Source organism: Sphingomonas panaciterrae, assembly GCF_036890205.1.
Lineage (GTDB): Bacteria > Pseudomonadota > Alphaproteobacteria > Sphingomonadales > Sphingomonadaceae > Sphingomonas > Sphingomonas panaciterrae.
This window is the reverse complement of sequence record NZ_JAKNQR010000001.1, coordinates 842,940-897,511: the sequence shown is the minus strand read 5'-3', so window position 1 is coordinate 897,511 and position 54,572 is coordinate 842,940. Positions and strand designations below refer to the sequence as shown.

At 67.6% G+C, this 54,572-nt stretch carries 57 protein-coding genes and 1 tRNA gene (1 of these 58 only partly in view); 27 read left to right on the top strand and 31 right to left on the bottom strand.

All coding sequences use genetic code 11. The annotated features are described in order from the left end of the window. The 3 genes in view from L8F96_RS04415 to L8F96_RS04405 are tightly spaced (at most 10 nt apart) and all read left to right on the top strand, a layout consistent with a single transcriptional unit that may run on beyond the window. On the top strand, positions 1-1,122 hold the 3' portion of the coding sequence (locus L8F96_RS04415; protein ID WP_334655634.1) for an MBL fold metallo-hydrolase. Its footprint begins 39 nt before the window's first position; 1,122 of the gene's 1,161 nt are visible here — the last part of the coding sequence; the start codon falls outside the window, past its left edge; the stop codon is at positions 1,120-1,122. After that, complete coding sequence (gene hrpB, locus L8F96_RS04410) at positions 1,122-3,572, top strand: ATP-dependent helicase HrpB (RefSeq protein WP_334655224.1); 2,451 nt, start codon at positions 1,122-1,124, stop codon at positions 3,570-3,572. The genes L8F96_RS04415 and hrpB overlap by 1 nt, the downstream gene beginning before the upstream one ends. A 10-nt stretch (positions 3,573-3,582) precedes the next feature. Next, positions 3,583-3,864 carry an ETC complex I subunit gene (locus L8F96_RS04405; RefSeq protein ID WP_046409158.1) on the top strand — a complete coding sequence of 94 codons (282 nt, stop codon included), beginning with the start codon at positions 3,583-3,585 and terminating at the stop codon, positions 3,862-3,864. A gap of 72 nt (positions 3,865-3,936) precedes the next feature. On the opposite strand, the gene L8F96_RS04400 is transcribed toward L8F96_RS04405, so the two are convergent. The 7 genes from L8F96_RS04400 to thpR all read right to left on the bottom strand — a co-directional run bounded on the left by L8F96_RS04400 (position 3,937) and on the right by thpR (position 10,850). Further along, positions 3,937-4,842, bottom strand: a complete 906-nt coding sequence (locus L8F96_RS04400) for a hemolysin family protein (protein WP_046409159.1) — start codon at positions 4,840-4,842, stop codon at positions 3,937-3,939. Then, complete coding sequence (gene ybeY / locus L8F96_RS04395) at positions 4,843-5,352, bottom strand: rRNA maturation RNase YbeY (RefSeq protein WP_046409160.1); 510 nt, start codon at positions 5,350-5,352, stop codon at positions 4,843-4,845. 57 nt (positions 5,353-5,409) lie between these two features. Beyond that, on the bottom strand, positions 5,410-6,429 hold the full coding sequence (locus L8F96_RS04390; RefSeq protein WP_125944196.1) for a PhoH family protein: 1,020 nt from the start codon (positions 6,427-6,429) through the stop codon (positions 5,410-5,412). Positions 6,430-6,573: 144 nt separating this feature from the next. Further along, positions 6,574-7,896, bottom strand: coding sequence for a tRNA (N6-isopentenyl adenosine(37)-C2)-methylthiotransferase MiaB (gene miaB, locus L8F96_RS04385; protein WP_334655221.1), 1,323 nt, complete (start codon positions 7,894-7,896; stop codon positions 6,574-6,576). 10 nt (positions 7,897-7,906) lie between these two features. Further along, positions 7,907-8,701 (bottom strand): lysophospholipid acyltransferase family protein, encoded by a 795-nt coding sequence (locus L8F96_RS04380; protein ID WP_334655219.1) that lies wholly within the window; start codon positions 8,699-8,701, stop codon positions 7,907-7,909. After that, the gene (locus L8F96_RS04375) at positions 8,698-10,257 is read right to left on the bottom strand and encodes a spinster family MFS transporter (protein WP_046409162.1); all 1,560 of its coding nucleotides are present in this window, start codon (positions 10,255-10,257) and stop codon (positions 8,698-8,700) included. The genes L8F96_RS04380 and L8F96_RS04375 overlap by 4 nt, the downstream gene beginning before the upstream one ends. A 50-nt stretch (positions 10,258-10,307) precedes the next feature. Beyond that, positions 10,308-10,850: an RNA 2',3'-cyclic phosphodiesterase gene (gene thpR / locus L8F96_RS04370; RefSeq protein WP_334655217.1), complete on the bottom strand. Its 543-nt coding sequence runs from the start codon at positions 10,848-10,850 to the stop codon at positions 10,308-10,310. Between the two features lie 170 nt (positions 10,851-11,020). Between thpR and L8F96_RS04365 the strand changes: the two genes are divergently transcribed. The 4 genes from L8F96_RS04365 to L8F96_RS04350 all read left to right on the top strand — a co-directional run bounded on the left by L8F96_RS04365 (position 11,021) and on the right by L8F96_RS04350 (position 13,664). Further along, the gene (locus L8F96_RS04365; RefSeq protein WP_046409164.1) at positions 11,021-11,767 is read left to right on the top strand and encodes a Bax inhibitor-1/YccA family protein; all 747 of its coding nucleotides are present in this window, start codon (positions 11,021-11,023) and stop codon (positions 11,765-11,767) included. A gap of 106 nt (positions 11,768-11,873) precedes the next feature. Next, on the top strand, positions 11,874-12,668 hold the full coding sequence (locus L8F96_RS04360) for a transglutaminase-like domain-containing protein (protein ID WP_334655216.1): 795 nt from the start codon (positions 11,874-11,876) through the stop codon (positions 12,666-12,668). Between the two features lie 59 nt (positions 12,669-12,727). Next, a complete protein-coding gene (locus L8F96_RS04355) occupies positions 12,728-12,946 on the top strand; it encodes a hypothetical protein (protein ID WP_186313892.1) in 219 nt (72 codons plus the stop codon). Between the two features lie 166 nt (positions 12,947-13,112). Beyond that, positions 13,113-13,664: a hypothetical protein gene (locus L8F96_RS04350; RefSeq protein WP_046409167.1), complete on the top strand. Its 552-nt coding sequence runs from the start codon at positions 13,113-13,115 to the stop codon at positions 13,662-13,664. A gap of 27 nt (positions 13,665-13,691) precedes the next feature. Here L8F96_RS04350 and L8F96_RS04345 read toward each other — a convergent pair whose 3' ends face one another. From L8F96_RS04345 to L8F96_RS04335, 3 genes are all read right to left on the bottom strand, one after another. Then, positions 13,692-14,444 (bottom strand): extensin-like domain-containing protein, encoded by a 753-nt coding sequence (locus L8F96_RS04345; protein ID WP_334655213.1) that lies wholly within the window; start codon positions 14,442-14,444, stop codon positions 13,692-13,694. Beyond that, positions 14,444-15,202, bottom strand: coding sequence for an NUDIX hydrolase (locus L8F96_RS04340; RefSeq protein ID WP_334655212.1), 759 nt, complete (start codon positions 15,200-15,202; stop codon positions 14,444-14,446). The genes L8F96_RS04345 and L8F96_RS04340 overlap by 1 nt, the downstream gene beginning before the upstream one ends. A 146-nt stretch (positions 15,203-15,348) precedes the next feature. Further along, positions 15,349-15,424, bottom strand: a tRNA-Ala gene (locus tag L8F96_RS04335). A gap of 233 nt (positions 15,425-15,657) precedes the next feature. On the opposite strand from L8F96_RS04335, the gene L8F96_RS04330 reads away from it, so the two are divergent. Continuing rightward, the gene (locus L8F96_RS04330; protein ID WP_211095173.1) at positions 15,658-16,857 is read left to right on the top strand and encodes a DUF2171 domain-containing protein; all 1,200 of its coding nucleotides are present in this window, start codon (positions 15,658-15,660) and stop codon (positions 16,855-16,857) included. Positions 16,858-17,019: 162 nt separating this feature from the next. Continuing rightward, positions 17,020-18,006, top strand: a complete 987-nt coding sequence (locus tag L8F96_RS04325) for an NADP-dependent oxidoreductase (protein ID WP_186313893.1) — start codon at positions 17,020-17,022, stop codon at positions 18,004-18,006. A gap of 99 nt (positions 18,007-18,105) precedes the next feature. On the opposite strand, the gene ypfJ is transcribed toward L8F96_RS04325, so the two are convergent. Next, positions 18,106-19,026 carry a KPN_02809 family neutral zinc metallopeptidase gene (gene ypfJ / locus L8F96_RS04320; RefSeq protein WP_145118251.1) on the bottom strand — a complete coding sequence of 307 codons (921 nt, stop codon included), beginning with the start codon at positions 19,024-19,026 and terminating at the stop codon, positions 18,106-18,108. A 149-nt stretch (positions 19,027-19,175) separates the two neighbouring features. On the opposite strand from ypfJ, the gene L8F96_RS04315 reads away from it, so the two are divergent. Then, positions 19,176-19,961: a 3-hydroxybutyrate dehydrogenase gene (locus L8F96_RS04315; protein WP_296220052.1), complete on the top strand. Its 786-nt coding sequence runs from the start codon at positions 19,176-19,178 to the stop codon at positions 19,959-19,961. A 42-nt stretch (positions 19,962-20,003) separates the two neighbouring features. Continuing rightward, positions 20,004-20,636, top strand: coding sequence for a DUF4893 domain-containing protein (locus L8F96_RS04310; protein ID WP_145118255.1), 633 nt, complete (start codon positions 20,004-20,006; stop codon positions 20,634-20,636). A gap of 16 nt (positions 20,637-20,652) precedes the next feature. Here L8F96_RS04310 and L8F96_RS04305 read toward each other — a convergent pair whose 3' ends face one another. The 3 genes from L8F96_RS04305 to L8F96_RS04295 form a co-directional block, all read right to left on the bottom strand. Then, the gene (locus tag L8F96_RS04305) at positions 20,653-21,309 is read right to left on the bottom strand and encodes a hypothetical protein (RefSeq protein ID WP_046409173.1); all 657 of its coding nucleotides are present in this window, start codon (positions 21,307-21,309) and stop codon (positions 20,653-20,655) included. Positions 21,310-21,561: 252 nt separating this feature from the next. Continuing rightward, the gene (locus L8F96_RS04300; protein ID WP_301090838.1) at positions 21,562-23,157 is read right to left on the bottom strand and encodes an isocitrate lyase; all 1,596 of its coding nucleotides are present in this window, start codon (positions 23,155-23,157) and stop codon (positions 21,562-21,564) included. 68 nt (positions 23,158-23,225) lie between these two features. Next, positions 23,226-23,381 (bottom strand): hypothetical protein, encoded by a 156-nt coding sequence (locus L8F96_RS04295; protein ID WP_164518819.1) that lies wholly within the window; start codon positions 23,379-23,381, stop codon positions 23,226-23,228. A gap of 173 nt (positions 23,382-23,554) precedes the next feature. Here L8F96_RS04295 and L8F96_RS04290 point away from each other — a divergent pair, with 173 nt between their 5' ends. Next, positions 23,555-24,940: a helix-turn-helix domain-containing protein gene (locus L8F96_RS04290; protein ID WP_294442176.1), complete on the top strand. Its 1,386-nt coding sequence runs from the start codon at positions 23,555-23,557 to the stop codon at positions 24,938-24,940. A 16-nt stretch (positions 24,941-24,956) separates the two neighbouring features. Here L8F96_RS04290 and L8F96_RS04285 read toward each other — a convergent pair whose 3' ends face one another. The 4 genes from L8F96_RS04285 to L8F96_RS04270 all read right to left on the bottom strand — a co-directional run bounded on the left by L8F96_RS04285 (position 24,957) and on the right by L8F96_RS04270 (position 27,193). Beyond that, positions 24,957-25,601, bottom strand: a complete 645-nt coding sequence (locus L8F96_RS04285; RefSeq protein ID WP_241212459.1) for a L,D-transpeptidase family protein — start codon at positions 25,599-25,601, stop codon at positions 24,957-24,959. A gap of 88 nt (positions 25,602-25,689) precedes the next feature. Beyond that, entirely contained in the window at positions 25,690-26,634 is a 945-nt protein-coding gene (locus L8F96_RS04280; protein WP_046409176.1) for an aldo/keto reductase, read from the bottom strand. After that, the gene (locus tag L8F96_RS04275) at positions 26,631-26,828 is read right to left on the bottom strand and encodes a hypothetical protein (protein ID WP_125944249.1); all 198 of its coding nucleotides are present in this window, start codon (positions 26,826-26,828) and stop codon (positions 26,631-26,633) included. The genes L8F96_RS04280 and L8F96_RS04275 overlap by 4 nt, the downstream gene beginning before the upstream one ends. 11 nt (positions 26,829-26,839) lie before the next feature. Then, entirely contained in the window at positions 26,840-27,193 is a 354-nt protein-coding gene (locus tag L8F96_RS04270; RefSeq protein WP_046409177.1) for a hypothetical protein, read from the bottom strand. 161 nt (positions 27,194-27,354) lie between these two features. On the opposite strand from L8F96_RS04270, the gene L8F96_RS04265 reads away from it, so the two are divergent. Continuing rightward, complete coding sequence (locus L8F96_RS04265) at positions 27,355-28,338, top strand: ArsR/SmtB family transcription factor (RefSeq protein WP_296220039.1); 984 nt, start codon at positions 27,355-27,357, stop codon at positions 28,336-28,338. Next, complete coding sequence (gene metF, locus L8F96_RS04260) at positions 28,335-29,276, top strand: methylenetetrahydrofolate reductase [NAD(P)H] (protein ID WP_334655207.1); 942 nt, start codon at positions 28,335-28,337, stop codon at positions 29,274-29,276. The genes L8F96_RS04265 and metF overlap by 4 nt, the downstream gene beginning before the upstream one ends. Positions 29,277-29,316: 40 nt before the next feature. Here the strand turns inward: metF and L8F96_RS04255 are convergent, their stop codons facing one another. Then, complete coding sequence (locus L8F96_RS04255) at positions 29,317-30,312, bottom strand: LLM class flavin-dependent oxidoreductase (protein ID WP_136450698.1); 996 nt, start codon at positions 30,310-30,312, stop codon at positions 29,317-29,319. 117 nt (positions 30,313-30,429) lie between these two features. On the opposite strand from L8F96_RS04255, the gene L8F96_RS04250 reads away from it, so the two are divergent. The 6 genes from L8F96_RS04250 to mobA all read left to right on the top strand — a co-directional run bounded on the left by L8F96_RS04250 (position 30,430) and on the right by mobA (position 34,206). After that, entirely contained in the window at positions 30,430-31,095 is a 666-nt protein-coding gene (locus tag L8F96_RS04250; protein ID WP_046409181.1) for a pyrimidine 5'-nucleotidase, read from the top strand. Then, positions 31,092-31,910 (top strand): 2,3,4,5-tetrahydropyridine-2,6-dicarboxylate N-succinyltransferase, encoded by an 819-nt coding sequence (gene dapD, locus L8F96_RS04245; RefSeq protein WP_125944252.1) that lies wholly within the window; start codon positions 31,092-31,094, stop codon positions 31,908-31,910. The genes L8F96_RS04250 and dapD overlap by 4 nt, the downstream gene beginning before the upstream one ends. Before the next feature lie 188 nt (positions 31,911-32,098). Next, positions 32,099-32,407 carry a glycine zipper 2TM domain-containing protein gene (locus L8F96_RS04240; RefSeq protein WP_046409183.1) on the top strand — a complete coding sequence of 103 codons (309 nt, stop codon included), beginning with the start codon at positions 32,099-32,101 and terminating at the stop codon, positions 32,405-32,407. Between the two features lie 78 nt (positions 32,408-32,485). Next, complete coding sequence (locus L8F96_RS04235; protein WP_046409184.1) at positions 32,486-32,914, top strand: OsmC family protein; 429 nt, start codon at positions 32,486-32,488, stop codon at positions 32,912-32,914. A gap of 92 nt (positions 32,915-33,006) precedes the next feature. Beyond that, positions 33,007-33,573 (top strand): glycine zipper 2TM domain-containing protein, encoded by a 567-nt coding sequence (locus L8F96_RS04230; protein ID WP_046409185.1) that lies wholly within the window; start codon positions 33,007-33,009, stop codon positions 33,571-33,573. A 96-nt stretch (positions 33,574-33,669) separates the two neighbouring features. Further along, the gene (gene mobA / locus L8F96_RS04225) at positions 33,670-34,206 is read left to right on the top strand and encodes a molybdenum cofactor guanylyltransferase (protein ID WP_314470970.1); all 537 of its coding nucleotides are present in this window, start codon (positions 33,670-33,672) and stop codon (positions 34,204-34,206) included. Between the two features lie 27 nt (positions 34,207-34,233). On the opposite strand, the gene L8F96_RS04220 is transcribed toward mobA, so the two are convergent. After that, positions 34,234-34,914 (bottom strand): NnrU family protein, encoded by a 681-nt coding sequence (locus L8F96_RS04220; protein ID WP_334655203.1) that lies wholly within the window; start codon positions 34,912-34,914, stop codon positions 34,234-34,236. Between the two features lie 76 nt (positions 34,915-34,990). After that, positions 34,991-36,505, bottom strand: a complete 1,515-nt coding sequence (locus L8F96_RS04215; RefSeq protein ID WP_156167231.1) for a peptide MFS transporter — start codon at positions 36,503-36,505, stop codon at positions 34,991-34,993. A 239-nt stretch (positions 36,506-36,744) separates the two neighbouring features. Between L8F96_RS04215 and L8F96_RS04210 the strand changes: the two genes are divergently transcribed. Then, the gene (locus L8F96_RS04210) at positions 36,745-37,323 is read left to right on the top strand and encodes a nitroreductase family protein (RefSeq protein WP_125944256.1); all 579 of its coding nucleotides are present in this window, start codon (positions 36,745-36,747) and stop codon (positions 37,321-37,323) included. Positions 37,324-37,327: 4 nt separating this feature from the next. Here L8F96_RS04210 and L8F96_RS04205 read toward each other — a convergent pair whose 3' ends face one another. From L8F96_RS04205 to L8F96_RS04190, 4 genes are all read right to left on the bottom strand, one after another. Further along, positions 37,328-37,666, bottom strand: a complete 339-nt coding sequence (locus L8F96_RS04205) for a DMT family protein (RefSeq protein ID WP_046409190.1) — start codon at positions 37,664-37,666, stop codon at positions 37,328-37,330. A gap of 55 nt (positions 37,667-37,721) precedes the next feature. Next, positions 37,722-38,639 carry an MliC family protein gene (locus L8F96_RS04200; RefSeq protein ID WP_334655201.1) on the bottom strand — a complete coding sequence of 306 codons (918 nt, stop codon included), beginning with the start codon at positions 38,637-38,639 and terminating at the stop codon, positions 37,722-37,724. After that, positions 38,620-38,964 (bottom strand): hypothetical protein, encoded by a 345-nt coding sequence (locus L8F96_RS04195; RefSeq protein WP_046409191.1) that lies wholly within the window; start codon positions 38,962-38,964, stop codon positions 38,620-38,622. The genes L8F96_RS04200 and L8F96_RS04195 overlap by 20 nt, the downstream gene beginning before the upstream one ends. 82 nt (positions 38,965-39,046) lie before the next feature. Continuing rightward, positions 39,047-40,279 (bottom strand): multidrug effflux MFS transporter, encoded by a 1,233-nt coding sequence (locus L8F96_RS04190; RefSeq protein WP_334655199.1) that lies wholly within the window; start codon positions 40,277-40,279, stop codon positions 39,047-39,049. A 111-nt stretch (positions 40,280-40,390) separates the two neighbouring features. Between L8F96_RS04190 and L8F96_RS04185 the strand changes: the two genes are divergently transcribed. After that, positions 40,391-40,876, top strand: a complete 486-nt coding sequence (locus L8F96_RS04185) for a hypothetical protein (protein ID WP_334655198.1) — start codon at positions 40,391-40,393, stop codon at positions 40,874-40,876. 102 nt (positions 40,877-40,978) lie between these two features. Continuing rightward, complete coding sequence (locus L8F96_RS04180) at positions 40,979-41,935, top strand: isopenicillin N synthase family dioxygenase (RefSeq protein ID WP_334655197.1); 957 nt, start codon at positions 40,979-40,981, stop codon at positions 41,933-41,935. A gap of 63 nt (positions 41,936-41,998) precedes the next feature. Here the strand turns inward: L8F96_RS04180 and L8F96_RS04175 are convergent, their stop codons facing one another. Further along, the gene (locus L8F96_RS04175) at positions 41,999-42,649 is read right to left on the bottom strand and encodes a L,D-transpeptidase family protein (RefSeq protein WP_052742528.1); all 651 of its coding nucleotides are present in this window, start codon (positions 42,647-42,649) and stop codon (positions 41,999-42,001) included. 203 nt (positions 42,650-42,852) lie between these two features. On the opposite strand from L8F96_RS04175, the gene L8F96_RS04170 reads away from it, so the two are divergent. Continuing rightward, positions 42,853-43,557 carry a murein L,D-transpeptidase catalytic domain family protein gene (locus L8F96_RS04170; protein ID WP_125944260.1) on the top strand — a complete coding sequence of 235 codons (705 nt, stop codon included), beginning with the start codon at positions 42,853-42,855 and terminating at the stop codon, positions 43,555-43,557. Here the strand turns inward: L8F96_RS04170 and L8F96_RS04165 are convergent. The 3 genes from L8F96_RS04165 to L8F96_RS04155 are packed head-to-tail and all read right to left on the bottom strand — an operon-like array spanning position 43,539 to position 47,425. Beyond that, positions 43,539-44,603, bottom strand: coding sequence for a glycosyltransferase family 2 protein (locus L8F96_RS04165; protein WP_334655193.1), 1,065 nt, complete (start codon positions 44,601-44,603; stop codon positions 43,539-43,541). The two genes, L8F96_RS04170 and L8F96_RS04165, sit on opposite strands and share 19 nt — an antisense overlap. Beyond that, complete coding sequence (locus L8F96_RS04160) at positions 44,600-47,071, bottom strand: DegT/DnrJ/EryC1/StrS family aminotransferase (RefSeq protein WP_334655192.1); 2,472 nt, start codon at positions 47,069-47,071, stop codon at positions 44,600-44,602. Before L8F96_RS04160 ends, L8F96_RS04165 begins: the two co-directional genes overlap by 4 nt. 42 nt (positions 47,072-47,113) lie before the next feature. Continuing rightward, positions 47,114-47,425, bottom strand: a complete 312-nt coding sequence (locus L8F96_RS04155; protein WP_046409195.1) for a chorismate mutase — start codon at positions 47,423-47,425, stop codon at positions 47,114-47,116. A 176-nt stretch (positions 47,426-47,601) separates the two neighbouring features. On the opposite strand from L8F96_RS04155, the gene rpsD reads away from it, so the two are divergent. Then, a complete protein-coding gene (gene rpsD, locus L8F96_RS04150; RefSeq protein WP_334655189.1) occupies positions 47,602-48,216 on the top strand; it encodes a 30S ribosomal protein S4 in 615 nt (204 codons plus the stop codon). Between the two features lie 88 nt (positions 48,217-48,304). On the opposite strand, the gene L8F96_RS04145 is transcribed toward rpsD, so the two are convergent. Further along, positions 48,305-50,296: an alpha/beta hydrolase family protein gene (locus L8F96_RS04145; protein WP_334655187.1), complete on the bottom strand. Its 1,992-nt coding sequence runs from the start codon at positions 50,294-50,296 to the stop codon at positions 48,305-48,307. Positions 50,297-50,437: 141 nt separating this feature from the next. Between L8F96_RS04145 and L8F96_RS04140 the strand changes: the two genes are divergently transcribed. Beyond that, on the top strand, positions 50,438-52,081 hold the full coding sequence (locus tag L8F96_RS04140; protein ID WP_334655186.1) for a M28 family metallopeptidase: 1,644 nt from the start codon (positions 50,438-50,440) through the stop codon (positions 52,079-52,081). Next, positions 52,078-53,043, top strand: a complete 966-nt coding sequence (locus tag L8F96_RS04135) for an agmatine deiminase family protein (RefSeq protein WP_334655185.1) — start codon at positions 52,078-52,080, stop codon at positions 53,041-53,043. Before L8F96_RS04140 ends, L8F96_RS04135 begins: the two co-directional genes overlap by 4 nt. Positions 53,044-53,092: 49 nt before the next feature. Here L8F96_RS04135 and purB read toward each other — a convergent pair whose 3' ends face one another. Then, positions 53,093-54,406: an adenylosuccinate lyase gene (gene purB / locus L8F96_RS04130; protein ID WP_301090813.1), complete on the bottom strand. Its 1,314-nt coding sequence runs from the start codon at positions 54,404-54,406 to the stop codon at positions 53,093-53,095. Positions 54,407-54,572: the final 166 nt, after the last annotated feature.

The window sequence follows — 54,572 nt, the reverse complement described above, 5'->3', positions numbered from 1 at the left end:
ATCGGCGGGCTGCTGGCGATCACGATCGTGCCGCGGTTCCTGGACCGGATCTATTATGAGGGGCCGGCGGGCGACCATTTCGATGGCGCGCGATTCTTCAACCCCGATGGCGACGCCGATACCGTGCGGCCGCCGACGGGGGGCAGCCGTGGCGGCTTTTTCTGGCGGTACCTGACGGGGGGCGACGGCCGGCCCGAATGGCCGGCGGCGGTGCCGGTGACCCAGACCCGGCCGCTGCCGCAAGTCGAGGGCGAGCGGATGCGCGCCACCTGGATCGGCCATGCCAGCGTGCTGGTGCAGACTCAGGGGCTGAACATCCTGACCGACCCGATCTGGTCGAATCGCGCCGGGCCGTTCGGCTTTGGCCCCGGCCGGGTCACCGCGCCGGGCGTGCGGCTGGAGGACCTGCCCCGGATCGACCTCGTGCTGGTCAGCCACAATCATTACGATCATCTCGACAAGGCGACGCTGAAACGGCTGTGGGAGCGTGACCGGCCGCTGATCGTCACCAGCCTCGGCAATGACAGCGTGATCGGGCAGGCGGGGGTGCCGTCAACGGCGCTCGACTGGGGGCAGTCGGTGACGGTGAAGCCGGGCGTCGCGGTGGCGGTGTCGCGCAACCACCATTGGGGTAGCCGCTGGTTCCGCGATCGCAACCGCGCGCTCTGGTCCGCCTTCACCGTGACGCTGCCGGGGGGCAATCTGTTCTTCGCCGGCGACACGGGGATGGGCGACGGCAACTGGCCGCGCGAGGCGGCGGCGCATGGCCCGGTGCGACTGGCGCTGATCCCGGTCGGCGCATTCCGCTTCGTGCCCGGGCAGATGGGAACGGGCAGCCATATCGGCCCGGCCGATGCGGTGCGGGTGTTCAACCGGCTGGGCGCGGCACATGCCATCCCGATCCACTGGGGGACGTTCCGCCTGAGCTATGAGGGGCGCGAGACACCGGTGCGGATGCTGGAGGCGATCCTGCGGCAGACCGGCGGCGATCCTGCGCGTTTCGCCGCGGTGACGGTCGGCGCGCCGGTGGAGGTGCCGGCCTACACGCCGCCCGCGCGCCAGCCCGACGAGGCGCTGATCGACGCGGCGCTCCGGTCGCCCGAGGTGATGGCGCTGCCGTGATGGTCGACGACCTGCCGATCCACGCCGTCCTCCCCGATCTGCTCGGGGCGCTGCGCACCCGCGCCAATGCGGTGCTGGTCGCGCCGCCGGGGGCGGGCAAGACGACGGCGGTCGCGCCCGCGCTGCTGGGCGAGGAATGGTGCACCGGCGAGGTGCTGCTGCTGTCGCCGCGGCGGCTGGCGGCGCGTGCGGCGGCGGAGCGGATGGCGGCGCTGGCGGGGGAGCCGGTGGGGCAGACGTTCGGCTATGCGACGCGGCTCGACAGCAAACGCTCGGCGAAGACTCGGGTCACCGTGGTGACGGAGGGGATCTTCACCGCGCGGATCCAGCGCGATCCGGAACTGGCGGGCGTATCCGCCGTGCTGTTCGACGAAGTGCATGAGCGCAGCCTGGATGGCGATTTCGGCCTGGCGCTGGCGCTCGACGCGCAGGCCGGGCTGCGCGAGGATATCCGGCTGGTGGCGATGTCGGCGACGCTCGACGGGGCGCGCTTTGCCACGTTGATGGGCGGCGCGCCGGTGATCGAGAGCGAGGGGCGAAGCTGGCCGCTGACGCTGCGTCACATCGGGCGGACGCATGACCGGATCGAGGATGCGGTGGCGGCGGCGGTGCGGCTGGCGCTTGGCGAGGCGGAGGGCGGCGTGCTCGCGTTCCTGCCGGGCGTGGCGGAGATCGAGCGGACGGCGGAGCGGCTGGAGGGGCTGCCGGGCGTGGCGCTGCACCGGTTGCACGGCAGCCTTGATCCCGCCGCCCAGCGCGCGGCGATCCGGGCCGAGCCCGACGGGCGGCGCAAGCTGGTGCTGGCGACCTCGATCGCGGAAACCAGCCTGACGCTTGATGGCATTCGCATCGTGGTCGATTCGGGGCTGGCGCGGCGGCCGCGCTATGATCGGGCGGCGGGGATGACCCGGCTGGTCACCGAGCGCGCGAGCCAGGCGTCGGCGACTCAGCGCGCCGGCCGTGCGGCGCGGCAGGGGCCGGGCGTTGCCTATCGCCTGTGGGAGGAAGCGGCGACCGCCGGCCTGCCGCGGTTCGACCCGCCCGAGATAGTGGAGGCGGACCTGTCGGCGCTGGTGCTGGCCAGCGCGATCTGGGGCGTGGCTGACCCGCGCGACCTGTCGTGGATCGATCCGCCGCCCGAGGCAGCGGTCAGCGAGGCGCGGGCGCGGCTCGGCGCGCTGGACGCGATCGATGCGGACGGGCGGCCGACCGCGCATGGCCGCGCCATCGCCGCGCTGCCGATGCCGCCGCGGCTGGCACACATGCTGGTGCGCGCGGGCGAGATGGGGCTGGGCGGCGTGGCGGCGGAGGTCGCGGTGCTGCTTGGCGAGCGCGGGCTGGGGGGCAATGACCCGGATCTCGAGCTTCGGCTGCGGCGCTGGCGCGGCGATCGGTCGCCCAAGGCGCAGGCGGCGCGCAAGCTGGCGGAGCGCTGGGCGCGCTCAATGCCGGCGGCCGTCAGCGCGCCGCCGGCGGGCGGGCATGATGTCGCGGTGGCGGTGGCGCTGGCCTTTCCGGACCGCGTAGCGCGGCGGCGTGATGCGAGTGGCGAACGCTGGGCCTCGGTCGGTGGGCGCGGGTTCAAGCTGGACCCGGCGTCGACGCTGGCGCGCGAGCAATGGCTGGCGGTGGCCGAAACGCAGGGCATGGCGGCGGGGGCGCGGATCCTGTCGGCGGCGGCGATCGACGAGGAAAGCGTCGCGGCCTTGTTCGGCGAGCGGATCGAGACGCGGCATATCGCCGAGTTCGATCCCGCGACGGGGGGCGTGCGGCCGCTGCGCGAGCGGCGGCTGGGCGCGATCCGGCTGAGCAGCGGGCCCGACAGCAGCGCCGATCCGGCGGCGATCGAGGCGGCGCTGGTCGAGGGGGTGCGGACGCATGGGCTGGCGTTGCTGCCGTGGCAGGCGGGGGCCGAGGCCTATCGCCAGCGGGCAATCTATGCCGGGCTGCCGTTCGACGACGAATCGCTGCTGTCGCGGCTGGACGAGTGGTTGCCACCGCTGGTGGCGGGGCGCCGGCGACTGGACGCCATCCCGCCGCGCGCGCTGGGCGATGCGCTGCGCGGCCTGTTGAACTGGGACGAGCAGCAGCGCGTCGAGCGCGTCGCGCCGTCGCACTTCACCAGCCCGGCCGGCAGCAGCCATGCGATCGATTATGGCGCGGAAGGGGGGCCAAGAGTGGAGCTTCGCGTCCAGGCGCTGTTCGGGCTGGCCGAGCATCCGACGGTCGGGACGGCGCGCGTGCCTTTGGTCCTGTCGCTCACCTCGCCTGCCGGCCGCCCGATCCAGACGACGCGCGACTTGCCCGGTTTCTGGGCGGGAAGCTGGGCCGCGGTGGCCAAGGAAATGCGTGGGCGGTATCCGCGCCATCCCTGGCCCGATGACCCGGCCGCGGCGGCGGCGACGCTGCGGACGAAAAATGCCGATGCAAGAGCGCGCGGATCGCGGTAAGGGCACGGCCATGTCGACCGCCCGTATCTTTCAACGCCCGAAGAACGCCATGCAATCGGGCAAGCACCGCACCGACCTGTGGCAGCTCGAGATCCCGTCCGACGATCCCAAGCGCCCCGATCCGCTGACCGGCTGGGCCGGGGGCGCGGACACGCGCGAGCAGGTGAACCTGTTCTTCCCGACGGTGGAGGCGGCGATCGCCTATGCCGAGCGCGAAGGGCTGGCCTATACGGTCATCCCGGCGCCGAAGAAGACGCTGAAGCTGCAGAGCTACGCCGACAATTTCCGCTGATCCGCGGCGCCGCTGAGCTGAGCGGCGCGCGCCGACCGGCCCGTCAGGGGCGATCGGCGCAGCGCCGCCGGATCAATCCTCTTCCGGCTCCGGCTGCGGCGGGTGCAGCCGCACGCGATTGACGCGTCGTTCGTCGGCGTCGAGCACCTCGATCCGCCAGCCGCTGGGGTGGTCGATGCAATCGCCCGGCTCGGGCACATGGCCGGCCAGTGCGGCGGTGAGGCCGCCGATCGTGTCGACGTCATAACCGGCCTTGTCGAAGCGGGCGTCGACCAGCTCGGCGATATCCTCAAGCTCCGCGCGTGCGTCGGCGTCCCACGCGCCGCCATCGGTCGGCACCAGCAGCGCGGCGGGTGCCTCGTCATGCTCGTCCTCGATCTCGCCGACGATCTCCTCAATCAGATCCTCGATCGTCACCAGCCCCTCGGTGCCGGAATATTCGTCTAGAACCACGGCGAGGTGGACGCGCGTCTGGCGCATGTCGGCGAGCAGATCGAGCGCGCCGCGGCTCATCGGGACGTAGAGCGGCTGGCGAATGAGGCCAGTGATGTCATCCGGCCGCGGGCCATCCCCGGCGAGGATCGCGAACACGTCCTTCACATGGACCATGCCGATGATCGTATCGAGCCGCTCGCGATAAACCGGCACGCGGCTGACGCCGGCATCGGCGAAAACGTGGACCAGCTCGTCGAACGGGGTGCGTTCCTCGATCGCGATAATGTCCGCGCGCGGCACGCCGACGTCGCCGGCATCGCGCTCGCTGAAATGCAGCAGGTTGCGCACCATCTGCCGTTCGAGCGGGGTCAGATCGCCCTTCGTCTCGGGACGATCCTCCTCCTCGTGGCGGTCGATCGCCGCCTCGAGCACTTCACGGAGCGTGGCCTCTTCGGAATCACCAAAGATCAAGGTGCGCAGGCCGCGCCAGATACTGCCTTCGCCAGGCTCGCCGTTTCCGGCGCTACTTCGGTCCTCGGACACTTAGTCCTCTCGTATAATGTAGGGATCGGCGATGCCGAGCGAGGCGAGCGCATCACGCTCGATCGCTTCCATCGCGTCCCCTTCATCGTCGTTGATGTGATCATAGCCGAGCAGATGCAAGGTGCCATGCACGATCAGATGGGTCGCATGATCCGCGACGCTGATCCCCCGTTCGGCGGCTTCGGCGGTGCAGACGCCGTGCGCGAGCACGATGTCGCCCAACAGCACCTCGCCGTCGTCCGAATTCTGGCTGACGGTGTCGATGAGGTCGGATTGCACCATCGGGAAGGACAGGACGTTGGTCGGCTTGTCCTTGCCGCGATATTGATGATTGAGCGCCTGCACCTCCACGTCGGAGGTCAGGCGGATGCTGACCTCCACCGTCGCGGGGGCGGCAAGCAGGGTGCCGTAGGGCGTCGCACCGACGGCGGCACGCACCGCCGCCAGCGCCAGCGCTTCCCACCGATCCTGAGTCCAGGGGACTTCCTGCGAAAGGGCAATCTCGATCATCGAACCTGTCCGTAGAGCAAAGCGGCGCGTTTGATCAGGCCCAAAAATCCCAATGTGTCAGGCATCGGGCCCTTCATAGGCCTCGACGATGCGCCCGACGATCGGGTGGCGCACCACGTCCGCCGCGCTGAACCGCGCCATCGCGATCCCCTCCACGCCCTCCAGCCGAATGGTGGCGTCGGCCAGCCCGCTCGCCGCGACGCCGCCGGGAAGGTCGGTCTGGTTGGGATCGCCGCAGATCACCATTCGGCTGTTCTGGCCGAAGCGGGTGAGGAACATCTTCATCTGCGCGGGCGTGGTGTTCTGCGCCTCGTCGAGGATGACGAAGGCGTCGGCCAGCGTGCGGCCGCGCATGAAGGCGATCGGTGCGATCTCGATCTCGCCGCTCGCGATGCGCCGTTCGACCTGCTCGGCCGGCAGACAATCGTAGAGCGCGTCGTAGAGCGGGCGCAGATAGGGATCGACCTTCTCCTTCATGTCGCCGGGGAGGAAGCCGAGCCGCTCGCCCGCCTCCACCGCCGGGCGCGACAGGATCAGTCGCTGCACGCTGCCGGTGATGAGCTGCGCCACCGCCTGCGCGACGGCGAGATAGGTCTTGCCGGTGCCGGCGGGGCCGAGCGCGAAGATCATGTCATTGTTGACCAGTTCGCGCATGTAATGCGCCTGCGCCGGGGTGCGCGGCACGATCGTCTTCTTGCGCGTGCGGATCATGATGGGCGGCGCGCCGCCGCCGGTGCCGCCGGCGCTGCCCCGGTCGGCGGCGAAGATGCCGTCGAGCGTCGGTTCGGCCGCCATCGCGATCGCCGCGTCGACGAGGCCGCCGTCGACCTCCTCGCCGCGCTGGATGCGATGGTAGAGATCGTTCAGCACGTCGCGGGCGAGCGCCACCTGTTCGGCCGACCCCTCCAGCCCGACGCGGTTGCCGCGCGCGGTGATGTAAACGCCAAGCCGGTTTTCCAGCATCACCAGGTTGCGATCATATTGACCGAACAGGGCGCTGAGCAGCTGGGGACGATCGAACGTCAATTCGACGCGGCTACGCTCGCCCGGCTGGGCGGCTACTGGCTTGCGGCTCATCGGGCTCCTTGGAAGCGGATCATGTCGCCGCAATGTGGCAGCGCGAGGGGGCGAGTGTAAGCCCCCCTTGTGCTGATTTCGCGCAAGCGCCCTGTTGCTCCCGCCCGTCGCTCCCGCCCGCCGCTCCCGCCAGCGCCGAAGGAGTTAGGCGGCGCGGTCGAGCCGGGGGACGGCGATCAGCGAATTGGGACCGGCCTGAGTCAGCGTGACGGTGACGAGATCGCCGATCGCATGATCGCCGGCCAGCAGCACCGACTGGAGCCAGGGCGACTTGCCGAGCATCTGGCCGGGGAACTTGCCCCGCCGTTCGATCAGCACGTCGCAGGTGCGACCGACGCTGGCGGTGTTGAAGGCGTGCTGATCGCGGTTGAGCGCGGCCTGCAACTGCTGGAGGCGATCGGCCATCACCTCTTCGGGCACCTGGCCCGACAGATCGGCTGCCGGGGTGCCGGGGCGCGGGCTGTATTTGAAGCTGAACGCCTGGGCATAGCCGACCGCATCGACCAGGCTGAGCGTGTCGGCGAACTCGGCATCGGTCTCACCGGGGAAACCGACGATGAAGTCGCCCGACAGCGCGATATCGGGCCGCGCGGCGCGGATGCGGTCGAGCAGGCGAAGGTAGGAATCGCGCGTGTGGCTGCGGTTCATCGCCTTCAGCACGCGATCATTGCCCGCCTGCACCGGCAAATGGAGGAAGGGCATCAGGCTTTCGACGTCGCGATGCGCGTCGATCAGCCCCTGCGCCATGTCGTTCGGGTGGCTGGTGGTGTAGCGGATCCGCGCGAGGCCGGGAATCCGGTCCAGCGTGCGGATCAGGTCATGCAGGCCGCGCCCGTCGGCGTCGGTCCAGGCGTTGACGTTCTGCCCCAGCAGCGTGACTTCCCGCGCGCCGGCATCGACCAGCGCCTTCGCCTCGTCGACGATGGCTGCGAACGGCCGGCTGACCTCAGCGCCGCGGGTGTAGGGGACGACGCAATAGGTGCAGAATTTGTCGCACCCTTCCTGCACGGTCAGGAAGGCGGTGGGGCCGACCTTGCGGCGCGCGGGCAGCACGCCGAACTTCGATTCGACCGGCATGTCGGTATCGACGCTGGGGGTGCCGGCGGCGGCATCGGCGACCAGGCGGGGCAGGTTGTGATAGGCCTGCGGGCCGACCACCACATCGACCTTGGCGCGGCGGACGATCTCCTCACCCTCGGCCTGGGCGACGCAGCCGGCGACGGCGATCATCGGCGCCTCGGCGCCCTGCAGGCGGCGATCCTTGCGCAGGCGGCCGATGTCCGAAAACACCTTTTCCGTCGCCTTTTCACGGATGTGGCAGGTGTTGAGCACGACCAGATCGGCGTCGGCGGCATCGACCGCGGTCATGCCCTGGCCGGCCATCAGCTCGGCCATCCGCTCGCCATCATAGACGTTCATCTGGCAGCCGAAGGATTTGACGGCGAAGGTCTTGGGCGCGGGCTTCATGGCGCCGGGCCTATAGCGAAGCTGCGGCCTCCACGCCACCGGAGTCCAAATTGGCGGGCTCGACCGTGGGGGAATCCACCTTGGCGGCCTCCATGCCCCCAGCAGCCGCGATCCGCGCGCGCGCTTCGGCGGCGATCGCCTTTCGTCCGCCATGCGCCGCCGGGTCGAACGGGGCGCAGAAGGTCAGCGTCACGGTGAAGCTGCCGCGGCGGCGCAGCACGCGCAGCGCATGGGCGGTGCCGGGTTCATCGCCGACCCAGGCGAGTTCGCGGGTCGCCGCGCCATAATCGATGCGCACCGGCTGGACGAGGACGCCGGGCGGGGGCGGATCGAGCACTGCGAGCAAGGGCGCCTTGAACGGCAGCAGCTGCGTGCCGTCGCCGGTGGTCCCTTCGGGGAAGATGGTGATCGCCCATGCCTCTGCCAGCGCGGCGCGCAGCGTGGCGATCTGCTCGGTCACTGCCATGCGATCCTCGCGCCGGACGAAGATCGTGCGGTTGAGCGTGCACAGCCAGCCGACCAGCGGGACGGCGCGAAGCTCCGCCTTGGCCACGAACGCGCTGCCGGTGCGGCCGGCGAGGATGGGAATGTCCATCCAGCTGAGGTGATTGGCGACGAAGACGACGTTGCGCCTCAGCGGCGTGCCGACCGTCCGGCGGCGTGCGCCGATGATCCAGCCCAGCGTGCCAAGGTACCAGCGCGGCCAAGGGGAGGGGAGGCGAAGCAATCGCCACAGCAGGTGGATCGGCAGCGCGACGAGCAGCGCTGCGACGATCCCTGCCAGCCGTGCCGCGACTCGGATCAAACGAGGTCGGGCTCGCCAGCAGCGCGGGCGCGCGCCTCGCGGGTACGCTCCGCCTCCGGCACCAGGCGGAAGGCGGCGATCGCGGCGGCGAGGGTGATCGGCACGGTGACGAGGAGCGAGAGCATGCCGATCGACAGGCTGTCGGTCAGCGAGGAAATACGCCCGGCGAGATACGGACCCATGGCGAGGCCGAGCAGGGTGGTGCCGATGAAATAGGTCGCGGTCGCCGCGCCGCGCATCCGCGGCAGGACGAGATCCTGCGTCGTCGCGGCGGAATTGCCCAGGCCCCAGCTGGCGGTGAACTGGCCGAGGAACAGGCAGGCGTAGAGCACGATCGGCGTGTCGGTGGTGAAGGCGATGGCGAGGAACGGCGCCGGCACCACCGCGCCCAGCGCGACCATGATCAGCCGCCCGCCGGGATGTTTGGCGCGCAGCTTGTCACCCAGGATGCCGCCGGCGGTGACGCCGAGGAAGCCCGACACGGCGCCAAGGCCGCCCAGGATCAGCCCCGCCTCTGCCGGCGAGATGCCGAGATCGCGCATCGCATAAGGCGCGGCCCAGAAGCCTGCGGCGTAGCTGAGGAAGGCGTTCAGGCCATAAGCGACGACGGTGCACAGGAACGCCGGCGTGCCGATGATCAGCGCAAATGCCGGCGGATCACGGTGGCGCAGCGCCGTCGCCCAGGAGAAGACGGCATAGCAGCCGATCCCCACCGCCAGCCATTGCGGCAGCGGCTCACCGATGCTGATCAGCGCAAGGATTGCCGCCGCGACCACCGCAAGGCCGATCAGGTTGGTGACGAGCGCGCGGGTGCCCAGCCGCGCCGCACCGATCAGGGTGAAGGGCGGCAGTATCGACATGAGTTCGTTGAAGAATTCGCGGAACGGCGCGGGATGCGGCGGCTGCGCCAGCCCTTCCGACAGGCCGCGCACCGGTTCGCGCAAGGTGGCGATCCAGATGGCAAAGATGATGCCGGGCAGGCCAACAGCGAGGAAGGCGGCCTGCCACCCGGCAAGGCCGAACGGGCCGCCATCGGGATAAGCGGCGTTCCAGTTCTGCACGATCAGCCCGCCGATGAAGAGCGAGATGCCCGCGCCGACATAGATGCCCGCGGAATAGATCGACAGCGCGGTGCCGCGCAGCTTCTTGGGGAAATAGTCGGAGATCAGCGAGTAGGCCGACGGGCTGGCCGTCGCCTCGCCGATGCCGACGCCGATGCGCGCGACGGCGAGCTGCGTCCCGTTCTTCGACAGGCCCGACAGCGCCGTCATCGTCGACCAGAGCGCGAGGCCGACGCTGATCAGCCGGACGCGGTGCCAGCTGTCCGCCAGCCGCCCCAGCGGGATGCCGAACAGCGCGTAGAAGACGCCGAAGGCGGTGCCGTAGAGGAAGCCGAGATCCTCGTCGCGCAGGTTCAGGTCGCGCTTGATATCCTCCGCCAGGATCGAGATCACCTGCCGGTCGATGAAGTTCAGGATGTAGACAACGAACAGAATGGCCAGGACGTACCAGGCATAGCCAGTGGCGCGATATTCACCATCCGTCTCGGTTTGCATCCTGCCCCCGTGTGATGTTCTTGGATCGTTGCGAGAGGCCTAACAGACGTTCATTCGAGGGGCCAGCGCGCGATTGGTTCATAGGCGGCGCCGGCACGGCCGAGGTGGCTTTCGTACAGGATGAGGTGCGTGAGCGCGAAGGGTTGACTGGACAGCGCCGCGTGCCGCGCGAGCCAGGCGGCGACCTCCGCCTCGGCGCCGGCGCCACGGCTGAGCCTGGCGAGCGTGATGTGTGGCAGAAACGCGCGATGTTCCGGCTCCAGCCCGACGCGGATCATCGCTTGGTCGACTTTGCGGTGGAGCGCGGCGAGCGCATCGTGCGGCGTGACGCCGGCCCAGATTGCGCCGGTCTGCCCGCGCTGATCGAACCGGCCAACCCCCGACAGGGCGACGGTGGGCGCGGGCGCGCTGAGCGAGGACAAGGCGAGCGCCACGTCCTCCGCCACCGGGCGATCCACCGATCCGATGAAGCGCACGGTGAGGTGCAGTTGCTCGTCATCCTGCCAGCGGGCGGGCGCCACCCCGTCCATTACATCGGTCAGCGTGTCGCGGATGGCGGGGGGCGGGCGAAGCGCCACGAACAGGCGGTGCATGGATCGTTTCCCTGTAATCTGAAGGGCTCAGGCGTCGATGTGTCGACGGGCGGGGAGCAGAAGAATGTGACGAACTGTTGCTAGGGGCGGCCAAACTTGAACTTTGCGTCCCCGCACGCAATATTCCGTGGGTATCCGGCCCTTTTGCCGGACGAAGGAGCATATACGAAATGGCCAACTGGTCCGACCCCCGTCCGACCGCGAGCGCGTTCGGCGCGAGCGTACCGGGCACCCGTGGAACGACGTATGATGCGGGTCTCCGCAAGTACATGCTGTCGGTCTACAATTACATGGCTTCGGGCGTCCTGCTGACGGGCATCGTCGCGCTGCTGTTCGCCAGCGGCGGTCGCGAAAGCCTGGCGGCGCAGGTGTTCCTGACCCCGGGGCCGCTGAAATATATCATCATGTTCTCGCCGCTGGCGTTCGTGATGGTGCTGAGCTTTGGCATCAACCGCCTGTCGACCGGCACCGCACAGCTGCTGTTCTGGGCGTTCGCAGGCATCATGGGCCTGTCGATGTCGACGATCTTCCTCGTCTACACCGGCTCCTCGATCGCCACGACGTTCTTCGCGACCGCGGTCGCCTTCCTGTCGCTGAGCATCTACGGCTATACGACAAAGCGTAACCTGCAGGCGTTCGGCACGTTCCTGATCATGGGCGTCGTCGGCCTGATCGTCGCCTCGCTGCTGAACCTGTGGATGCAGAGCTCGGCGCTTCAGATGGGCATCAGCGCGATCGGCGTGCTGCTGTTCGCTGGCCTGACCGCCTATGACACGCAGCGCATCAAGGAGATGTACGCTCACGTCGCCGGCACCGACATGATGGGCAAGGCCGTGATCATGGGCGCGCTGTCGCTGTACCTCGACTTCATCAACATGTTCCAGTTCCTGCTCTCGTTCCTGGGCAACCGCGAATAAGCGAGCAGCATCCGGATCAACCGGGGCCCGGCGGGGAAACCTGCCGGGCCCTTTTCTTTTGTCCGCTTCCCGGCCGGCCCGACGGGACATGAGGGGGAATGGCCCGATGCGCCTGTCGATCGATGTCCACCTGGATTACGGATTTGCCGAGCCGGCCGACGTGCTGCTGCAGATCGAGGCGGCGGCGATGCCGGATCAGTGGATCGAGACGGAATCCCTGGTCATCCGGTCCGACCATCCGATCCGTGCGGTGCCGGGCGAGGCGGGGATCGGCCAACGCTGCTGGGCACGGGGCGAGGGGCGGCTGGTGGCGGATTATCACGCCATCGTCGCAATCGACCGGCCGGGTATCGAATTGGCGGCGCTGCCGGAAACGATGGTTCGTGCGCTGCCGGCCGAAACGGTTCGCTACCTGCTGCCCAGCCGCTACGTCGAGTCCGACCGGTTCGAGCATTTCGTGCGCGGGCAATTCGCCGGCCTGCGCGGCGGCGCGCTGGCCGCGGCCCTGACCGACTGGGTACGCGAGAATCTCACATACAGCGGGGCGGTGAGCCACGGGCACGGTAGTGCGCTGACCACCTTTGCCGAGCGGCGTGGTGTGTGTCGCGATTATGCACATCTGCTGGTAGCGCTGGCGCGTGCGGCCGAGATACCGGCGCGCTGCGTCGGCGCCTATGCGCCCGGCGTCGACCCGCCCGATTTTCACGCGGTCGCCGAACTGTGGCTCGACGGGGCGTGGCGGCTGGTCGACCCGACGGGCATGGCGAGCTGCGACGATCTGGCGCGTGTCGCCGTCGGGCTGGACGCGACCGAGATCGCCTTCATGACCATTTTTGGCGTGGCGACGCTGCAGCGGCAGACGGTCTGCGTGCGCCGGATCGACGATGTCGCCTGGCGATGATGCCGCGGGAACAGCCTAGACAAATTGTTCGTTGATGATGGGTAACGAAGGAGAGTTCGATGCCCACGCAGCAGCCACCGTCACAGGATGCCGGTCGCGACGAATCGATTGCCGAGCGTTTGGACAAGGATCCCAAGAACAAGGACGCGCAGCTTGACGCGGGCCTCGATGAATCGATGGACGCCTCCGACCCGCCTTCTTCGACGCAGCCGGGCAGCGGAGACCCCGCCAAGTCATCGGGATATGATGAGGAAGCCGAGCGGCAGCGCGACGCCTGATTGTTGCGTCAAAGCCGCACTGATCGTCATTCCGTAACAAGAGTGACTCAGTTCGTCGCATCGCTTGTTGCAGTGCGTCATCGGCCATGATCGTATCGCTTTGTGGTTGCGCGGGGCGGATCCTCCCACCCCGCCGATCGCAACAACATGTGCGGGGTGGCTAGCGATGGGCGCGATGATGAGGCCGGCGGAAGGCGCAATGACGCTGGCGGAGATGAAGGAGTTTGCGGGCTTCGGCGCGTCAACCCAGCGCTACATCCGCCGCAGCCTCGACATCGGCCTTGACCGTGAGGATGCGCTGGCCCGCTGGTCGCGAGACGTGGTCGAGGCGGCGAGCATCCGGGCGCAGGCACGCTATTATCGCCGCCTGCCGGAGATTCGCGCGATGATCCCGCAGGACAGCGGCATCGATGCGATCGAGCCGTTCCTGGCGCCGCTGATCGCGGTCAGCGCCTTTGACCTGGGGCAGGGGCGGATCACCAGCTTTTCCGCCTATCGCTTCCTGTACGAGCGGCTGATCGGCGCGTCGGCGCGGCCATGGCTGCCAGGCGCCTTCTGTTCCGCCGCGGCCCTGCCGCACCTCCACCCCGCGCTGCGCCGTGACCTGCTGCAATCGATCAGCGAGGCGGCGGCCACGGCATCGGGCTGGTCGGCGCGGCCGCCGGCGTTCTTCCCCTATTGGGTGGAGAAGGTGGAGAGCCCCGCGATTCCGTATTGAGGCTTGCTGCACCGGCGCGCGCCGGTGTCAGCGGCAGGAGCGCCAGCTCATCGATCCGCGGTTCGCCTGATCGAGGTGGAAGTGATCGCGGTGGGCGGCGTTATAGTCGGGCGACAGGACGGTGGCGAAGAGCTTGCACGCGCCATCGCGCACGTCGCGCAGGAACGCGGCCTTGGCGCCGCCATCCTTCCAGTCGTCGAGCACGCTGATCCGACTGCCATCGGCGAGGCGGAAGCCGGCGATGTCGACCGCGTTGGCGGTGGCGTGCTGGCTGTAATCGCCGCTGCTGCGGCCGTAGAGGCGGCGGCAATTGTAGCTGCCGAGATGGTCGATCCGCGTCACGCGCATCCGCAGGTGCCGTTCGGCGGCGGGCTGCACCACCTCCCATTGCCATAGCGCCAGCGCGGCGGCGACCGGGCAGGAGATGCCCAGCCCGGCGGGTGTGAAGGGGGTGATGCGCGGCTCGTCCGCAGCGAAGCGAAGGGCATTGTCATAGCCGCAATTGTCGCCCTCGCGCAGCGGCGCCAGCACCGTATAGGTGACGCCCGCACGGTCGAGCAGCGATTGGCAGCGCGAAAAATCCTCCCCCAGCGCGACCAGCTTTCGCCCGGTGAACAGCCCGGGCGGCTGCGCCAGGTCGAGCGGCGCCCAGGGCGTATCCTGCGGATGCCGCTGCGCCCAGCCATAGGCCAGCAGCGCCAGCAGGCCGACGACGGCCAGCGCAACGACGACGCCCAGCGTGCGCCGCACGCGCCGCGCGGCACGATCCCGCTTGCGCATCAACCGCGCATCGCGCTCGCGATCACCTCGGACGTGATGGGGTAGCCGGCGTCATCGGGGATGCACAGATGTTCCTCCCCGTCGCGCGTTTCGGACCAGGGCGTGACCGTACGGATCGGCGTATCGTTGGCGTGCGCGGCCGCATCGGCGAAGCTGGTGAATTGCGCCAGCCGTTCCAGGTTGCGGCGGGTGGGGAAGATCACCTCCAGCTTGCCCGCATCGGCATCGTCGAGCACCTGCTGCGCGGTTGCCCAGACCAGCCGGACGTTTTCGGTGTGGTCGACGGTCGCCCGCGGTGCATTCTCCGGCAGCTGCGCCAGATAGAAACGCGTGTCGAAGATGCGCATGTTGCGGTGCGCGGGGCGCCAGCGCGCCCAGGGCACCAGCTGATCGAGGTCGAGCGTCATGCCGGCAGCGGTGAGCGCCTCGGCAAAGGAATCGCCAGCGTGCAGCGCGGCGCGCATCCGCACCAGTTGCTCTGCGGTCGGCAGCGCGGACAGGCCGATCGGCAATCCGGCTTCCTCGATCGTTTCGCGAATGGCGGCGATCCGCGCCGCCGCTTCCTCGCCGCCGCCGTGAAGCGCCGCCATCGCATGGTCGCCCGGGTCGATCCGACCGCCGGGGAACACCATCGCGCCGCCGGCGAAGACCATCGCCTTCGCCCGTTCCACCATCAGCAATTCGGGCGGGCCGTCGACGGCATCGCGGAAGATGATCAGGGTTGCGGCGGGAATCGCTTCAGGCAGATCGTCACTCATACGACCGACTTAACGATGCTTGCGCCAGAAAGTCACGCGCGCGGGTGCACGAATTGACTCTGACGGTGCTGCGATGATCGCGCGCGGGTGAGTGGGAGAGGGTGCCGACGGTCGGCGCGATGCCACGCAGCGGCATGATCGGGTGGTGGTGGAGCCGAGGGGAATCGAACCCCTGACCTCTGCAGTGCGATTGCAGCGCTCTCCCATCTGAGCTACGGCCCCGCCCGGTCCCGGCACAGCCGGGAGCGACGCCCTTAGCTCGCAATCCGGGGCGATGCAACGGCTTCTCGCCCCGTCCTGAAACGTTGCCATCGGTGACCAGAGCCGCCTTCACGACGGGTACCTTGATGCGCCTGCGTAACGACAGGAACATATCCCGGTGTCGTTGCTTGGTTTTGTAGCGCGACCGGGCCGCAGAACCCCCGGCGCCGTCCGACAGGCAAGGAGTTTCTGGCATGGTTTACGATCGAAACGGGCGCGGTGATCCAGCCGGCCGTGAACAGGACTATGGCCGCGATTATGGCTCAGGCCGTGACTATACATATTCCAGCGCGCGCGACTACGCGGCCGCGGGGCGCCTTGGGCGCGGCGGCGGTGGCAGTACGCGCCGCGACCGCGACGATGACAGCCGCGACTATGTGCGCGATTTCGTGCCTTATGGTGAGCGCGACTATGGCCATGAGGGCTATGGCCAGCGCGACCGGCGCTACGCCAGCTACGACGATGACAACAGCACCCGCGACTGGGGCGATGGCCGCCGCATGAGCCGCGACGGCGACTATTATGGTGCTGGCGAGCGATATGGCCGGTCGACGTATGGCCAGTCGCGCGACAGCCGCTGGGATCGTGGGCAACAGGGCTATGGCGCCGGATCAGGTTATGGATCGTGGCAGGGCCGCGACGACTATCGTGGCGGCGGACAGGGACGCGGTTGGGGCCGCGACCATGACGAGCATCGCCGGCACGAGCATCAGGGCCGCGGGCGCCATCGTCACGGCGGTGGCTACGCCGGAATGCCGCAGGGCTATGATTATGACGAGCGCGGCTTCTTCGCCCGCGCCGGGGACGAGGTGCGTTCCTGGTTCGGCGACGAGGAGGCGGAGCGCCGTCGCGAAGAAGACATGCGCCTCGACGAGCGGGACTATGGTGATCGCTACGGCAACCACCGCGACAGCGATTATGGCTCCTGGCGCCGCTCGCAGATCGCGTCGCTCGACCGCGATTATGACGAATATCGCCGCGAGAACCGGAGCAAGTTCGAGAATGAATTCTCCAGCTGGCGCACCAACCGCCAGACGCAGCGCGATTCGCTGAACAAGGTGACCGAGCATATGGAGGTCGTCGGCATGGACGGCAGCCATGTCGGCACGGTCGACAAGGTGCGCGGTGACCGCATCCTGCTGACCAAGAACGACGCCGATGCCGAAGGGCGCCACCATTCGATCCCGTCGAGCTGGCTGGCGACCGTCGATACCAAGGTCACGCTGACCAAGACCGCCGACGAAGCCAAGAAGCACTGGCGTGACGAGGAAAACAGCTCGGCGCTGTTCGGCTATGGCGATCGCACCGGCGACCAGAACCGAGACAAGACGCGGACCGATGGCAAGGACGAGGGACGCACGTCGCTCGATCGGAGCTTTTCGGGCACGTATTGATTGAGCTAGCTACCGGCCGTTCCCCCTCTGCGGTCGGCACTAGGGAGCCCGGGCATCGTGCCCGGGCTCTTTGCGTCTAGGCGCCGTGCCGCGTGGGCTTTTTGCCTGGAAGCCGGGGCTCATGCATAACCCGGGCGCAAGAACCGAAACTGGGAGATGATGATGCCACGCGCCTGGACCTTGCGAGCGCGCCCGTCGGGCATGCCGCAACACAGCGACTTTGAACTGATCGAACAGCCCTCCGCCCCGCTGGGCGAGAATGAAGTGCGGATCGCCAACCGCTGGCTGTCGGTCGATCCCTATATGCGCGGCCGGATGAACGACGTGAAAAGCTACGTCCCGCCGTTTGCCTTGGGTGAGCCCATGCAGGGCGGGGCGATCGGCGAGGTGGTGGAGAGCCGCGCCGCCGACCTTCCCGTCGGCACCAAGGTGCAGCACATGCTGGGCTGGCGCGAGGAAGCCGTGCTGCCGGCTGCGCAGGTGCAGAAGCTGCCGCCGATCGACGTGCCGGAGGAAGCGTTCCTGGGGCAGCTCGGCATGCCGGGCATGACCGCCTATTTCGGCCTGCTCGATGTCGCGCAGGCAAAGGAAGGCGAGGTCGTGTTCGTTTCCGCCGCCGCCGGCGCGGTGGGATCGACGGTGGTGCAGATCGCCAAGGCCAAGGGGATGACCGTCATCGGTTCGGCCGGCGGCGCGGCCAAGGCGGAATGGGTGAAGTCGCTCGGCGCCGACAAGGTGATCGATTACAAGGCGGGCAATGTCGTGCAGGCCCTGGCCGATGCGGCACCCGAGGGGATCGACGTCTATTTCGACAATGTCGGCGGCGACCATCTGGACGCGGCGCTGCTGGCGGCGCGGCTCCACGCGCGTTTCGCGATCTGCGGGATGATCGACATCTACAATGACGGCAAGCCGCAGTCGCTGAAGTATCTGGCGAAGGTGATCGGCGCGCGGATCACCATCAAGGGCTTCCTTGTCGGCGACCATCTGGCGCGGGTGGCGGATTTCTACGCCGACATGGGCCGCTGGCAGGCGGAAGGGCGCTTGCGCCGCGAAGAGACGGTGTTCGACGGGATCGAGGCGACACCCGACGCCTTCCTCGGCCTGTTCACCGGCGGCAATACCGGCAAGATGCTGGTGAAGCTCTGATCCAGCACGCGGCGCCGCTGGCCTGATCGGTCGGCGGCGTGGGTATCACAGGCGGCGGCGTCCGGTTCGGACGGCCGCCGCTTTTTCATGCGCCCCGCGTCAGATCGCGCCGCTGAACGTGTCGCACACGGCGGGGTCGCCGCTCTGCAGGCCGCGCTGCAGCCATGTCTGGCGCTGCGCGGAGGTGCCGTGGGTGAAGCTTTCGGGCGCGACGCGGCCCGTCGCCTCCCGCTGCAGCGTGTCGTCGCCGATCGCCTCGGCGGCGCGCATCCCTTCTGCCACGTCGCCCGGATCCATGCGGTTGCGGTTCTGCGCCGCCCAGACGCCGGCGTAGCAATCAGCCTGCAATTCCAGCCGGACCGACAGCGCATTGCCCTCTGCCTCACTGGCGCGCGCCTGCAGGCGGCGGACCTGGTCGGAGGTGCCGGTCAGCGTCTGGATATGATGGCCGAATTCGTGCGCCATGACGTAATATTGCGCGAAATCGCCGGCCGCGCGGAACCGCTGCTCCAGCTCGTTGAAGAAGCCGGTGTCGATATAGATGCCCTGGTCCGACGGGCAGTAGAACGGGCCCATGGCGGACATCGCCGCGCCGCAGCCCGATTGGCCACGGCCGCTGTAGAATACCAGCTTGGGTGCCTGGAACGGGGCGCCGGACTGCGCGAACAATTGCTCCCAGGTGTTTTCGGCCGAGGAGAAGGCGTTGCAGGTCGCGCGCGTCACCGCATCGACTGAGCAGGCCGCCGCCGCCCCGCCGCTCGCGCCCGCGGGTGCATTGCCACGCGACACCTGGGTGTGCGGCGCGCTGCCGGTGCCGCCCCCGCTCAGCAGCCCGCCAAGATTGCCGAGCCCGCCGAACACCGCAAAGACGATCAGCAGGACGACGATGCCGCCACAGCCGAACCGGCTGCCGACGAGCGGCAGCAGGCCGAGCAGCAAGCCACCCCCGCCGCCACCACCGAAGCTCTGGCCCCGCTGATCCTCGACGTTGATGTCCCTGTCGAAATCGTCGAGCCGCATCGCGGTGCCCCCTGATTGGTGTCTTTGATGATCTTGTTACCGGTGCGGCATGAATGCGCGAGGGGGATTGGCGGTTGCAAGCCGGCCGCTTGATGCCGCACGCCGCGCGGCGCATGGGCGATGGCCCCGGCCATGCACAGGAGGTGCCCCTGTTGCTCAAGGGAAAGACGGCGCTGATCACCGGATCAACCTCCGGCATCGGGCTTGCCTATGCGCGGGCGTTCGCCGCCGAGGGCGCGGCGGTCATGCTGAACGGTTTTGGCGCGCCGGATGCGATTGCCGACATATGCCGCACGCTCAGCGGCTTGAGCGGGGCGGAGGCGCTACACGATGGCGCCGACATGACCGATCCTGCCGCGATCGCCGCGATGGTCGCGCGCTGCCATGCCGACCTCGGCGGACCCGACGTGGTCGTCAACAACGCCGGGGTCCAGCATGTTGCGCCGATCGTCGATTTCCCGGTCGACCGCTGGGACGCGATCCTCGCGATCAACCTGTCGAGCGCCTTTCATGTCATGCGCGCGAGCGTGCCGCTGATGCGGGCGGCGGGATGGGGGCGGATCATCTCCACCGCATCGGCGCACAGCCTGGTCGCGAGCCCGAACAAGGCGGCCTATGTTGCCGCGAAACATGGCCTTGTCGGGCTGACCAAGACGGTGGCGCTGGAAACCGCGACCGACGGCATCACCGTCAATTGCATCTCGCCCGGCTATGTCTGGACGCCGCTGGTGGAAAACCAGATCCCCGACACGATGGCGGCGCGCGGCCTGACGCGCGAGCAGGTGATCAATGACGTGCTGCTGGCCGCCCAGCCGACCAAGGCGTTCGTCACGCCTGAACAGGTGGCGGCAATGGCGGTGTTCCTGTGCCGCGAGGAGGCCGCGTCGATCACCGGCACCAACCTGTCGATGGACGGTGGCTGGACCGCGGCGTGATCAGGCACTAGCCCCTTGGCCGAACAGGGAAAGGTCTCAGCGATGAAGCGGGCGGTGGTCGCGCTGATGACGGCGGCGACGCTGGCAGGGTGCGGCGGACGGCGGGAGCCGGAGACGGTAGCGGGCGCGCGTGCCCCGGTCGCAGACTGGCGCCGGGTGGCGACATTGTCCGATCGCGATCGCCTGCGCACGTGGCGCACCGTCTGGCTCGACGCGCTGGGCCGCGCACGGGCGAGCGGCGCCACGCGCGAGATCGACGCGCAGGGCGCCTTGTTCAATCCCGACCATGGACTTCCCGACCCGATGCCGCCGGCGGGCGATTACCGCTGCCGCGTCTTCAAGCTGGGCGCAAAGGCCAAGGGCGGGCGCGATTATGTCGCCTATCCCGCCTATACCTGCCGGGTCAGCGGGGAGGGGCCGGTGCGGATGTTCGAAAAGACCGCCGGGTCACAGCGCCCGGCCGGGCGGATCTTCCCGCTGCGCGCCGCGCGGGCAGTGTTCCTGGGTACGCTGGCGATCGGCGACGAGGCGCGCTGGCTGCCCTACGGACGCGACAGCGCGCGCGACATGGCGGGCTTCGTCGACCGGATCGGTGACGATCGCTGGCGTATCGCGCTGCCGCAGCCGGCGTTCGATTCGACGCTCGATATCATCGAACTCGTCCCCGCGCGCTGAGCGGGGCGGGGGCGGATCAGCCGACCGGAACCGGTGCTGGTGGCGGGGCGCTGACCTCAATTGCCGCCGCAGGCGCTGCAACCGCGGCATTCGCGCCGGCGGCAGGTGCGGGTGATTGCGCGTCGAGCGACGCCAGATATTCCTTTCCATGGCGGTCGATCAGCGTGACCTGCGCCGCATTCGCCTTCGCCACCGCCTTCAGGAAGGAGCGAGGCTTCTTCATCAGGTCCGGGAAATCGAGCGTGACGAGACCTGCGCGGCGCGCTGCTTCCTGCGCGAAATGCACGCAGTTGCGGCTGTTCATCCGGTAGGTGCCATCGCCCTTCTTGTCGTCCCACTCATCGACCAGCCGCAGAATGGAGGCATATTGTGCGTCGGTGAGGACGAGCGAGAATTGCGCGTCGCTCCCCTCCATGTAGCTGCGCTTGGCGACATCGATCCGCCCGCCCACGGGGCCGAACAGGATCGCGGGAGTCACCGCCTTGGGCGTGAAGCCGTAATTGAGGTCGACCGGCTCGCCACCCGCCTCTGGCGTGCCCCGCAGGGTGAAGAAGGCGTGGGGAAAATGATTGCCGAACTCATGGCTCCAGAAGGTGATGACCACCTGGGCGTGGGCCGGCAGTGCTGCGAGCGAGAGCAGCAGGGCGAGGGCGGCGGCAGCGACGCGCTTCATGACGCCGAGTGTGTCATTCCACGGGGGCAGGCTCAAGCGGGAAGCGTGCCGGTCACCGCTTCATCGCCGTAACCTGCCGCAAGGCCCGACGCGGAAATGCCCGCCGGTGACGAGCACCGACGGGCATCCTTCCTCCCCAGGAACTTGGTGGCCGGGTGGCGCCGCGGCGAAGCCGCGTCGTCGACCGCGCCTGAGCGGCGCCGCCGGCCAGGCTTGCGCGAGGTGAGGGCAGCAAGGCTGCCCTTGCCCGCGCTACGCCGCGAACTGGTTCATCGTGTTGTGGACGCCGCCGGCCTTCAGCGCGGCCTCGCCGGCGAAATATTCCTTGTGATCGTCGCCGATGTCGCTGCCCGACATGTTCTGGTGCTTCACGCAGGCGATCCCTTCGCGGATCTCCTTGCGCTGCACGCCCTTGACGTAGCCGAGCATCCCCGCCTCGCCGAAATATTCCTTGGCGAGATTGTCGGTCGAGAGTGCCGCGGTGTGATAGGTCGGCAGCGTGATGAGGTGGTGGAAGATGCCGGCCCGCGCCGCCGCATCCTTCTGGAAGGTGCGGATCCGCTCGTCGGCCTCTGCCGCCAGGTCGCTGTCGTCATAATCGACGCTCATCAGCTTCGCCCGGTCATAGGCGGAGACATCCTTGCCGGCCTCGACCCAGGCGTCGAACACCTGCTGTCGGAAGTTCAGCGTCCAGTTGAAGCTGGGGCTGTTGTTGTACACCAGCTTCGCATTGGGAACGACTTCGCGGATGCGATCGACCATCGAGGCAATCTGCTCGATGTGCGGCTTCTCGGTCTCGATCCACAAGAGGTCGGCGCCATTCTGCAGCGACGTGATGCAGTCCAGCACGCAGCGGTCGGCACCGGTCCCTTCGCGGAACTGGAACAGGTTCGACGGCAGGCGCTTCGGACGCATCAGCTTGCCGTCACGCTCGATCACGACATCGCCGCGCAGGGTCGACAGATCGGTGACTTCCTCGCAATCGAGGAAAGCGTTGTACTGGTCGCCAATGTCGCCCTTCTCCTTGGAGAAAGCGATTTGCTTGGTGAGGCCGGCGCCGAGCGAGTCGGTGCGGGTCACGATGATGCCGTCATCGACGCCCAGCTCGAGGAAGGCGTAGCGGCAGGCGCGGACCTTCGCGAGGAAGTCCTCGTGCGGCACGGTGACCTTGCCGTCCTGGTGGCCGCACTGCTTTTCGTCCGAGACCTGGTTCTCGATCTGCAGCGCGCAGGCGCCCGCCTCGATCATCTTCTTGGCCAGCAGATACGTCGCCTCGGCATTGCCGAAGCCGGCGTCGATGTCGGCGATGATCGGCACGACGTGGGTCTCGTAATTGTCGATCGCCTGCGTCAGCCGCTGCGCCTCGATCTCGTTCCCGCTCTCCCGTGCATGATCGAGATCGCGGAACATCATGCCCAGTTCGCGGGCATCGGCCTGCTTCAGGAAGGTGTAGAGTTCCTCGATCAGCGCGGGAACGCTGGTCTTTTCGTGCATCGACTGGTCGGGCAGTGGGCCGAACTCGCTGCGCAGCGCGGCGACCATCCAGCCGGAGAGGTACAGATACCGCCCCTTGGTGGTGCCGAAATGCTTCTTGATCGAAATGAGCTTCTGCTGGCCGATGAAGCCGTGCCAGCAACCCAGCGACTGGGTGTAATTCGCAGGATCGGCGTCATAGGCGGCCATGTCGCGGCGCATGATGCCGGCGGTGTAGCGCGCGATGTCGAGCCCGGTGCGGAACCGGTTCTGCAGCCGCATCCGCGCCACGGATTCAGCGTCGATCCCGTCCCACGTGCCATTGTAGCTGGCAACGAGCTGGCCGATCTGACTGGTCTGTTCCTGGTAGGTCATCATTGTTCCTGTCGCGGATGGTGGCACGCGGGACCGGTCCCGCACGATTGGATCAGGCGGGTTCGCGGTCAGCCGAGGCGGCCGAGGCGATGGTACAGGTTGGAGAATTTGGCCGAGCGGGGCTCATCGGCGATCTTCTTGATATACTCGCCGATCGCTTCCTTCATGAGGCCGAAGTCCTCGGTCGAGAAAACGGCGCGGCTGCGCTGCGGGGTAGCGTCCATGGTCGTTCCTCCTGTGTGAATGCTTACAACTGCGATCATAAGAACAGCATGGATCGGGTATTCACAACACGGCACTCTGATGATTCGGTGTCATCGGGTCGGACGAACGCCGGCCAGGATCTGTGTTGCTGTAAAGAATTGACAGGCTCGCGCGTCTCGGTCAGCGTAGCGGGATGGCTGAGCGAAAATTGATGGCGGGGCATGTGGTGCGGCGGCTGCGGCGGCAGCAGGCGCTGAGCCAGGCGGCGATGGCCGAGATGCTGGCGATCAGTCCCAGCTACCTCAATCTGGTGGAGCGCAATCAGCGCCCGGTATCAGCGACCCTGCTGGTGAAACTGGCGGAGACGTTCGATTTCGATCCGCGCGCGTTGACCGCGGCCGAGCCGGGCGGTGGGCGGGACGCAATGCGGCGGCGGCTCGCCGACCCGATGTTCGCCGACCTGGAGATCGATCGCAACGAGCTGGAGGAATGGCTGGCCGCGGCGCCCGGCGGGGCGGAGGCATTCGCGCGTGCGTTCGATCGCATGGGGCAGGGGGCCGCCACCGCCGTCGCGAGTGATGATCCGGTAGCCTTGGTGCGGCGGGAGATCGGCCGGTGGCGCAACCATTTCCCCGATCTGGACGCAGCGGCGGAGGCGCTGGCCGACGAACTCCGCCTCGGGGCTGGCGACCTCTACGGCGCAATGTCGGAGCGGCTGCGGGTGAAGCACAGCCTCGCTATCCGCATCCTCCCGGTCGATGTGATGCCCGACGTGCTGCGGCGGCTGGACCTTCACGCGCGCCAACTTCAGCTGTCCGAACTGCTCGATCCGTCGAGCCGCACCTTTGCCGCGGCGTTCCAGCTGGCGCTGATCGAGTCTCGGGCTGAGATCGACGCGCTGGTGGCGGGCGCCGGCTTTGGCCAGATCGCCGCCGATCGCCTGTTCCGCCGTCATCTCGCCAGCTATTTCGCCGCAGCGGTGATGATGCCCTATGCCCGCTTCCTGCGCGCCTGCGAGGCGACTGGATACGATATCGAGCTGTTGCAGCGCCGCTTTGGTGCCGGGTTCGAGCATGTCGCCCACCGGTTGACGACGCTTCAGCGGGTTGGCGCGCGCGGTCTGCCCTTCTTCATGATTCGCGTCGACCGGGCGGGGCAGTCATCGAAGCGCTATGCCGGGGCGAGCGGCGCCGCGCTGGTCGAGGCGGAGGGGCGCTGCCCCTTGTGGCATTTGCACCATGCGTTCGATCGGCCGGGGCACCTCGCCGTCCAGTTGGTCGAACTGGAGGATGGCGAGCGCTGGCTTACGATGGCGCGCACGGTGACGCCGCAGGGGCAGCGATACGGACTGGTTTCGGCCGAATTTGCGGTCGGCATCGGTGTGGCGGCGGAACATGCCGGGACGCTGGCGGTCGCTCGCGGCTTCGACCTTGCCGGCGTGGCGATGCCGATCGGGCTGGGGTGCCGCCAGTGCTTCCGCCAGGAATGTCCGCAGCGTGCCGCCGCGCCGGCGGGCCGCGCGCTGACGATCAACGAGCGGGAGCGGCGGATCACCGCGCTGACCTTTGCCGGGGATTGATCGGCGACGCCGCGGCTCAGGCAGCCTTTACCGCCTGTCCAATCTCCAGCGCCTCACCGCGGGTGATGATGACCTTGTCGCCCAGCTTCGCCGTCTCGAACAGTTTCTTGGCGAAGGGCTTGGGCACGCCGATGCAACCGTGCGTCATATAACCGTCAGCCACCTCGCTGGCGTGCACCGCGATCCCATCATTGGTCAGGCGAAGCATGTACGGCATCGGCGCGTGATAAATGTTGGAAACGTGATCCTTGCTCTTCTGCGTGATCGGATAGACGCCGAGCGGGGTCGGCTTCGAATCGGCGCCGAACAGGATCGCCGCCGCGCCAATCTCATGCCCGTCGCGAAAGACGCTGAGCACCTGCGCGGCAAGATCGACGGTGATGATGAGCGTGCCCGTCGCCGGGGCGGCGCTTTCGTCCCAATGATGGTCGCCCATCTTCATCGGCCCTTCGATAGGCAGGATCGACTTGATGGTATAGGCCGCGTCCTGCGCCGCGGCGGGCGGCTTGGACACAGGCGTCGTTTCGGTAACGACGGGCCGGGCAGGGGGAATGATCTGGCTGGCGAGCACGCGTGGCGGCGGCGGACGGGTGGCGGCAAAGGCCACCGAGCCGGCAGCGATCGCTAGGGCGAGCAGCACGAGTCGGAGTGGCGAAAGCATGGTCATCCGATAGCATGAAGGCATTGCGGCGCACTGACGCGATCTGGTTAACGCCGCTTTGCCTCCCTCTTGCCCCTGAGGTCGCGCCTCAGGCGCCGGCGTTGGTCAGCCGATCGAGTTGGTCCGCCGACAGCTTGAGCGTCATGGCCGGCAGCAGATCCTCGACCTGCGCGACGCTGGTCGCGCTGGCGATCGGCGCGGTGACGCCCTCCTGGGCGATCAGCCAGGCGAGCGAGATCTGCGCCAGCGTTGCGCCGGTTTCCGCGGCGACACTGTCGAGCGCGTCGAGCACGGCCTTGCCCTTACCCTCCAGCAGATCGCCCATCCGGCCGCCGCGCACACTCTTCGACAGGTCGTCGCGGGTGCGGTACTTGCCGGTGAGGAAGCCGGAGGCGAGGCCGTAATAGGGCACCACGCCGACATTCTGCTCGACGCAATAATCCTGAAGCTCGCCCTCGAACTTGGTCCGGCTGACGAGATTATATTCGGGCTGAAGCACGTCGTAGCGCGGCAGTCCCGCGGCGCGCGCGGCCTCATTGGCGGATTTCAGCCGCATCGCGCTGAAGTTCGACGCGCCGAGCACGCGGACCTTGCCGGCCTTCACCAAGGCGGCGAACGCCTCCAGCGCGGCCTCCTGCGGCGTGTCCTCGTCATCCTGATGCGCGAAATACAGGTCGATCCGATCGGTGCCGAGCCGCTTCAGCGATGCCTCGCACGCCGCCGCGATCCGTGCCGGTGCCAGCTTCTTGCCGCCGTCGCCCGGCAACATGCCGACCTTGGTCGCGATCAACACCGCGTCGCGCTTGCCCGACGCCTTCAGCCATTCGCCGATCATCGTCTCGGATTCGCCGCCTTTGTGGCCGGGGACCCAGGCGGAATAGACGTCGGCGGTATCGATCATCGTGCCGCCGCCAGCGACAAAGGCGTCCAGCACGGCGAAGCTCGCGTCACGATCGGCCGTCCAGCCGAATACGTTGCCGCCCAGCACCAGCGGCGCGATCTGCAGGTCGGAGGAGCCGAGGCGTGTCTTCACTGAACATTCCCGTCGGTAGGGGCGACCTCATCGAGCCGGATGCTGTTCGCCTCCAGCATGGCCGCCGCCTCGTTCAACTGTTGCTCCTCCTCGGCCGTGACCGCGCCAGGCGGGGGCGGGTCACCCGAGCAGGCGGCAAGCGCCGCCAGCGCGGGGAGCAGCAACAAGGGGAGCGCGAACCGCGCCCCCCTCATGTCTCCTCGCATCAACGCTTGATCGCGTTGCCGGCGTCGGTCAGCGCGTCACCGGTCGCCTCACGGGCGTCTTCGGTGGCGTTGTCAATCGCGCGGCCGGCGCGATCGGCGTCACGCTCTGCCTTCGCACCGGCACGGTCGGCACCGCGCTCGATATCGTCGCCGGCGTTCTCGATCGCACGCTCGGCCGAGCCAAGCGCCTCGTCCGTTGCCCGGTCGACGTCGTTCACCGCATTGCTGGTGGTGGCGCTGACATCGGCGCCGATCGCATTGGCGGCCTCGGCGCTTTCATTCTGCGCCTGCGGGCTGCACGCCGCGAGGGCGGCTGCGGTGGCGATGCCGGCGGTGATGGCGAGAAACTTCATAAACACTCTCCCTGTCATGGACCCTGGCCGACGCGCGGCGTTAGCGGCAGAAACGTGCATAAGGCGTTTTGGCTCCGCAACGATCGCGGTCGCGCTCGCTCGCCCCGCTTCGGCAAACCACCGTTTGACGACATATAAAGATATCTTTATATCTCGTCCTTGTGACCCAGGCGCTCGAGATATTCCGTGCATTGGCCGATTCCTCGCGGCTTCGCATCCTGCGTCTGCTGCGCACGATGGAATTGTCGGTCGGTGAGCTTGCGCTCGTTCTGGGGCAAAGCCAGCCGCGTGTCAGCCGCCATGTGAAGATCCTTTGCGACGCCGGCCTGACCGAGCGGCGCAAGGAAGGCAGCTGGGTGTTCGTCGCGCTGGGTACCCCCGCGCTGGTCGATCCGGTACTGGCAGCGATCGATTCATGGGAAGGCGACGTTCCGGATCGCGAAGGGGCGACCGACGCGGCGCGCCTTGCCGCGGTACGCGCCGACCGCGCGGCGTCCGCGTCGCAATGGTTCGAGGCGCATGCCACCGAATGGGATGCGATCCGCTCGCTCCACATTGCCGAAACCGATGTGGAAAAGGCGATGCAGCAGATGCTGGGCGATGCACCGCTCGGCCGGTTGATCGATATCGGCACCGGTACGGGGCGGATGATCGAGCTGTTCGCGCCGCGCGCCGACAGCGCGTTGGGGATCGATCGCAGCTCCGAGATGCTGCGTATCGCGCGCGCCAAGATCGGGGAGCGTGGCCTGGCGAATACCGAGTTGCGCCAGGCGGACCTGTATTCGCTGCCGCTGGGCGATGCCGCGGCCGACGTCGCGATCGTCCATCACGTGCTCCATTATGCGCAGCAGCCGGGCGCCGCGATCGTCGAGGCGGCGCGCGTGCTGGCGCCGGGCGGACGGCTACTGATCGCGGACTTTGCGCCGCATGATCGCGAAGAATTGCGCACGCGCGACGCACACACGCGGCTCGGCTTTTCCGATGCGCAGATCAGCGGCTGGTTCGACGCAGCCGGGCTGGTCGCGGAACGGATCGAGACGCTGGAAGGCGGCGAACTGACGGTGAAGATCTGGCTGGGGCGAAAGCCGGCCGCGGCCCCCGGCAAGAAGCCGGGCACGACATTGCACGAGGTGAAGGCGGCATGACCCTATCGATCAATCAGCTGGAAGAGGCACGCCGCGCGCTGGATGCGCCACTATTCGCCAATGTCGCCGGCGACGCGGAGGTCAGCTTCGAATTCTTCCCGCCCAAGACGCCGGCGATGGAAGCGACGCTGTGGAAGTCGATGGCGACGCTGGCGCCGCTCGCGCCGCGCTTCGTCTCGGTGACCTATGGCGCCGGCGGATCGACCCGCGAGCGAACGCACAACACGGTCGCGCGGATCGCGCGGGAAACCAGCATTCCCGCCGCCGCGCACCTCACCTGTGTCGAGGCGACGCGCGAGGAGATCGACGCGGTGGCCGAGCAATATTGGGCCGCTGGCGTCCGCCACATCGTCGCGCTGCGCGGCGATCCGCCGCGCGCGGGCGAGCGTTATGCCGCGCATCCAGGCGGCTATGAGAATGCCGCTGCGCTGGTCGAGGGGCTGCGCCGGCTGCACCCGTTCGAGATTTCCGTTGCCTGTTATCCTGAATGCCATCCGGATTCGGGCGATGCGGCGATCGATCTCGACAATCTGAAGCGCAAGATGGACGCTGGCGCCACGCGCGCGATCAGCCAGTTCTTCTTCTCGCCCGACGTCTTCTTCCGCTTTCGCGATGCGGTGGCGGCGGCCGGCATCGATGCGGAGATCGTGCCGGGCATCATGCCGGTCAGTAATTTCGCCGCGGTCCAGCGCATGTCGAAGATGTGCGGCACCGATGTGCCGGGCTGGATGGAGCATCTGTTCGCCGGGCTGGACGACCTGCCCGATGCGCGGCAGCTCGTCTCCGCCACGCTCGCCGCCGAACTGTGCCGCAAGCTGTATGCGGGCGGCGTGAAGCAATTCCATTTCTACACGTTGAACCGCGCGGAACTGAGCTTCGCGATCTGCCACTTGCTGGGCCTGCGCGCCCGGCCCGAGGTGGCGCGCGTCGCGGCCTGACGATGTCCCCCGGCGGCAGCGCCGGGGGCATCATCGGTAATCAGGCCAGTTCGGGTACCCGCATCGCTTCGGCGGCGATGGCGATGCTGCGCTTGCGCGCCTCATGGTCGTAGATGCTGCTGGTCAGCATCACCTCGTCGATCCCCGTCCGCTTGACGAAGGCGGCAATCCCCGCCGCCACATCGTCGCGATCACCGACCGCGCTGCACGACAGCACGGAATCGAGGATCCGCGCATGCGTCGGCGGCAGGCTCTCGCGATAGCCGCGCACCGGCGGCTTCATCTTGCCCGGATTGCCGGTGCGCAGCGCGACGAACTGCTGCTGCTGCGAGGTGGCGAGGAATTCCGCCTCTTCGCGCGTATCGGCGGCAAAGACGTTGAAGCCGGCCATCGCATAGGGCCGCTCAAGCTGCGCCGAGGGGCGGAAGTCGCGGCGGTAGATTTCCATCGCCTGGTCGAGCGCGTCCGGCGCGAAATGCGAGGCAAAGGCATAGGGCAGCCCGAGCATCGCGGCGAGTTGCGCCCCGAACAGCGAGGAGCCAAGGATCCACAGCTGCGGCTTCGCGCCGGCGCCCGGCGTTGCGGTGATGCCGGTGCGGCCATCATCGGCAAGGTAGCTTTGCAGCTCCACGACATCGTTGGGAAAGGCGTTGGGATCGCTGTCCAGCGTGCGGCGGATCGCCCGCGCCACCCGCTGGTCGCTGCCCGGCGCCCGGCCCAGCCCCAGGTCGATCCGGCCCGGGAACAACGCGTCGAGCGTGCCGAACTGCTCCGCGATCTGCAGCGGCGCATGGTTTGGCAGCATGATGCCGCCCGCGCCGACGCGGATCGTGCTGGTCGCCGCGCCGACATGCGCGATCACCACCGCGGTCGCGGCGGAGGCGATGCCCTCCATCCCGTGATGCTCCGCCACCCAATAGCGGTTGTAGCCATGCGCCTCGGCATGGCGGGCCAGATCGGCGGCATTGGCAAGCGCGTCGGCGACGGTACCGCCTTCGACGACCGGGACGAGATCGAGCAGCGAATATTTGGTCATGGCAATGATGTGGGCGGAAGGGTTGCCGATCGCAACCATCCCCAGCTTCACCGCGCCCAAGCATGGCTTTGGCCGGATTGGCTTGCCCGTGCGCGCCGGCGTCCGTAACGCAGCGCCATGCCGCCGGGTCTAGACCATATCCGCGCCTGGATCTTCGATCTGGACAATACCCTCTACCCGTCGAGCGCCGATCTCTTCGCGCAGATCGACGCCAAGATGACGGACTATATCGCCCGGCTTCTCGGCACTGACCGGGGGGAGGCGCGGCGGATCCAGAAGGCCTATTTCCTTGGCCATGGCACCACGCTCGCCGGGTTGATGGCGGAGCATCACGTCGATCCGCACGACTTTCTCGATTTCGTCCACGACGTGGAGATGGACGTGCTGGAGGAAAACGTGCCGCTCGCCGCCGCCGTCGCAAAGCTGCCGGGGCGCAAGGTGGTCTTCACCAATGGCGACGCGCCTTATGCCGCGCGCGTGCTCGACCGGCTCGGGCTGGGCGAAAGCTTCGAGGCGGTGCACGATATTCACGCCATGGATCTGGCGCCGAAGCCCGCGCCGTCGGCCTATGCCGGCCTGTGCGAACGACTGTCGATCGATCCGACGACGGCGCTGTTCGCCGACGACATGGCGCGCAACCTGGCGCCGGCCAAGGCGATCGGCATGACGACCGTCTGGGTCGATAACGGATCCGAACAGGCGCATGACAGCGACCGCAGTTTCATCGATTTCACCACGCCGGATCTCACCGCGTGGTTGACCAGCATATTGGAAGGCAAATGACCGATATCGAAACCACGATCGACACCGCCTGGGAAAACCGGGCGGACATCGGCGTCTCCACCGCGGGCGAGGTGCGCGTCGCCGTCGACCGCGCGCTGGCGCTGCTCGATTCCGGCAAGGCGCGCGTCGCCGAACCGGACGGCGATGGCGGCTGGCGCGTCAACCAGTGGCTGAAGAAGGCGGTGCTGCTGTCGTTCCGCCTGAACGACAATGCGCTTATCGATAACGGTCCGGGCGCTGGTCATTGGTTCGACAAGGTGCCGTCCAAATTCTCCGGCTGGAGCGAGGCGGAGTTCCGCGACGCCGGCTTCCGCGCGGTGCCGGGCAGCGTGGTTCGCCGCGGCGCCTTCATCGGCAAGGGCGCGATCCTGATGCCCAGCTTCGTCAACATCGGCGCCTATGTCGGTGAGGGGACGATGGTCGATACCTGGGCGACCGTCGGCTCATGCGCGCAAATCGGCAAGAACGTCCATCTGTCGGGCGGCGCCGGTATCGGCGGCGTGCTGGAGCCGCTGCAGGCCGATCCGGTGATCATCGGCGACGGCGCCTTCATCGGGGCGCGCTCGGAGGTCGCGGAGGGCGTTCGCGTGGGCGAGGGCGCGGTGCTGTCGATGGGCGTCTATCTCGGCGCGTCGACCAAGATCATCGATCGCGCGACCGGCGAAACCTTCATCGGCGAAGTGCCGCCTTATGCCGTAGTCGTCCCCGGCTCGACCGGCGGTGGCAACCTTGGCCTCTACTGCGCGGTGATCGTGAAGCGCGTGGATGAGCGCACCCGGTCCAAGACCAGCATCAACGAACTGCTGCGCGACTGACCTGTTCCGCGCCGCGGGACCCTCGTTCCTGCGGCGCCCGGAAGCGCGGCTATTCTCCCGACGCGCGCGACCTGTCTCCCAACATGAACGCACGGTTGTTTCAGGTTCATGCAACCGCCGTATGAAGCGCACGTTACGATGGCATATCAATCATACCATCGTATCGAATTTCGAGGGAGACAGTAATAATGCGTAAGATGATGCTGGCGCTCGGTGCCACCGCCATGGTCGTTCCCAGCGTGATGGTCACCACCACCGATGCCGATGCGCAGCGCCGCTACAAGTATCGCGAGTGGAAGGGCAATGACGGCCGCATCCGCTGCCGCAAGCCTGATGGCACCACCGGCCTCGTGGTCGGCGGCGTTGCCGGCGCGCTGCTCGGCCGCACCATCGATACGCGCGGCGATCGTACGCTGGGCACGCTGGGCGGCGCCGCCGTCGGCGCGCTGGCCGGCCGCGAGATCGAGCGCAGCACGAGCAACCGTCGCTGCCGTTGATCCGTTACCCGGATTGTCGAACACGAAAGGGGCGTGGTCCGGCGGACCGCGCCCGTTTTGCTATGAGGAGAAGCTGACATGCCGACACGCAACGGTTCCGCGCGCTATGAGGGTTTGGGGAAGGACGGGCAGGGCTCCGTCTCGACCCAGTCCGGCGTCCTCAAGGATCAGCGCTACGGCTTCGGCACGCGCTTTGGCGACGAACCCGGCACCAATCCGGAGGAACTGATCGCTGCCGCCCATGCCAGCTGCTTCACCATGGCGCTCAGTTTCGCGCTGGCCGCGGCGGGGCACGAGGATGGCGTCCTCGACACGACGGCCAAGGTGACGGTCGACAAGGATGGTGACGGCTTCACCATCACCAGGTCCGCGCTTGAGCTGAAGGCCAAGGTGCCCGGCATCAGCGCCGAAGAGTTCGACCGTATCGCGGCCGACGCAAAGGCAAACTGCCCTGTATCCAAGGTGTTGAACGCTGAGATCACGCTCAGTCATACGCTGGAGAACTAAGTGGCGGGAAGATGAACAGGATGTAGTTTCCTGTTCACGCAACTTAGCGCCAATGTGGTTGTTCTTCCCGCATCATCAGCGAGGAGCTTTCGATGCGTATCATCATCGCCGCCGTGCTGGCCGCTGCAACAACGGCCACCGCCATGCCGGCTCAGGCACAGTCGGGGCGGGAATATCGTCAGGACGTGCGAGAGGCGCGGCGCGATTATCAGCGCGACCTGCGCCGGGCGGATTCGCCGCGCGACGTGCGCCAGGCGCAGCGCGAATATCGCCGCGACGTGCGTGACGCGCGCCAGGACTATCGCCGCGACGCGCGCAACGACTGGCGCCGCGATCGCAACCAATGGGGTCGCTACGACTATAATCGCCTGCCGCCGGGCCAGCAGCGTTATTACGCCGACAACTTCTATCGCGACGGCCAATATTATCAGACCCGTCGTCTCGGCCGGAACGACCGCATCTATCGCGGCAACAACGGGCGGTATTACTGCCGCCGCAATGACGGCACGACCGGCCTGATCATCGGTGGCCTGGGTGGCGGCGTGCTCGGCAGCCTGCTCGCCAATGGCAGCTCGAACACGCTCGGCGCGCTGATCGGCGCTGGTGCGGGTGCGCTGCTCGGCTCGCAGGTGGATCGTGGCAACGTGAGCTGCCGCTAACAGTTTTGCCGGAAGTAACGGCGCGTACCGAAGGGGCCCGGCGATCCGATCGCCGGGCCTTTTCTCCTTTGGGGTCGCAGCGGCTAGGGTGAGGTGATGACGACCAGCCAACCCATCCTCGGCGCCATCATGGCCGGCGGCGCGGCGAGCCGCTTCGGGTCGGACAAGGCGCTGGCCTTGTTCGAGGGGCGCCCGCTGATCGATCATGTGGCGCAGGCGCTGGCAGATCAGGCAGCGGCGGTGATCGTGGTCGGGCGCACGCATGGCACACTCACCAGCGTCGCCGACCGCCCGGCGCCGGGGCTAGGGCCGCTCGGCGCGCTCGCGGGGGCGCTGGCCTGGGCGCGCAATCACGGCTTTGCCGCGGTGCTGAGCGCGCCATGCGACGTGCCCTTGCTGCCCGCCGACCTCGCGCGGCGGCTTGCCGGCGAGGGCCCTGCCTATGTCGAAGGCCTGCCGGTGGTCGGGCACTGGCCGAGCAGCCTTGCCGATCATCTGCAGGACTGGCTGGCCGCCGATCAGCCGCGCGCGGTGCGCCGCTGGGCGGCCGCGGTGGGCGCACGCGCGGTCACGCTCGATCACCTTCCCACCAATGTGAATACGCGCGCGGACCTCGATACGCTGCGGCGCTGATCCCCGATTATCGGGCGAGGGAAGCGCTCAGCCGATCCAGCGCCAGATGCCGGCCGGCCAGCCGGACAGCGGAATATGCGCCCACGTCGCCGCCAGCCATACGACGCTGCCGCCGCCCAGCGCATGGCCACCGATCCTGCCGATCCGCGCGCGCTTCGCGGCAATGGCAGCGAACGGCCAGAAGCTGGTCCGTCGCTCCCACTCACGCCAGAATTCGGGCTGTAGTTTCTCTTTCTTGCGGTCCTGCATCCGCGCGCCGGCCAGCGCCAGGACGATGATCGACAGCGCAACGACGATATTGGCCGGGTCGGGAAAGACCATGATGTGGACCATGCCCCAGATGGCGAGGCTCCACATCATCGGGTGGCGGGTGATGGCAAAGACGCCGGCCGCGGTCGGCACGACATCGGTGTTCGCTTCCGGCAGCGCGGGGTTGCGGACCAAGGATCCCATGAACAGGATCGCCGCCAGCAGCATCAGGATCGTGCCGATCGCCCACAGGGCATCGCCGACCGGCCATAGCAGGGCGGCGGCCGGCGCCGCGCGATAGGCGAGCACCAGCCAGATGAGCGTCGCCAGCGCGACCAGGCTGTAGAGGCCCAGAAATCCTTTCCGCCCGATCGCGCGGATCAGGGGCGCGCGCAGCGGATGGGACAGAAGAAAGTGCGTTCCTGCGAACGCGATCGCGGCCGCCACGACGTTGCCCATCTTCGATCCTCCCCCGTTGTTGGTCCGTGCCGGCCCGTCACGCGCGATGCGTCCGCGGTGACAGGCCGGTATCGTGTCAGCGGCGCGTTTCTCCCGCCGTGTTCAGCCCCGCCGCCGCCGGTTCGGCAAGCTCCGGCTCGCCGGCCATCGCATGGTCGGTGTCGTCGTGCAGCGTGTCGAGGTGCATCATCCGCTTGACCAGCGGGCTCAGCACCAGGACGACCGCGGCGATGCCGATCGTCCACCAGCCGATGGTGGAATAGACCGCCAGCGTCGCCTCCTTGGTCATCTCGCCGCCTTCGCCGCCGGTCGCCTCACCGATCTTGCCGGCGACGAAATTGCCGACCGCCGTCATGTAGAACCAGGCGCCCATGATCAGGCTGGCGAGGTGCTTGGGGGCGAGCCGGTTCATCGCGCTGAGCCCCACCGGCGACAGGCACAGCTCACCGGTCGTCTGCAGGAAGTAGATGGCGAAGACGAAGAACACCGGCGTTGCGACTTCGACGCCGACGGTATGGGCGCCCCAGACGAACACCAGGAACGACAGGCCGACCTGCGCCAGCGCGAGGCCGAACTTGGCCGGCGCCGACGGCTCCAGCCCGCGCTTGCCCAGGAATACCCACAGGCCTGCGAAGATCGGGCCGAGCAGCACGATGTAGATCGGGTTGATCGACTGGAACAGCGATGCCGGCACCCCGCCACGATCGACGAAGCGATCGGTGTAGAGGTTGAGGCTGCCGCCGGCCTGTTCGAACAGGCCCCAGAACACCGGGTTCAGCGCGATCAGGAACAGCACCACGAACATGCGGTCGCGGGCATGTTTTTCCAGCTTCAGGCTCTCGAAAAGCACATAACCGAGCATGCCGATGCCCGAGATGATGAGCAGCGTCTGGATGACGTCCTGATACTGGACCAGCGCCCAGATCACGAGGACGGAGGCGAGGCCGACCGCATAAAGCGACCATTCGGTCCGCGCCTTCAGCGGCCGCGGTGCCTCACCCTTGCCCAGCAGCAGCGGCTTGCCGAGGATGAAGACGACGAGGCCGAGCAGCATGCCGACGCCCGCCGCGCCAAAGCCATAGGCCCAGCCATAGGTCTCGCCCAGCCAGCCGGCCATGATCGTGCCGATTGCAGCGCCAGTGTTAATGCCGATGTAGAAGATGGTGTAGGCACCGTCGCGGCGCGTGTCGGTCAGCGGGTAGAGCTGCCCGACGATCACCGAGATATTGGCCTTCAGGAAGCCGGTGCCGACGATGATGAAGGCAAGCGCCAGCCAGAAGACGTTGATTGCGGCCGATCCCTGGCCGCCGTCGCCTTCCACCGCCATCAGCAGATGGCCAAGCGTCAGCAGGACCGCACCGAAGGTCACCGCCTTGCGCTGACCCAGATAGCGATCGGCCAGATAGCCGCCGAGCACCGGGGTGATGTACACCAGGCTGGTATAGGCGCCGTAGATGAGGTTCGATTTGCTGTCGTCGAACAGCCAGTGCTTGGTCAGGTAAAAGATCAGCAGCGCGCGCATGCCATAGTAGGAGAAACGCTCCCACATTTCGGCGAAGAACAGCACGTACAGGCCTTTGGGGTGCCCCATGAACTCGGGGCCCTTCTTGACCGCGCCGGCGACACCGCCAGCGAGCAGGATCGCAAGGAATCCCAGTGCGATCGAGGGGATGATGGGCAAAATACGCTCCCTGGAAGTCAGGTGGGGATCATCGATATCCCGAATTGATTCAGCCTAGCGCGCAATTTCGCGATGCCCAAGCATTGTTGCGAACGAAACGTTTCGCGGTTGGACGCTCGACTTGCGAACGATTCGCGATAAAGAGGCGCATGTTCAATGACCTTTCCTCTCCTCTCGCGCTTCTGCGCACCCGCCGCTCGGGCAAGCCGCGCGATCTCGCCGGCCCGGGACCGAGCGACGCGCAGCTGCAGGAAATGTGCGCCATCGCCTGCCGCACGCCCGATCATGGCAAGCTGGCGCCGTGGCGTTTCGTCATCGTCGGGGCGGACCAGCGCGACGCCTTCGCCGAGGTGCTGCGGGCGGCGTATCTGGCAGAGCGACCGGAGGCGAAGCGGCTCGAGCTCGAATCGATCGAACAGTTCGCGCATCAGGCCGCGGCGCTGGTCGTCGCCCTGTCATCGCCGCGCACCGACAGCCAGATTCCCTTGTGGGAACAGGAATTGTCGGCGGGTGCGGCGTGCATGAACCTGCTCCATGCGGCGCATGCGATGGGCTTTGCCGGCGGCTGGCTGACGACGTGGGCGGCGTTTGACGACCGGGTGCGCGATGCCTTTGGCGCGGCCCCCGAGCGGATCGCCGGCTTCATCTTTATCGGCACGCCGTCGCGGCCGCTGGAGGAACGCCCGCGGCCGGATCTTGCCGACACGGTCACCCACTGGCGCCCTTGAGGCGTCAGCTTTTCCCGGCAAACATGAAGGCGGCGGCGCCGACCAGGCAGACGAAGGCGCCGGCGTGCCGCCAGCTCAATTGTTCGCCCAGCACAACGACCGCAAAGACGCCGAACACCAGCAGCGTGATCACCTCCTGCGCGATCTTCAGCTGCCCGCCGCTCCAGCCGCTGGCATAGCCCAGCCGGTTGGCCGGCACGGCGAAACAATATTCGACCAGCGCGATTGCCCAGCTCAACAGGATGACGGTGGGCAGCGGCTTCGCCATGCCGCCCTTCAAATGCCAATACCAGGCGATCGTCATGAAGACGTTGGAGATCAGCAGGAGCGCGAGCGTCGGCATGATTCCCGCCTAGTCGCGTCCGACGGCGGTTGGAAGCTGCCGGCCGCTTGGCCCCTTAATTGTCAAGATCACGGCATGCGTGCTGCTTTCCCGACGGCTCGGTCAGCGTCGCGTCGCGCCCCTTGCCGCGCAGTTCGTAGCCGCTTCCTTCATACCAGATGCCGGACGCGGCGCGCTGCGCGGGGATCTGCACCTTCGCGCCCGGCAGGGCCAGCGCCACGGTACCGGCGGCATTGTCGAAGACGGCGGTGAAGGCGAGGCCGTCGCGGCACCGGAACCGCGCCGTCACCTGGTCAGGCGTTGCGGAGGCAGCGGCGCCGGGGCGCGGCTTCAGCGCCGAAGCCGAGATATGCCATTGCCGCTGCTGCTCGGTGGCACCGTCGACGGGGCCGGTGCGATGAAGCGTGATCGGCCCGGCGAGCGTGAAGGGATCGCCATTCTTCAGCGTGCCGGTCACGCGCACCGGCACGGTGATGTACCGCTGCCCGGCGCCGGCATCGATCCGGCCCGGCTCGCCCACCTCGCCCTTGAAGCTGCGATAGCGTGCGAAGCTGGCGGCGAAATCCGCCTCGCTCATGCCTGACGCCGCGCCGCCCCGGTCCCATAGCGACCGGGCGGTGGCGAAATCGCGGTCGGCGATCAGCGCCAGGTAGCGGCGCACGACCGCCGCGGCCTCCGCGGCGCCGGGCTCCGCTACCTTTTCTGTCGCGCCCGCCACTGGCGCTGATGCGCTGGCAGATGGGGAGGCGAGGGGAGCGGGCCGGGCGCTCGCCGGGGCCGTCGATGCAGCCGTCGGACCGCCGTTGCTCGACCCGCTGGCATAGGCTCCGACCGATTCGTGCGCTGCCTGCGCGGCATTGCCGATATCGACCTGGCCCGACGGCTGCTGCGGCGAACAGGCGGTCGCCAGCAGCAGCGTTGCCGTCGTCAGGACGAAGCGCCGCCGCTGCCGGTCAGGGATTGAGCGCGACATCGTCCGGGTCGTCGAGATCTTCATCTTCGGCGATCGACCCGTCGTCGAATTCATCCTGGACGACGTCTTCATCGATATCGTCCTCATCCTGATCGGCATCGTCATCCTGCTCGGCGACCTGATCGTCGCGCATCAGCAGTTCGTCTTCCTGCTCGTCATCGTCGTCGTTGGCGTCGGTATCGGGATCAAGATCGGTGATGATCGTGCCGTCGCCCGGCCCGTCCCGCGTCGCTTCCAGGATTTCGGCACGCTGGCTTTCGTCATAGCCATCCTCGTCGAAACCGTCGTCACCCGAACCGTGGCTCGTCACCTGATGGCCGCCCATGATAATCCTCCTGATCGAGGATGCTGCAACGGCCGCACGCTACGCGCGGTTCCGGCGCATCGCGTGGGCCGCGCAGTGTAGCTCAGGCGGGGTGGAACAACCGCCCGCGCTCCGTCAGCCCGGCGGCGAGCAGCGCGGCAAGTCCCGCAAGCAGGAAGGCGATCGTCAGTGGCGCAGTGGTGCCGTCGAATGACTGGCCCACCACCATGCCCAGCCCCGACCCGATCGTGATCGCCAGGAACCCCTGCACGCTCGACGCCGTGCCTGCGATATGCCCCATCCGCTCCATCGCCAGCGACGAGAAGTTGGACGTGGACAGTGCGAAACAGGCGAGCGTCAGTGCCTGCGCAATGCCAAAGGTCCACAGCGTCTCGCGCCCGCTCAGCACCAGCGCGAGATGCGCCAGGCTGATCACCACCAGTGCCGCGACCGCGCCATGCCCCAGCCGGCGCATGCCCAGCCGCATCACCAGCCGCGAATTGGCGAGATTGGCCACCGCCATGGTTGCCGCGGTCGTCGCGAACACGACGATCAGCAGCTGCGGGCTGCCGAATGTCTCGGCCATGATCGGCTCGATCGTGCCGAGGTAGCCATAAAGTGCGCCGGTCAGCGCTGCGGCCGCCAGCGAATAGCCGAGCGACAGGCGGTCGGTCAGCGCGATGCGCCAGCCGGCCAGGATTGGTCCGGGCTCGATGGGGCGGCGATCCTCGGGATGTTGCGTCTCGGGCAGGCGGATCGCGATCCAGCCGGCGAGCAGCAGCGCTGCCCCGGCGATGATCCAGAAGATCGTCCGCCAGTCGCCGAACAGCAGGATGCCGGCGCCCAGCGCGGGCGCCGCGACCGGCACCGCCATGAACACCATGAAGGCCAGCGACATGATCCGCGCCATCGACCGGCCGGAAAAACAATCGCGCACCATCGCGACGGTCGCGACGCGGCACCCGGCGACGCACGACCCGCCCAGGAAGCGCGCGACCAGCAGCAGGGGGAAGCTTTGCGCCAGCGCGGCAAGAATGTTGGTCGCGGCATAAAGCGCCAGCACGACCAGCAGCAGGCGCCGCCGCCCGAACCGATCCGTCAGGGGCCCGTGCAGCAGCTGCGCCACCCCAAATCCGACACCGAAGATGGTGATGACATATTGGCGATCGGTGACGTCGGTCACGCCCAGCGCGTTGCCGATGTCGGGCAGCGCGGGCAGCATCGTGTCGATGCCCAGCGCCGCCATCGCCATCAGCGACGCGGTTATGGCGATGAATTCGCCGATGTGGATCGGGGCGCCGCGATCGACGTTGGCGACGGGAAGGGGCGCGGACATCGTGCCGCCCTAGGCGGGAACGGTCGTCGTGTCAGCCGGCTTGACGGGCGGGCTTGCCGGAACCACCCGCTTGCTTAGTGTGTTATCGAAACAGTACACGAAAGGTCTGCCATGCGTTCGCTCCTGCTTCCCGTCGCGCTCTGCGCGTTTGGCCTCGCGGCCTGCGATCGCCAGGATGGGCAGGGCACGACCGTGTCGATCGATGCTGGCAACGGCGCCGCGTCGATCAATGGCGCGACGGGGGAGGTGAAGCTCGACACGCCGCTCCTCAAGGGTTCGATCAAGCTGCCGAGCATGCAGTTCACCGGCGACAATTTCGAGATCAACGGCGTGCACCTCTATCCGGGGACGAAGATCGGCGCGATGAACGTCAACGCCGGCGGTAATGAGGGGGACGGCGTGGTGCGCATGTCGTTCGAAAGCCCCGCGGCCGTCGACACGGTGCGCGACTGGCTGGCGGGCGAGTTCGCCAAGGCCGGGACAACGGTGAAGGTGTCAGGCAACACGCTGAGCGGCGACACCGATGGCGAACCGTTCCGCATCGACCTGCAACCAGCCGGCGACCGCGCCGCCGGCACGGTGACGATCGGCGGCTGAACACCCGCTCGCCCGGACGCGCGGGCGGCACCGCGCACTGGCGGGCGAACCGTCGGATGACTATGTGGCGCCTTTCATTAGTTCGTGATTGAGGCGTTTTTGATGCTTGATACCCCGCTGGCGAAGGTGCCGACCCTGAGCCTTGCCGATCAGGCGCGCGATCCCGATCGCTTCGCGGCCGATCTGGGCGGGTCGTTCCGCCGATTCGGGTTCGCGATCGTCGCGGATCACGGCGTGCCGCAGGATCTGATTGCGCGCGCCTGGCGTCAGACGGAGGCGCTGTTCGCGCTGCCGGAGGCGGAGAAGCGCGGCTATTTCGTCGAAGGCGCCGGCGGCGCGCGTGGCTACACGCCGTTCAAGACCGAGATCGCCAAGGACGCCAAGCACGTCGACCTAAAGGAATTCTGGCACGTGGGGCGCGAACTGCCCGCCGGCCACCCCTATGCCGACGAAATGCCCGCCAATGTCTGGCCGACCCGGCCAGAGGGTTTCCGCGACACGTTCCTCGAGCTGTTCCAGGCATTCGACACCGCGGGCGACAAGCTGCTCTCCGCCATCGCGCGTGACCTGGGCCTCGCCCCCGACTGGTTCGATCCGGCCGTGAAGGACGGCAATTCGGTGCTTCGCCTGCTCCACTATCCGCCGATCCCGGCCGATGCGGAGGGGGTTCGCGCCGGCGCGCATGAGGATATCAACCTCATCACCCTGCTGCTCGGCGCCGAGGAATCGGGGCTCGAACTCCTCGACCGGGATTCGGGCCAGTGGCTCGCGATCAAGCCGCCGGAGGGCGCGATGGTCGTCAACGTCGGCGACATGCTGCAGCGGCTGACCAACCATGTCCTGCCGTCGACCACGCACCGCGTCGTCAATCCGCCGGTCGAGCGTCGCGGCCATTCGCGCTATTCGATGCCGTTCTTCCTGCACCCCGCGCCCGATTTCATGATCGAGACGCTGCCGCAGACGATCACGGCCGAAAACCCGAACCGCTATCCGACGCCGATCACCGCCAACGGCTATCTGCATGAGCGGCTGGTCGAGATCGGCCTGATCAAGAAGTAAGCAGTAAGGAGATCCGCGGGTGCCGCCACGTGCGCGGCACCTGCCGATCATTGTGCGCCGACCTCAGCGGCTGGCGATTTCCGTCGCGCCGCCCTTGATCGCCGCCTCATTGGCCGCGATCGTCATCTGCGCATCGCTGCGCGGCGCGGGCATGTCACCCGAATAGGAAACGTCGGTCACCTCGACGGTCGCGCCCATCTCGGTTGCGGCGAACAGCTTCTTGGCGAAGCTTGCCGGCACGCGGATGCAGCCGTGCGAGGCGGGGAAGCCCGGGTTCTTGCCGGCATGGATCGCGATCCCGTCCCACGTCAGGCGCTGCATGAACGGCATCGGCGCATTGTCGTAGAGGTTGGAGCGGTGCATCTCCTTCTTCTGGAGGATGGTGAACACGCCGACCGGCGTTTCCTTGCCCTCCTTGCCCGTCGACACGGTGGACACCGCGACCAGCGCATCGCCGCGATACACATAGGCCTTCTGGTCCGGGATGCTGATGAGGATGCTCACCGGCCCGGCCGCGACGTCATTTTCCCACAGATACTTGCCGGGCGTCAGCGTCGCTGCGGCTTCAACCAGCGCAACGGCAGAGGATGTGACATGGCTGGCCGACCCGGCGGTCGCCGTCGCAGTTGACGTTGACGTTTCCGCCAGAGCGGGCATAGACGTGATGGCTGCCAGTCCAAAGGCAGCCGGCAGCAAGGCGCGAATCATGCGCATGGTGCGACCCCATTTTGTTGTGGTGGCCCGATCATCGGGCCGTCGCATCAGTAAACGCGCGCTATTGACATTTGTGCCATACGATGAGCCGCGCGATTTGCGCGGTGGACGCACGCGAATCCGTCAGATTGGTTCCCGCTGCTGAAGATTTTTCACCTTTTCCCTGCTATACAGTCGCTTAGCGGGAAGGGACTGGAAGATTGATGGCGAAGATGGGTGACACGGTGCCGACGCGCCGCGGATTGTTGAAGACGGCGGGTGCTCTGGCGGGGGCAATGATTATTCCGGACGCGGTGTCTGCCGCGATGCGCGCGGCGGAGCCCAAGCAGGTGCCGCTGACGTCCTCCGGTCTGGCGCCGGTGCGCCCTGCGCCCCGCGTCGTGCCCAGTTCGCCGCGCGTCGTCCGCCCGGAATTGATGCGCGAGGCGCTCGCGGCGCTGGAGCGTCACGGTAACACGATCAAGCTGCGCGACCGGATCGTCATTGCCGACTTTTCGGCCCCCTCGTCGCAGCCGCGCTTCCACTTCATCGATCTGGTCAGCGGCAAGAGCGTGTCGAAGCTGGTCGCGCATGGCAGCGGCTCCGATCCGGGGCACACCGGCTTCCTGCAGCGCTTCTCGAACAAGAACGGCTCGAATGCGTCGTGCGAAGGCGCCTTCCTCGCCGACAATTACTATGTCGGGAAGCATGGCAAGTCGCAGCGGCTGATCGGCCTCGATCCGACCAACGACAATGCGCTCGCCCGCGCGATCGTGGTGCATGGCGCCTGGTATTCGAACCCGGACATGGTCCGCACGCACGGCCGCCTTGGCCGCAGCCAGGGCTGTTTCGCGGTCGGTGAGCGTGAGCTGGCGGAAACGTTCGAGCGGCTCGGCCAGGGCCGGATGATCTACGCCGCGAAGGTCTGACGGCGCGTTGCGCTTCGGGCTCGGCCGATCAGCCGGGCCCATAACAATTCTTCCAGCCCCGCGTGGCCTAGGCCCAGGTGCGGCGGTCGGACGCGCAGCGCCTCCGCCAGCGTCAGCGTCCCCGACCGCAGCGAGACGCGCGCCACGTCGGCCCAGCGCCGCGCCGTGGTCCAGCGGACCAGCCGGACATCCGCCGCCTCGCACGGCTGGTCCAGCAAAAACGCCTCCTGCAATCGCACCAGCACATCGCCGAGCCGGGCCAGCGCCGCGCGGTCCGGCACGGGCTGGCGGTGCATCAGGTGCTCGACCACCAGCGCCGCCGCGGCATCCGCATCCTCGCCCAGCACCGGCGCATAGGCGCCTGCCAGCACGCGCCGCGCGCTCGTCAGCATGATATCCTCATAGCGTTGCGACGCTCCGCCGGCGTGACGGCGATAGGCGAGCAGCGGGGTGTCGATCCGGGCGATCGGGCCCAGCGCCGACAGGCGATGATAGAGGTCGAAATCCTCGGCATAGAGGATCTCCGGCCGGGTGAATGGCGTCAGCCGGCGCGCGGCGTCCGCACGCACCATCACCGACGACCAGACAAACGGATTCTCGATCCGGATCAGCCAGCGCAGCAGCGCGGGCGAGGTATAGGCGACGTGCGGGGAGGGTAGCAGGCGCGCGCCGTCCAGCACCTCCGTCGCGCTCGCCACCATCACCATTTCCGGATGGGCATCGAGATAGGCGACCTGTCGCGCGAACCGTTCCGGCAGGCAAAGATCGTCCTGGTCCAGCCCGGCGATATAGCGGCCGCGTGCCTCGGCGACGGCACGGTTGCGCGCACGCACCGGCCCGCCATTCTGCTCCAGCGCGATCACCCGCAGCCGCGGGTCGGGCCATGATCGCAGCACGTCCAGCGTATGGTCGGTCGAACGATCGTCGACGACGATGATCTCGAAATCGCCACGGGTCTGCTTCTGCAGCGTCGCCAGCGTGGCGGGCAGGAACTCGGCGCCATTATACGCCGCCATGATGACGCTGACGGCGGGCATCAGCGTCATGCCGCCGCGCGCGTCCGCCCGGCGAGAAGCTGGTCGACGATCATCATGCCCACGTCATTCTGCCACAGCCACAGGCCGTTTGCCTGGCCGACGAAGCTCGACTCGCCGCCCAGCCGCCCGTGCGGGACGAAGCCGGCGGCCAGCCCGATGCCGTAAAGGCCGGGGACCGGCGCCCCTGCCGCATCGCGCACGCGGCAGGCGTCGTCGACCATCGGCGCACCGCTGTGCGCGGCGATCGACAGCGGGCGCCCGTCGGCATCCTCCAGCGGCAGGGCGCGCGGGCGATAGCCGAGCGCCGCGATGACCAGATCCGCCCCGGCCAGGATGTCGCGCGCGGCCGCATCCTCGTCACCGGCCACCCGGTGCAGCGCCACGCGCGGCTCGGGCGTACGACCGTCGATCCCCAGCATCCGCAGCACCAGCTCGCGCGCCTCCAGCCGGAATCCGGCGAGGCGATAGACGAAGCCCGACACCGGGCAGATGTCGCTCGGGCCGAAATCGGTGAAGCCTTCGGCATGGGCGGCATCGACCGAATGGTAGAAGGGGCGAAGCGGCCGGCGGTGCAGCAGCGTGATCCCGCCCGCGCCAAAGGGCAGTGCGGGTCGCTCGCGCAGCAGCAGCGCCACGGTGGTCAGCGCGCTGGTCGATCCGCCGATTACCGCCACGCGCGGACTGCGCTTCTGCGACAGCAGGTCGGCGACCATCTCGAACCCGCCGCGCGCCAGCACCGAATCCGACTGGAGCAGCCGGTTGCCGGCAATCTCCATCAGCGGCACGCCGGCCACCTCCTGCGTCACTAGCCGGTCGAGCGGCTGATGCCCGCCGGTCGCGATCACCAGGTTGCGCGCCACCCGCTCGCTGTCGTTGTGGGTCGCGCCATCACGCAGGCGGACGTGCCACAGGCCGTCCTTGCGCCGCGCGCCCAGCGCCTCGGTATTGGTCAGGACCGTTCCGCCCTGCGCAGTGACGCCGGCGTGCAGCCGCTCGCCGACCGCACGCAGCAGCGGGCCGACCTCGGCCAGCGGCACGCCCAGCGAGGCGCGATGCCGCGCCACTGCCAGCGCCGCGGGATGATCGACCAGCGACGCGATCGCGCCGTCGGGATTGTTCTCGATCGCCGACAGGAAGGTCTGCGCGGTCGAGTCCGACGTGATGGCATAGCGGCCAAGCTGCCCGCCGCCGATCGCGCCGTCACGCTCGACGATCACCAGTCCGCGCGACAATTCGGGCAGCAGGCCGTGGCGGCTCGCCGCGGTCAGCATCGCGGTGCCGGCCGGGCCGCCGCCGATGATCATCGTTTCCGCAACCGGCGGTGCGGAGACGGCGATCGGACGGCTGCGCCGCGCCACCACCCGGTCGAGCGTCGCGACGACATGGTGGACGTCGTCGGGCGTCATGGTGTCGGACAGCGGCAGCGACAGCAGCCGGCCGCCCACCATGTCGGCGACCGGCGTCTGTTCGATATGGCCGATGCTGCGGATCCACGGCTGTTCGCCGAGGTGCGGGCTGAAATACTTCCCCGCGCCAATCCCTTCCTCGCCGAGCCGCGCGATGATCGCGTCGCGCTCGTGCGTGCGCTCGGACGGCAGCAGCAGCGGGAAGAAGCCCAGCGCCTGCTGGCCGGGCCGGCGCGCCTGCGTCACGTAGCGACCGGCCACCGCGCTGCGATAGCTGCGGGCCAGCTGCTCGCGGTGGCGTGACACTGCGTCGAAATCCTCCAGCCGTGCCTGCGCCACCAGCGCCATCGCTTCGGGCAGCTTGGCGTTCAGGCCGGGCAAGGTTGCGGTGCGCGGCGCGGTGAATCCGAAATTGGCCATCGCCCGCAGCCGCTCGATCCGGTCCGGGTCGGCGCAGTGGATCAGGCCACCTTCCTGGGTCGCGAACGGCTTGGTCGCGTGCATGGAGAATACGACGGGGAAGGGCGCGCCCGCACCGAAGCCGAGCCCCGCGGCATCGGTCGTCCCCAGCGACGCCGCCGCATCCACCACCACCGCAACGCCATAGCGGTTGGATAGCCAGCGATAGCGGTCGAGGTCGATGCCATAGCCGAAGGTCGCATATGGAACGATGGCGGCGATCTGCGCGCCGTGCCGCTCCAGCAGCTCCTCTTCCTCATTGGCCGCGGCGGACCAATTGTCCGCATCGATGTCGCAGACGAGGGGGGTCAGCCCGGCCCACCATGCCGCCTGCGCCGTGGCGGCAAAGGTCAGCGCCGGCATCAGCGCGAACCGCCCCGCCGGCCCGTCGCTCACCGCATCGCGCAGCGCGATCATCAGCCCCAGCGTCGCATTGGCGACCGCAAGGCAGGCGCCCTTGCCGCCGAACAATTGCTCGGTGGCACTGGCCTCGAATCCGCGCAGCACCGGTCCGTTGTTGCTGTAGATCCCCGCCTCTTCGATCCGGGCGAGACCCTCGGCAAGTTTGCTCAGCCGTGGCGGATGCGGCGTGATCAGCGGCAAGCGTTTCATCGGACGGTGTTTCCTCCCGTCCGTGATTGTGCCTGATGCGACCTAAGACTTTGTTACCCGTCGATCATAGGCATCAAGTTCATAAGCGATCGATGCTTCGACCAGCGCATCCCACAATTGCGCGATTGCTTGTTCAGGCAGGCCAAGCTCGGCGGCATAAGCGCTGGCATTGGCGATGACCTGCGCCTTGCGGCCCTCGTCGCGCACATGGCCACGCTCCGGCTTGATGCGGGCGGCGGCGTCCATATAGTCGAACCGGCGGCGCAGCAGGGCGACCAGCTCGCGGTCCAGCTGGTCCACGCCGGCGCGTACCTCGGCCATGGTGGTGCATTCTTGTCCGGGAAGGATCGTCATGGCGGCGCCTTGGCCGCCCGGCGCGGGCCTGTCCAGCTTGACTTGAAACGGGTCTGCGGCTAGGCGCGCCGCTTCGCGATCGCCCCTGCATCCCGGTGAAGCAGGTGGCCTGCCCGTGCCCGGCACGGATGGTGCGATACCGGGACCAACGTTGTTAGCAAATCGAAGGAAAGACGATGTCGAAGCGCCATAGCGCCAAGCACAAGCTCGATCGCCGTTTGGGCGAGAACATCTGGGGTCGCCCGAAGAGCCCGGTCAACAAGCGTGAATACGGCCCCGGCCAGCACGGTCAGCGCCGCAAGGGCAAGGTGTCGGACTTCGGCATCCAGCTGCGCGCCAAGCAGAAGCTGAAGGGCTATTACGGCGACGTCACCGAGAAGCAGTTCCGTCACTGCTACGACGAAGCTGCCCGGATGAAGGGTGATACCTCGCAGAACCTGATCGGCCTGCTCGAGCGTCGCCTCGACATGATCGTGTACCGTGCGAAGTTCGCGCCGACGATCTTCGCCGCGCGCCAGCTCGTCAGCCACGGCCACGTCTATGTGAACGGCGTGAAGTGCAACATCGCGTCGCGCCGCTGCGCGGTGAACGACGAGATCACCATCGGCAAGAAGGCGCAGGAAATGGCGCTGGTGCTCGAGGCGCAGAGCCTCGCCGAGCGCGACGTGCCCGACTATGTCGTTCAGGACGGCACCACCAAGGTCACCTTCATCCGCGTCCCGACGCTGGACGAAGTGCCGTACCCGGTGAAGATGGAACCGAACCTGGTCGTCGAATACTACAGCCGCTGATCCGATGCTCCGGCGATGGCCGGAGCGTCACCAGGTGGTGGATGGAAAAAAAAGGGCGGTCCTGCGGGGCCGCCCTTTTTCGTTCGGGTCACATCTTCATGGACGTGCGCAGGAAGGCATCGGCCTTCTCCAGCATGTCGGCGCGAGCCGAGCCACTCTCGATCGAATGGGCCTCGCCGTCATATTCGACCAGCTGGACCCGCTTGCCTGCGCCGCGCAGCCGGGCCTGCATCAGGCGCGATGCCTCGATCCCGACGTTGAGGTCGAGGTCGCCGTGGAACAGCAGCACCGGCGACTTGATCGCGGCGGCATTCTGCGCCGGCGAGCCCTCGCGCAAATGCGGGCCGGACCCGATCATCGCCGCGACCTGCGGGTAATAGCGATTCTCGAGATACTGATCCTTCAGCGACACCAGATCGGTGACCGGCGCGATCGCCACCACTGCGCGGTACAGGTCCGGATCGAGCACCTGCGATTGAAGCGCCGCATAGCCGCCGTACGACCAGCCGACGATGCCCAGCCGTGACGCGTCGGCGATGCCCTGCTTCACCAGCCATCGTCCGGCGTCGTTGACGTCGCCCACCGCGGTTCGCCACGACTGGAAGCCATTGTTGCGGAACCACTCGCTGCCATAGCCGGCCGAGCCGCGGAAATTGGGCTGGAGCACCGCATAGCCGCGCGCCGCGAAGAACTGGACCAGCCAGTCGAAGCCCCATTCGTCACGCGCGCTCGGCCCGCCATGCGGCATCACGATCGCGGGCAGGTTCTTGCCCGAATGACCGACCGGCAACGTCAGATAGCCGGGGATCATCGTGCCGTCGGCCGCCGGGAAGGACACCGGCTTCATCGGCGCCAGCTTCATCGTCGCCAGCTCGGGCCGTGCCGGCGCGATCTCGGTCAGCCGCTTGGTTGCCTTCTGGAACACATAATAGCGCCCCGGATCGATATCGCTGTGGGTGTAGAGCAGCAGCGTATTCTCGTCCGCGCTCGCGTCGATGAACGATACCACCGGCTGGTTCGGCAGCGCCTTGCTCAGCGCCGTGGAGAGCGCGTGCAGCTCCTTGTCGAAGAAGACGGCAGTGCGCTTGTCGGTGGCGAAGCTGCCGCCGACGACGCGCTGCTGCCGACCGACACGCATCAGGCCGTCGACATCGACCTCTGGGTGCGACAGCATCAGTTCGCGTTTCATCGACCCGTCCAGCGCGACCCGCCACAGGCCCTTGCGGCCGCCGGCATCCTCGAAACCGTAGGCGACGTTCAGCTTGGGGTCGACGGCATAGGGATTGAACCCCTTCCACGTCGCTCCCGCCATCTCCAGCTTGCTGAGCGGTTCCCAGTCGGTCGCGTCCGACCGCCGATAGAAATAGTTGATGACGTTGCTGGAGTAACCCGTGCCGGCGATCGGCCGTACGCCCATGATGCGGATCGTGCCCATGCCGTCGGTGATATATTCCACCGCGTCGCGGCGCGGTCGCACGGTCGGCCTGCGTTCCAGCGTGGACAGGTTCACGCGTTCGACGCCCAGGCCATAGGCATCCTTCTGCACCAGCCGCCCGATCGACGTTTCCGGCACATAGGTACGCAGCAGCAGGATATTGCCCTTGCTGTCGCCGGTCAGGTCGATGACGTCGCCGCCGTAACGGCTGCCGAACAGCGATCGATCGTTCGCGCGCGCCGTCACGATCTTGAAGTTCTTCCCGTCGACATCGACGGAGACCAGCCGTGAAAAGGCCTCGACCGCCCCGGCATGGCGCAGCATGACGTGGATCTTGCAGATCAGGCGCGTGTCGGTCGCCCAGTTGCACCATTTCAGGTGATCGCCTTCGCCGCTCGATCGCATGATCGATGCCGGCTCGCCGCCCTTCAGCGGCTCGGCGATCAGCAACGCCGTTTCGCGGTTCTTGCCGGGCACCACCATGGCGATCTTGCTGCCATCGGGCGACAGGCTGATATCCGCCATCGAATATCGGGCGCCAAAGGCTCGCGCAGTGGCGGTGGCATCCTGCGCCTGTGCCGTCATCGGCAGAAACGTCGTCAGCAGCGCCGTCGCGAGAACGCGGCGCGTCCATCCTCTCATCATGTTTTATTCCCCCTTCTCAGAATCCTGCCGTGGGATCGTTACGCTGGCAAGCCACCACCGGCGGGGCAGCGGGCCTTGCGTTGCGGGGCGGCGATGAAGCTGTAAGGGGGATGGGTGCATGTTGCTGATGAGGTCGCCTTGATGCGTTCGTTGCTTGTCTCCTTCCTCGCCCTGACGGTCGCTACGCCCGCGCTGGCGCAGACCGTCCCCGCCATTTCCGTCGATACGCTGAAGACGGTGACTGAGGTCCTGTCCTCCGACGCGTTCGAGGGCCGCGCGCCGACCACGGCGGGTGAGGAAAAGACCATCGACTATCTGATCAAGCGTTTCTCGGCCGCCGGGCTGAAGCCGGGCAACAAGGGCCAGTGGACGCAGGACGTGCCGATGGTGGAGCTTACCGCGAAGAACGTCACCCCCTTCACCGCTACCGGCGGCAAGGCGCCCGTTACCTTCAACTATCGCACCGACATGGTCGTCGGCACGTACCGCGTCGTGCCGCAGGTCAGTCTGAAGGACAGCGATCTGGTCTTCGTCGGCTATGGCATCAATGCGCCGGAAAAGGGCTGGAACGATTATGCCGGGCTCGACGTGAAGGGGAAGACGGTCGTCATCCTCGTCAACGATCCCGACTGGGAAGTGAAGGAGGCGGGCGCTGCCGCCGGCCCGTTCGAAGGTCGCGCGATGACCTATTACGGCCGCTGGACCTACAAGTTCGAGGAAGCGGCCCGGCAGGGCGCAGCCGGCGCGATCATCGTCCATGATACCGCGCCTGCCGCCTACGGCTGGTCGGTCGTCCAATCCTCCTGGACCGGCCCGCAATACGGGCTGGACGAACCCGGCAACCACATGGACCAGAGCCAGGTGATCGGCTGGATCCAGCTGCCCAAGGCGAAGGAGCTGTTCGCCGCCGCCGGCAAGGATTTCGATCAATTGTCCGCCGCCGCCAAGCAGAAGGGCTTCCGCGCCGTCCCGCTCGGCCTGAAGCTGTCGGGCAGCTTCTCGAATGGCATCAAGCGCAGCACGTCGAAGAATGTCGTCGCGGTGCTGCCGGGGACGCAGGCGCCGGACGAGGTCGTGCTCTATTCGGCGCATTGGGATCACCTTGGCCGCTGCGACGCGGTGGATGACGATGACATCTGCAATGGCGCCGCCGACAATGCGACCGGCACTGCCGGCCTCGTCGCCATGGCGGAGGCGTTCGCTAAGGCCGGCCCCGCGCGCCGCTCGGTCGCCTTCGTCGCGGTGACGGCAGAGGAAAGCGGGCTGCTCGGCTCGCGCTATTACGCCGAAAACCCGGTCTATCCGCTCGGCAAGACGGTCGGCGGCGTCAACATGGACGTGCTGAACGTGCTGGGCGCCACCAAGGATTTCGAGATCACCGGCGCCGGCAAGTCGGAGCTGGAGGATATGGTGAAGCCGCTGCTCGCCGCGCAGGGCCGCCGCGTCTCGCCCGAATCCGCGCCGCAGGCGGGCGGCTATTACCGCTCGGACCATTTCAGCTTCGCCAAGCTGGGCGTGCCGATGCTGTCGGCCGGCAGCGGCGAGGATCTGGTGAACGGCGGCGTGCTGGCCGGAAAGGCCGCGGCCAAGGACTATAATGTGAAACGCTACCACGGCCCGAAGGACGAATATGATCCCAACTGGAACTGGGACGGCGCGCTTCAGGACATGACCATTTACTATCAGCTCGGCCGGCAGCTCGCCGATGGCACGATGTGGCCGAACTGGTATCCCACCGCAGAGTTCAAGGCGATCCGCGATGCATCGCGGCAGGAGACGAAATGACCCGCGCACCCCGTCCCGAATGGGCCCCGCACAAGGCCGTCTGGATCGGTTTTCCGAGCCATCCCGAATTGTGGCAGGAGGATCTCGATCAGGCGCGCGACGAAGTCGTCGCCTTCGCCGCGGCGGTCCATGCCGATGGCAAGGGCGAACAGGTGCTGCTCGTCGCCGCCAATGACGAGGCGGCTGACGCGGCGCGCGCCATGGCGCCTTTCGCGACGGTGATCGTCGAGCTGTTCGGCGACATCTGGCTGCGCGACACCGGCCCGATCATCGGCGCCGACGGCACCGCCAACAGCTTCCTCTTCAACGGCTGGGGCGGCAAGTACGACCTGCCGGGCGATGACGACATCGGCCTGCGCCTCGCCGCCGAGCGTGGCCAGACGCCGGCGCGGCACGATTGGGTGCTGGAGGGCGGGGCGATCGACGGCGACGGCACCGGCCTCGTCGTCAGCACCGAACAATGTTTGCTGAATCCCAACCGCAACCCTGCGCTTGACCGCACGCAGATCGAACAGCGGCTGCGCGACGACCTGGGCTATGATCGCATGCTGTGGCTCGGCGACGGGCTGCTCAACGACCACACCGACGGCCATGTCGACAATCTCGCGCGCTTCGTCGGCGAGGGGCGCCTCGCGCTTCCCGTCGCGGCGGAGAACGATCCCAATTGGCAGGTCTATCAGCAGGCCGCCGATCGCGCCCGAGCGTTCGGCGTGGAAGTCGTGCCGATCCCGTCACCGGGCCGCGTGCTGCGCGATGATGAGGTCGTGCCGGCGAGCTACATGAACTTCTACATCGGCAATGCCGCGGTCGTGGTGCCGCTCTACGGCGCCGCCAATGACGATGCGGCGGTCGCTGCGATCCAGGCGATCTTCCCCGATCGCCAGGTGGTCGGCCTGCGCGCCGATGCGATCCTGACCGGGGGCGGCAGTTTCCACTGCATCTCGCAGCAGATCCCGGCCTGATCCGGCGGCGCCCCTCCCGCGCATGATGCGGGGGAAGGGCGCCGGTCGGTCAGTTGCCGAACACGCGGGCGAAGATCGTGTCGACGTGCTTGTGGTGATAGCCAAGGTCGAACTCGGCATCGATCGCTTCGGGTGACAGCACCGCGGTCACTTCGGGATCGGCCTTCAGCAGTTCGTTCAGCGACAGCGCGCCGTCCGATTCCCACACTTTCATCGCGTTGCGCTGGACCAGCCGGTACGCATCCTCGCGGCTGACTCCCGCCTGCGTCAGCGCCAGCAGCACGCGTTGCGAATGGATGAGGCCGCCCATCCGGTCCATGTTGCGCTGCATCCGCTCCGGGTAAACCAGCAGCTTGTCGATGACGCCGGTCAGCCGGGCGAGCGCGAAGTCGAGCGTGATCGTCGCGTCGGGGCCGATATAGCGCTCAACCGACGAATGGCTGATGTCGCGCTCATGCCACAGCGCGACATTCTCCAGCGCCGGGGTGACATAGCCGCGCACCATGCGGGCAAGGCCGGTCAGGTTTTCGGTCAGCACCGGGTTGCGCTTGTGCGGCATCGCCGACGAGCCCTTCTGCCCCGGCGAGAAATATTCCTCCGCCTCCAGCACCTCGGTACGCTGCAGGTGGCGCACCTCGGTCGCCAGCCGCTCGATCGAGCTCGCGACGACGCCCAACGTGGCGAAGAACATCGCGTGGCGATCGCGCGGGATGACCTGGGTCGACACCGGCTCCACCGTCAGCCCCAGCTTGGCGGCGACATGCGCCTCGACGCGGGGGTCGATATTGGCAAAGGTGCCGACCGCGCCCGAAATCGCGCAGGTCGCGATTTCCGCCTTGGCGGCGAGCAGCCGCACGCGGCAACGATCGAATTCGGCATAGGCCTGCGCCAGCTTCAGGCCGAACGTCACCGGCTCGGCATGGATGCCGTGGCTGCGGCCGATCGTCGGCGTGAACTTGTGCTCCTCGGCGCGGCGGCGGATCACCGCCAGCAGCGCGTCGAGATCGGCGATCAGGATGTCGCTCGCCCGCGCCAGCTGCACGGCAAGGCAGGTGTCGAGCACGTCGGAGCTCGTCATCCCCTGGTGCATGAAGCGGGCCTGATCGCCGACCTGCTCCGCCACCCACGTCAGGAATGCGATCACGTCATGCTTGGTCACCGCCTCGATCGCGTCGATCGCGGCAACGTCGATCTCCGGATTGGTCCGCCACCACGCCCATAGCGCATCGGCGGCTTCCTTCGGCACCACGCCCAGTTCGGCGAGGGCCTCGGTCGCATGCGCCTCGATCTCGAACCAGATGCGAAAACGGGCTTCAGGCGTCCAGATCGCCGTCATGTCGGGCCGGGAGTAGCGCGGAACCATGTGAATTTCCTCGGTCGTGCTGGGGCAACGCCTCATGGTTGAGTCGTTGCAAAAACAGGGCTGGGTGCCGGTAGCAGGCTAGCGCAATCGCTTCAAATGCCCGACGAGGAACCGTATATCCAAGTTATCGGTTTATTGCGCCAAGTTGTTGTCCGAACCGCAAGGT

Bases quoted from the DNA above. Each gene is read 5' to 3' on its own strand.
- hrpB (WP_334655224.1), top strand. From the start codon at position 1,122: ATGGTCGACGACCTGCCGATCCACGCCGTCCTCCCCGATCTGCTCGGG.
- L8F96_RS04405 (WP_046409158.1), top strand. From the start codon at position 3,583: ATGTCGACCGCCCGTATCTTTCAACGCCCGAAGAACGCCATGCAATCG.
- ybeY (WP_046409160.1), bottom strand. From the start codon at position 5,352: ATGATCGAGATTGCCCTTTCGCAGGAAGTCCCCTGGACTCAGGATCGG.
- L8F96_RS04390 (WP_125944196.1), bottom strand. From the start codon at position 6,429: ATGAGCCGCAAGCCAGTAGCCGCCCAGCCGGGCGAGCGTAGCCGCGTC.
- miaB (WP_334655221.1), bottom strand. From the start codon at position 7,896: ATGAAGCCCGCGCCCAAGACCTTCGCCGTCAAATCCTTCGGCTGCCAG.
- L8F96_RS04375 (WP_046409162.1), bottom strand. From the start codon at position 10,257: ATGCAAACCGAGACGGATGGTGAATATCGCGCCACTGGCTATGCCTGG.
- thpR (WP_334655217.1), bottom strand. From the start codon at position 10,850: ATGCACCGCCTGTTCGTGGCGCTTCGCCCGCCCCCCGCCATCCGCGAC.
- L8F96_RS04365 (WP_046409164.1), top strand. From the start codon at position 11,021: ATGGCCAACTGGTCCGACCCCCGTCCGACCGCGAGCGCGTTCGGCGCG.
- L8F96_RS04360 (WP_334655216.1), top strand. From the start codon at position 11,874: ATGCGCCTGTCGATCGATGTCCACCTGGATTACGGATTTGCCGAGCCG.
- L8F96_RS04355 (WP_186313892.1), top strand. From the start codon at position 12,728: ATGCCCACGCAGCAGCCACCGTCACAGGATGCCGGTCGCGACGAATCG.
- L8F96_RS04350 (WP_046409167.1), top strand. From the start codon at position 13,113: ATGGGCGCGATGATGAGGCCGGCGGAAGGCGCAATGACGCTGGCGGAG.
- L8F96_RS04345 (WP_334655213.1), bottom strand. From the start codon at position 14,444: ATGCGCAAGCGGGATCGTGCCGCGCGGCGCGTGCGGCGCACGCTGGGC.
- L8F96_RS04340 (WP_334655212.1), bottom strand. From the start codon at position 15,202: ATGAGTGACGATCTGCCTGAAGCGATTCCCGCCGCAACCCTGATCATC.
- L8F96_RS04330 (WP_211095173.1), top strand. From the start codon at position 15,658: ATGGTTTACGATCGAAACGGGCGCGGTGATCCAGCCGGCCGTGAACAG.
- L8F96_RS04325 (WP_186313893.1), top strand. From the start codon at position 17,020: ATGCCACGCGCCTGGACCTTGCGAGCGCGCCCGTCGGGCATGCCGCAA.
- ypfJ (WP_145118251.1), bottom strand. From the start codon at position 19,026: ATGCGGCTCGACGATTTCGACAGGGACATCAACGTCGAGGATCAGCGG.
- L8F96_RS04310 (WP_145118255.1), top strand. From the start codon at position 20,004: ATGAAGCGGGCGGTGGTCGCGCTGATGACGGCGGCGACGCTGGCAGGG.
- L8F96_RS04305 (WP_046409173.1), bottom strand. From the start codon at position 21,309: ATGAAGCGCGTCGCTGCCGCCGCCCTCGCCCTGCTGCTCTCGCTCGCA.
- L8F96_RS04300 (WP_301090838.1), bottom strand. From the start codon at position 23,157: ATGACCTACCAGGAACAGACCAGTCAGATCGGCCAGCTCGTTGCCAGC.
- L8F96_RS04295 (WP_164518819.1), bottom strand. From the start codon at position 23,381: ATGGACGCTACCCCGCAGCGCAGCCGCGCCGTTTTCTCGACCGAGGAC.
- L8F96_RS04290 (WP_294442176.1), top strand. From the start codon at position 23,555: ATGGCTGAGCGAAAATTGATGGCGGGGCATGTGGTGCGGCGGCTGCGG.
- L8F96_RS04285 (WP_241212459.1), bottom strand. From the start codon at position 25,601: ATGCTTTCGCCACTCCGACTCGTGCTGCTCGCCCTAGCGATCGCTGCC.
- L8F96_RS04275 (WP_125944249.1), bottom strand. From the start codon at position 26,828: ATGAGGGGGGCGCGGTTCGCGCTCCCCTTGTTGCTGCTCCCCGCGCTG.
- L8F96_RS04270 (WP_046409177.1), bottom strand. From the start codon at position 27,193: ATGAAGTTTCTCGCCATCACCGCCGGCATCGCCACCGCAGCCGCCCTC.
- metF (WP_334655207.1), top strand. From the start codon at position 28,335: ATGACCCTATCGATCAATCAGCTGGAAGAGGCACGCCGCGCGCTGGAT.
- L8F96_RS04255 (WP_136450698.1), bottom strand. From the start codon at position 30,312: ATGACCAAATATTCGCTGCTCGATCTCGTCCCGGTCGTCGAAGGCGGT.
- L8F96_RS04250 (WP_046409181.1), top strand. From the start codon at position 30,430: ATGCCGCCGGGTCTAGACCATATCCGCGCCTGGATCTTCGATCTGGAC.
- dapD (WP_125944252.1), top strand. From the start codon at position 31,092: ATGACCGATATCGAAACCACGATCGACACCGCCTGGGAAAACCGGGCG.
- L8F96_RS04240 (WP_046409183.1), top strand. From the start codon at position 32,099: ATGCGTAAGATGATGCTGGCGCTCGGTGCCACCGCCATGGTCGTTCCC.
- L8F96_RS04235 (WP_046409184.1), top strand. From the start codon at position 32,486: ATGCCGACACGCAACGGTTCCGCGCGCTATGAGGGTTTGGGGAAGGAC.
- L8F96_RS04230 (WP_046409185.1), top strand. From the start codon at position 33,007: ATGCGTATCATCATCGCCGCCGTGCTGGCCGCTGCAACAACGGCCACC.
- mobA (WP_314470970.1), top strand. From the start codon at position 33,670: ATGACGACCAGCCAACCCATCCTCGGCGCCATCATGGCCGGCGGCGCG.
- L8F96_RS04220 (WP_334655203.1), bottom strand. From the start codon at position 34,914: ATGGGCAACGTCGTGGCGGCCGCGATCGCGTTCGCAGGAACGCACTTT.
- L8F96_RS04215 (WP_156167231.1), bottom strand. From the start codon at position 36,505: ATGGGGCACCCCAAAGGCCTGTACGTGCTGTTCTTCGCCGAAATGTGG.
- L8F96_RS04210 (WP_125944256.1), top strand. From the start codon at position 36,745: ATGTTCAATGACCTTTCCTCTCCTCTCGCGCTTCTGCGCACCCGCCGC.
- L8F96_RS04205 (WP_046409190.1), bottom strand. From the start codon at position 37,666: ATGCCGACGCTCGCGCTCCTGCTGATCTCCAACGTCTTCATGACGATC.
- L8F96_RS04200 (WP_334655201.1), bottom strand. From the start codon at position 38,639: ATGTCGCGCTCAATCCCTGACCGGCAGCGGCGGCGCTTCGTCCTGACG.
- L8F96_RS04195 (WP_046409191.1), bottom strand. From the start codon at position 38,964: ATGGGCGGCCATCAGGTGACGAGCCACGGTTCGGGTGACGACGGTTTC.
- L8F96_RS04190 (WP_334655199.1), bottom strand. From the start codon at position 40,279: ATGTCCGCGCCCCTTCCCGTCGCCAACGTCGATCGCGGCGCCCCGATC.
- L8F96_RS04185 (WP_334655198.1), top strand. From the start codon at position 40,391: ATGCGTTCGCTCCTGCTTCCCGTCGCGCTCTGCGCGTTTGGCCTCGCG.
- L8F96_RS04180 (WP_334655197.1), top strand. From the start codon at position 40,979: ATGCTTGATACCCCGCTGGCGAAGGTGCCGACCCTGAGCCTTGCCGAT.
- L8F96_RS04175 (WP_052742528.1), bottom strand. From the start codon at position 42,649: ATGCGCATGATTCGCGCCTTGCTGCCGGCTGCCTTTGGACTGGCAGCC.
- L8F96_RS04170 (WP_125944260.1), top strand. From the start codon at position 42,853: ATGGCGAAGATGGGTGACACGGTGCCGACGCGCCGCGGATTGTTGAAG.
- L8F96_RS04165 (WP_334655193.1), bottom strand. From the start codon at position 44,603: ATGACGCTGATGCCCGCCGTCAGCGTCATCATGGCGGCGTATAATGGC.
- L8F96_RS04160 (WP_334655192.1), bottom strand. From the start codon at position 47,071: ATGAAACGCTTGCCGCTGATCACGCCGCATCCGCCACGGCTGAGCAAA.
- L8F96_RS04155 (WP_046409195.1), bottom strand. From the start codon at position 47,425: ATGACGATCCTTCCCGGACAAGAATGCACCACCATGGCCGAGGTACGC.
- rpsD (WP_334655189.1), top strand. From the start codon at position 47,602: ATGTCGAAGCGCCATAGCGCCAAGCACAAGCTCGATCGCCGTTTGGGC.
- L8F96_RS04145 (WP_334655187.1), bottom strand. From the start codon at position 50,296: ATGATGAGAGGATGGACGCGCCGCGTTCTCGCGACGGCGCTGCTGACG.
- L8F96_RS04140 (WP_334655186.1), top strand. From the start codon at position 50,438: ATGCGTTCGTTGCTTGTCTCCTTCCTCGCCCTGACGGTCGCTACGCCC.
- L8F96_RS04135 (WP_334655185.1), top strand. From the start codon at position 52,078: ATGACCCGCGCACCCCGTCCCGAATGGGCCCCGCACAAGGCCGTCTGG.
- purB (WP_301090813.1), bottom strand. From the start codon at position 54,406: ATGGTTCCGCGCTACTCCCGGCCCGACATGACGGCGATCTGGACGCCT.